The sequence below is a fragment of the Sporanaerobium hydrogeniformans genome (genome assembly GCF_002735925.1).
In the GTDB taxonomy this organism is placed as follows: Bacteria; Bacillota; Clostridia; order Lachnospirales; family Cellulosilyticaceae; genus Sporanaerobium; species Sporanaerobium hydrogeniformans.
Genome location: NZ_PEDL01000019.1, coordinates 1 through 57,671 on the forward strand (window position 1 = coordinate 1; position 57,671 = coordinate 57,671).

General features: G+C 33.7%; 61 protein-coding genes and 1 rRNA gene (1 of these 62 running past the window's edge). 49 read left to right on the plus strand and 13 right to left on the minus strand.

What is annotated here, in order from left to right:
• Positions 1 to 91 (plus strand): 16S ribosomal RNA (locus CS063_RS14035); the annotation flags it as partial.
• A 138-nt stretch (positions 92 to 229) separates the two neighbouring features.
• Here CS063_RS14035 and CS063_RS14040 read toward each other — a convergent pair.
• Positions 230 to 1,045, minus strand: coding sequence for an MBL fold metallo-hydrolase (locus CS063_RS14040; protein ID WP_099450330.1), 816 nt, complete (start codon positions 1,043 to 1,045; stop codon positions 230 to 232).
• A 245-nt stretch (positions 1,046 to 1,290) separates the two neighbouring features.
• Between CS063_RS14040 and CS063_RS14045 the strand changes: the two genes are divergently transcribed.
• The 13 genes from CS063_RS14045 to CS063_RS14105 all read left to right on the plus strand — a co-directional run bounded on the left by CS063_RS14045 (position 1,291) and on the right by CS063_RS14105 (position 15,368).
• Positions 1,291 to 2,610, plus strand: a complete 1,320-nt coding sequence (locus CS063_RS14045; protein WP_099450331.1) for an amidohydrolase — start codon at positions 1,291 to 1,293, stop codon at positions 2,608 to 2,610.
• A 3-nt stretch (positions 2,611 to 2,613) separates the two neighbouring features.
• Positions 2,614 to 3,756 (plus strand): BMP family ABC transporter substrate-binding protein, encoded by a 1,143-nt coding sequence (locus tag CS063_RS14050; protein WP_099450332.1) that lies wholly within the window; start codon positions 2,614 to 2,616, stop codon positions 3,754 to 3,756.
• 177 nt (positions 3,757 to 3,933) lie between these two features.
• Positions 3,934 to 5,487, plus strand: a complete 1,554-nt coding sequence (locus CS063_RS14055; protein ID WP_099450333.1) for an ABC transporter ATP-binding protein — start codon at positions 3,934 to 3,936, stop codon at positions 5,485 to 5,487.
• Positions 5,480 to 6,553, plus strand: a complete 1,074-nt coding sequence (locus CS063_RS14060; RefSeq protein ID WP_099450334.1) for an ABC transporter permease — start codon at positions 5,480 to 5,482, stop codon at positions 6,551 to 6,553. Before CS063_RS14055 ends, CS063_RS14060 begins: the two co-directional genes overlap by 8 nt.
• A gap of 15 nt (positions 6,554 to 6,568) precedes the next feature.
• A complete protein-coding gene (locus tag CS063_RS14065; RefSeq protein WP_099450335.1) occupies positions 6,569 to 7,516 on the plus strand; it encodes an ABC transporter permease in 948 nt (315 codons plus the stop codon).
• Between the two features lie 439 nt (positions 7,517 to 7,955).
• The gene (locus CS063_RS14070; protein ID WP_099450336.1) at positions 7,956 to 8,522 is read left to right on the plus strand and encodes a TetR/AcrR family transcriptional regulator; all 567 of its coding nucleotides are present in this window, start codon (positions 7,956 to 7,958) and stop codon (positions 8,520 to 8,522) included.
• Positions 8,523 to 8,567: 45 nt separating this feature from the next.
• Positions 8,568 to 8,777, plus strand: coding sequence for a hypothetical protein (locus CS063_RS14075; protein ID WP_099450337.1), 210 nt, complete (start codon positions 8,568 to 8,570; stop codon positions 8,775 to 8,777).
• A gap of 132 nt (positions 8,778 to 8,909) precedes the next feature.
• The gene (locus CS063_RS14080) at positions 8,910 to 9,446 is read left to right on the plus strand and encodes a hypothetical protein (RefSeq protein WP_099450338.1); all 537 of its coding nucleotides are present in this window, start codon (positions 8,910 to 8,912) and stop codon (positions 9,444 to 9,446) included.
• A 94-nt stretch (positions 9,447 to 9,540) separates the two neighbouring features.
• Positions 9,541 to 10,128, plus strand: a complete 588-nt coding sequence (locus tag CS063_RS14085; RefSeq protein ID WP_099450339.1) for a DUF2271 domain-containing protein — start codon at positions 9,541 to 9,543, stop codon at positions 10,126 to 10,128.
• A 69-nt stretch (positions 10,129 to 10,197) separates the two neighbouring features.
• A complete protein-coding gene (locus CS063_RS14090) occupies positions 10,198 to 10,857 on the plus strand; it encodes an HAD family hydrolase (RefSeq protein WP_099450340.1) in 660 nt (219 codons plus the stop codon).
• Positions 10,858 to 11,147: 290 nt separating this feature from the next.
• Positions 11,148 to 14,423, plus strand: coding sequence for an Eco57I restriction-modification methylase domain-containing protein (locus CS063_RS14095; protein WP_099450341.1), 3,276 nt, complete (start codon positions 11,148 to 11,150; stop codon positions 14,421 to 14,423).
• A 136-nt stretch (positions 14,424 to 14,559) separates the two neighbouring features.
• Positions 14,560 to 14,994, plus strand: coding sequence for a hypothetical protein (locus CS063_RS14100; RefSeq protein ID WP_099450342.1), 435 nt, complete (start codon positions 14,560 to 14,562; stop codon positions 14,992 to 14,994).
• A gap of 122 nt (positions 14,995 to 15,116) precedes the next feature.
• Positions 15,117 to 15,368, plus strand: a complete 252-nt coding sequence (locus CS063_RS14105; protein WP_099450343.1) for a hypothetical protein — start codon at positions 15,117 to 15,119, stop codon at positions 15,366 to 15,368.
• 6 nt (positions 15,369 to 15,374) lie between these two features.
• Here the strand turns inward: CS063_RS14105 and CS063_RS14110 are convergent, their stop codons facing one another.
• Positions 15,375 to 15,617 (minus strand): helix-turn-helix domain-containing protein, encoded by a 243-nt coding sequence (locus tag CS063_RS14110; RefSeq protein ID WP_099450344.1) that lies wholly within the window; start codon positions 15,615 to 15,617, stop codon positions 15,375 to 15,377.
• Between the two features lie 138 nt (positions 15,618 to 15,755).
• Here CS063_RS14110 and CS063_RS14115 point away from each other — a divergent pair, with 138 nt between their 5' ends.
• The 8 genes from CS063_RS14115 to CS063_RS14145 all read left to right on the plus strand — a co-directional run bounded on the left by CS063_RS14115 (position 15,756) and on the right by CS063_RS14145 (position 19,656).
• On the plus strand, positions 15,756 to 16,541 hold the full coding sequence (locus CS063_RS14115; RefSeq protein ID WP_099450345.1) for a hypothetical protein: 786 nt from the start codon (positions 15,756 to 15,758) through the stop codon (positions 16,539 to 16,541).
• A gap of 42 nt (positions 16,542 to 16,583) precedes the next feature.
• On the plus strand, positions 16,584 to 16,754 hold the full coding sequence (locus CS063_RS17705) for a hypothetical protein (RefSeq protein ID WP_180270806.1): 171 nt from the start codon (positions 16,584 to 16,586) through the stop codon (positions 16,752 to 16,754).
• Positions 16,755 to 16,907: 153 nt separating this feature from the next.
• Positions 16,908 to 17,558 carry a DUF1643 domain-containing protein gene (locus tag CS063_RS14120; protein ID WP_180270807.1) on the plus strand — a complete coding sequence of 217 codons (651 nt, stop codon included), beginning with the start codon at positions 16,908 to 16,910 and terminating at the stop codon, positions 17,556 to 17,558.
• Between the two features lie 31 nt (positions 17,559 to 17,589).
• Entirely contained in the window at positions 17,590 to 18,174 is a 585-nt protein-coding gene (locus CS063_RS14125) for a hypothetical protein (protein WP_099450347.1), read from the plus strand.
• A 14-nt stretch (positions 18,175 to 18,188) separates the two neighbouring features.
• A complete protein-coding gene (locus CS063_RS14130; protein ID WP_099450348.1) occupies positions 18,189 to 18,455 on the plus strand; it encodes a hypothetical protein in 267 nt (88 codons plus the stop codon).
• A 17-nt stretch (positions 18,456 to 18,472) separates the two neighbouring features.
• Positions 18,473 to 18,823, plus strand: a complete 351-nt coding sequence (locus CS063_RS14135; protein ID WP_099450349.1) for a hypothetical protein — start codon at positions 18,473 to 18,475, stop codon at positions 18,821 to 18,823.
• Between the two features lie 64 nt (positions 18,824 to 18,887).
• Positions 18,888 to 19,331 carry a JAB domain-containing protein gene (locus CS063_RS14140; protein ID WP_308415522.1) on the plus strand — a complete coding sequence of 148 codons (444 nt, stop codon included), beginning with the start codon at positions 18,888 to 18,890 and terminating at the stop codon, positions 19,329 to 19,331.
• Between the two features lie 19 nt (positions 19,332 to 19,350).
• The gene (locus CS063_RS14145) at positions 19,351 to 19,656 is read left to right on the plus strand and encodes a DUF960 family protein (RefSeq protein ID WP_099450350.1); all 306 of its coding nucleotides are present in this window, start codon (positions 19,351 to 19,353) and stop codon (positions 19,654 to 19,656) included.
• A 635-nt stretch (positions 19,657 to 20,291) separates the two neighbouring features.
• Here CS063_RS14145 and CS063_RS14150 read toward each other — a convergent pair.
• Positions 20,292 to 20,927, minus strand: coding sequence for a hypothetical protein (locus CS063_RS14150; RefSeq protein WP_099450351.1), 636 nt, complete (start codon positions 20,925 to 20,927; stop codon positions 20,292 to 20,294).
• A gap of 318 nt (positions 20,928 to 21,245) precedes the next feature.
• Here CS063_RS14150 and CS063_RS14155 point away from each other — a divergent pair, with 318 nt between their 5' ends.
• The 13 genes from CS063_RS14155 (at position 21,246) to CS063_RS14210 (ending at position 33,790) form a co-directional block, all read left to right on the plus strand.
• Positions 21,246 to 21,896, plus strand: a complete 651-nt coding sequence (locus tag CS063_RS14155) for a hypothetical protein (protein ID WP_099450352.1) — start codon at positions 21,246 to 21,248, stop codon at positions 21,894 to 21,896.
• Positions 21,897 to 22,042: 146 nt separating this feature from the next.
• A complete protein-coding gene (locus CS063_RS14160; protein WP_099450353.1) occupies positions 22,043 to 23,425 on the plus strand; it encodes a DNA primase family protein in 1,383 nt (460 codons plus the stop codon).
• Between the two features lie 285 nt (positions 23,426 to 23,710).
• Entirely contained in the window at positions 23,711 to 24,187 is a 477-nt protein-coding gene (locus CS063_RS14165) for a hypothetical protein (RefSeq protein ID WP_099450354.1), read from the plus strand.
• A gap of 112 nt (positions 24,188 to 24,299) precedes the next feature.
• Entirely contained in the window at positions 24,300 to 24,650 is a 351-nt protein-coding gene (locus tag CS063_RS14170; protein ID WP_099450355.1) for a hypothetical protein, read from the plus strand.
• Positions 24,651 to 24,752: 102 nt separating this feature from the next.
• A complete protein-coding gene (locus CS063_RS14175; RefSeq protein WP_180270808.1) occupies positions 24,753 to 26,285 on the plus strand; it encodes a recombinase family protein in 1,533 nt (510 codons plus the stop codon).
• A complete protein-coding gene (locus CS063_RS14180) occupies positions 26,266 to 27,906 on the plus strand; it encodes a recombinase family protein (protein WP_099450357.1) in 1,641 nt (546 codons plus the stop codon). The genes CS063_RS14175 and CS063_RS14180 overlap by 20 nt, the downstream gene beginning before the upstream one ends.
• Positions 27,907 to 28,028: 122 nt before the next feature.
• Positions 28,029 to 28,268, plus strand: coding sequence for a hypothetical protein (locus tag CS063_RS14185; RefSeq protein WP_099450358.1), 240 nt, complete (start codon positions 28,029 to 28,031; stop codon positions 28,266 to 28,268).
• 56 nt (positions 28,269 to 28,324) lie between these two features.
• Positions 28,325 to 30,631: a hypothetical protein gene (locus tag CS063_RS14190; RefSeq protein WP_099450359.1), complete on the plus strand. Its 2,307-nt coding sequence runs from the start codon at positions 28,325 to 28,327 to the stop codon at positions 30,629 to 30,631.
• A 360-nt stretch (positions 30,632 to 30,991) separates the two neighbouring features.
• Positions 30,992 to 31,126 carry a hypothetical protein gene (locus CS063_RS17910; RefSeq protein WP_308415523.1) on the plus strand — a complete coding sequence of 45 codons (135 nt, stop codon included), beginning with the start codon at positions 30,992 to 30,994 and terminating at the stop codon, positions 31,124 to 31,126.
• Positions 31,127 to 31,134: 8 nt separating this feature from the next.
• Positions 31,135 to 31,338 carry an Rpn family recombination-promoting nuclease/putative transposase gene (locus CS063_RS14195; protein WP_099450360.1) on the plus strand — a complete coding sequence of 68 codons (204 nt, stop codon included), beginning with the start codon at positions 31,135 to 31,137 and terminating at the stop codon, positions 31,336 to 31,338.
• A 105-nt stretch (positions 31,339 to 31,443) separates the two neighbouring features.
• Entirely contained in the window at positions 31,444 to 31,650 is a 207-nt protein-coding gene (locus tag CS063_RS14200; RefSeq protein WP_099450361.1) for a hypothetical protein, read from the plus strand.
• Between the two features lie 66 nt (positions 31,651 to 31,716).
• The gene (locus CS063_RS14205) at positions 31,717 to 32,496 is read left to right on the plus strand and encodes a MerR family transcriptional regulator (RefSeq protein WP_308415524.1); all 780 of its coding nucleotides are present in this window, start codon (positions 31,717 to 31,719) and stop codon (positions 32,494 to 32,496) included.
• A gap of 94 nt (positions 32,497 to 32,590) precedes the next feature.
• Entirely contained in the window at positions 32,591 to 33,790 is a 1,200-nt protein-coding gene (locus CS063_RS14210) for a M28 family metallopeptidase (RefSeq protein ID WP_099450362.1), read from the plus strand.
• 226 nt (positions 33,791 to 34,016) lie between these two features.
• Here CS063_RS14210 and CS063_RS17915 read toward each other — a convergent pair whose 3' ends face one another.
• From CS063_RS17915 to CS063_RS18165, 3 genes are all read right to left on the minus strand, one after another.
• Positions 34,017 to 34,667: an ATP-binding protein gene (locus tag CS063_RS17915; protein WP_308415525.1), complete on the minus strand. Its 651-nt coding sequence runs from the start codon at positions 34,665 to 34,667 to the stop codon at positions 34,017 to 34,019.
• 216 nt (positions 34,668 to 34,883) lie between these two features.
• The gene (locus tag CS063_RS17920) at positions 34,884 to 35,951 is read right to left on the minus strand and encodes a hypothetical protein (RefSeq protein WP_308415526.1); all 1,068 of its coding nucleotides are present in this window, start codon (positions 35,949 to 35,951) and stop codon (positions 34,884 to 34,886) included.
• A gap of 78 nt (positions 35,952 to 36,029) precedes the next feature.
• Positions 36,030 to 36,329 carry a LytTR family DNA-binding domain-containing protein gene (locus CS063_RS18165; RefSeq protein WP_308415527.1) on the minus strand — a complete coding sequence of 100 codons (300 nt, stop codon included), beginning with the start codon at positions 36,327 to 36,329 and terminating at the stop codon, positions 36,030 to 36,032.
• A 285-nt stretch (positions 36,330 to 36,614) separates the two neighbouring features.
• Between CS063_RS18165 and CS063_RS14225 the strand changes: the two genes are divergently transcribed.
• Positions 36,615 to 36,983: a response regulator gene (locus CS063_RS14225; RefSeq protein WP_099450363.1), complete on the plus strand. Its 369-nt coding sequence runs from the start codon at positions 36,615 to 36,617 to the stop codon at positions 36,981 to 36,983.
• Between the two features lie 288 nt (positions 36,984 to 37,271).
• On the opposite strand, the gene CS063_RS14230 is transcribed toward CS063_RS14225, so the two are convergent.
• Positions 37,272 to 39,269 carry a methyl-accepting chemotaxis protein gene (locus CS063_RS14230; RefSeq protein ID WP_099450364.1) on the minus strand — a complete coding sequence of 666 codons (1,998 nt, stop codon included), beginning with the start codon at positions 39,267 to 39,269 and terminating at the stop codon, positions 37,272 to 37,274.
• A 134-nt stretch (positions 39,270 to 39,403) separates the two neighbouring features.
• On the opposite strand from CS063_RS14230, the gene CS063_RS14235 reads away from it, so the two are divergent.
• Entirely contained in the window at positions 39,404 to 39,553 is a 150-nt protein-coding gene (locus CS063_RS14235; protein ID WP_408640897.1) for an S-layer homology domain-containing protein, read from the plus strand.
• Here the strand turns inward: CS063_RS14235 and CS063_RS14240 are convergent.
• Both CS063_RS14240 and CS063_RS14245 read right to left on the minus strand, forming a co-directional pair.
• Entirely contained in the window at positions 39,534 to 40,772 is a 1,239-nt protein-coding gene (locus tag CS063_RS14240) for a hypothetical protein (protein WP_099450366.1), read from the minus strand. The two genes, CS063_RS14235 and CS063_RS14240, sit on opposite strands and share 20 nt — an antisense overlap.
• Complete coding sequence (locus tag CS063_RS14245) at positions 40,762 to 41,115, minus strand: helix-turn-helix domain-containing protein (RefSeq protein ID WP_099450367.1); 354 nt, start codon at positions 41,113 to 41,115, stop codon at positions 40,762 to 40,764. The genes CS063_RS14240 and CS063_RS14245 overlap by 11 nt, the downstream gene beginning before the upstream one ends.
• Before the next feature lie 251 nt (positions 41,116 to 41,366).
• On the opposite strand from CS063_RS14245, the gene CS063_RS14250 reads away from it, so the two are divergent.
• The 6 genes from CS063_RS14250 to CS063_RS14275 all read left to right on the plus strand — a co-directional run bounded on the left by CS063_RS14250 (position 41,367) and on the right by CS063_RS14275 (position 48,508).
• Positions 41,367 to 43,373 (plus strand): methyl-accepting chemotaxis protein, encoded by a 2,007-nt coding sequence (locus CS063_RS14250; RefSeq protein WP_099450368.1) that lies wholly within the window; start codon positions 41,367 to 41,369, stop codon positions 43,371 to 43,373.
• A gap of 114 nt (positions 43,374 to 43,487) precedes the next feature.
• A complete protein-coding gene (locus tag CS063_RS14255) occupies positions 43,488 to 43,931 on the plus strand; it encodes a MarR family winged helix-turn-helix transcriptional regulator (RefSeq protein ID WP_099450369.1) in 444 nt (147 codons plus the stop codon).
• Positions 43,932 to 43,994: 63 nt separating this feature from the next.
• On the plus strand, positions 43,995 to 44,876 hold the full coding sequence (locus CS063_RS14260) for a pirin family protein (protein WP_099450370.1): 882 nt from the start codon (positions 43,995 to 43,997) through the stop codon (positions 44,874 to 44,876).
• A gap of 37 nt (positions 44,877 to 44,913) precedes the next feature.
• Positions 44,914 to 45,510 (plus strand): FMN-dependent NADH-azoreductase, encoded by a 597-nt coding sequence (locus tag CS063_RS14265; RefSeq protein ID WP_099450371.1) that lies wholly within the window; start codon positions 44,914 to 44,916, stop codon positions 45,508 to 45,510.
• Between the two features lie 88 nt (positions 45,511 to 45,598).
• Entirely contained in the window at positions 45,599 to 46,360 is a 762-nt protein-coding gene (locus CS063_RS14270; RefSeq protein ID WP_099450372.1) for a MerR family transcriptional regulator, read from the plus strand.
• Between the two features lie 69 nt (positions 46,361 to 46,429).
• Positions 46,430 to 48,508: a HelD family protein gene (locus CS063_RS14275; protein ID WP_099450373.1), complete on the plus strand. Its 2,079-nt coding sequence runs from the start codon at positions 46,430 to 46,432 to the stop codon at positions 48,506 to 48,508.
• Positions 48,509 to 48,674: 166 nt separating this feature from the next.
• Here the strand turns inward: CS063_RS14275 and CS063_RS14280 are convergent, their stop codons facing one another.
• From CS063_RS14280 to CS063_RS18235, 4 genes are read right to left on the minus strand one after another with little or no spacing between them, the layout of a single operon-like run.
• Positions 48,675 to 49,238 carry a hypothetical protein gene (locus CS063_RS14280; protein ID WP_099450374.1) on the minus strand — a complete coding sequence of 188 codons (564 nt, stop codon included), beginning with the start codon at positions 49,236 to 49,238 and terminating at the stop codon, positions 48,675 to 48,677.
• Positions 49,238 to 50,143, minus strand: a complete 906-nt coding sequence (locus CS063_RS14285) for a DUF5685 family protein (protein WP_099450375.1) — start codon at positions 50,141 to 50,143, stop codon at positions 49,238 to 49,240. Before CS063_RS14285 ends, CS063_RS14280 begins: the two co-directional genes overlap by 1 nt.
• A gap of 12 nt (positions 50,144 to 50,155) precedes the next feature.
• A complete protein-coding gene (locus CS063_RS14290) occupies positions 50,156 to 50,554 on the minus strand; it encodes a molecular chaperone DnaJ (RefSeq protein WP_099450376.1) in 399 nt (132 codons plus the stop codon).
• Positions 50,524 to 50,784 (minus strand): manganese efflux pump, encoded by a 261-nt coding sequence (locus CS063_RS18235; RefSeq protein ID WP_143452474.1) that lies wholly within the window; start codon positions 50,782 to 50,784, stop codon positions 50,524 to 50,526. The genes CS063_RS14290 and CS063_RS18235 overlap by 31 nt, the downstream gene beginning before the upstream one ends.
• 37 nt (positions 50,785 to 50,821) lie before the next feature.
• Here CS063_RS18235 and CS063_RS14295 point away from each other — a divergent pair, with 37 nt between their 5' ends.
• The 6 genes from CS063_RS14295 to CS063_RS14320 all read left to right on the plus strand — a co-directional run.
• Entirely contained in the window at positions 50,822 to 51,499 is a 678-nt protein-coding gene (locus tag CS063_RS14295; protein WP_099450377.1) for a response regulator transcription factor, read from the plus strand.
• A gap of 18 nt (positions 51,500 to 51,517) precedes the next feature.
• The gene (locus CS063_RS14300) at positions 51,518 to 52,528 is read left to right on the plus strand and encodes a sensor histidine kinase (protein ID WP_099450378.1); all 1,011 of its coding nucleotides are present in this window, start codon (positions 51,518 to 51,520) and stop codon (positions 52,526 to 52,528) included.
• A 267-nt stretch (positions 52,529 to 52,795) separates the two neighbouring features.
• Positions 52,796 to 53,563 carry an ABC transporter ATP-binding protein gene (locus CS063_RS14305; RefSeq protein ID WP_099450384.1) on the plus strand — a complete coding sequence of 256 codons (768 nt, stop codon included), beginning with the start codon at positions 52,796 to 52,798 and terminating at the stop codon, positions 53,561 to 53,563.
• Positions 53,556 to 55,562 (plus strand): FtsX-like permease family protein, encoded by a 2,007-nt coding sequence (locus CS063_RS14310; RefSeq protein ID WP_099450379.1) that lies wholly within the window; start codon positions 53,556 to 53,558, stop codon positions 55,560 to 55,562. The genes CS063_RS14305 and CS063_RS14310 overlap by 8 nt, the downstream gene beginning before the upstream one ends.
• A gap of 244 nt (positions 55,563 to 55,806) precedes the next feature.
• Complete coding sequence (locus CS063_RS14315; protein WP_099450380.1) at positions 55,807 to 57,558, plus strand: ABC transporter ATP-binding protein; 1,752 nt, start codon at positions 55,807 to 55,809, stop codon at positions 57,556 to 57,558.
• Positions 57,542 to 57,671 carry the 5' portion of an ABC transporter ATP-binding protein gene (locus CS063_RS14320; RefSeq protein WP_099450381.1) on the plus strand. Its footprint extends 1,508 nt past the window's final position, so the window shows 130 of its 1,638 coding nt (coding positions 1–130); it begins with the start codon at positions 57,542 to 57,544; its stop codon lies beyond the right edge, outside the window. The genes CS063_RS14315 and CS063_RS14320 overlap by 17 nt, the downstream gene beginning before the upstream one ends.

Here is a 57,671-nt window from a genome sequence, read left to right on the forward strand (position 1 = left end):
AAGGAGGGAGCCGTCTAAGGCAAAACCAATGACTGGGGTGAAGTCGTAACAAGGTAGCCGTATCGGAAGGTGCGGCTGGATCACCTCCTTTCTAAGGAAACAACTGGAATGGTTACTGTTTTGTTTTGAATGTTCATTAGGATAAAAAAGGCTGTGAATGCTTAATCTTCTAGATTAAACATTCACAGCCTTTTTGCGCTGTATAAACAAAGAATAAACAAGGAAGTTATTACCAGATAAGCTCCAAGCCTACACCTACTTCATGAATAGGAAGTTCTTGATGCATAGCAGCTTTAACACTAAAAGAAACACAATGACAAGGATAAAGCTCTTTAATCTGATGTTTTTTAAAGTACTCAATGGTATGGTCTAGTCTAGGAGAGTGTTCAAAAAGATGAAAACCCCCTATAACACCTAAAATGGTATCACATGAATAAACTCTTTTGGCATGTTCAATAATATTACATATGCCACTATGGGAACAACCTGTAATAATATAGAGACCTTTGGGAGTTTGATAAGCTAAAGCAGTATCATCCATTAAATAATCATCCTTTAAAGGTTGGCAATCACATCCACATTTACCGATAGGATCTGTATTCTCAAAGGTATGGACTCTAGGAATTTCTCCTAAATAGGTGAGATGAGGACTGATTTGGACAGGAGTTTTAGAAAGTTGTAAATCTACAAAGCTTTGTAGTTCCTTTTTGCTAACAGGTGACCCAATCTCTAAATCATCTATTTGTTTTGCATGAAAGGTATCTGGATGTGCTAGGATTTTGAGATGCTTCAAATCAAAAGCCCCCGATTCTTTAAGGTAAGCTAGGCCACCTGTATGATCATTATGTCCATGAGAAAGGACAATGGTTGATATTTCCTTTAAGGGTACATTTAATTTCTTTGCATTGTGTATATAGAGACTTGAATAACCTGTATCAAATAGGATTTTAGTATTACCCTCTTCAATATAGTAAGATACCGCTGGTTCTCCATAATAGTATTGATCAATATACGTGTTATTATCAACAAGAACTTTTAGTTTCAAAATGAACCTCCTTAATCATATGGTTTAGCATAGGTAATAGTTTAGAGGATATGAATAAGATTTGCAATAAGAATAAAATTTAAACATAGTTGCAATTAATTGACAAAATTCGACAACCGTGATATATTCTTTACAATCCTAATGTCGAACATACTATTAATAAGTATAAATAATGTTCGGAATAATTTACTTGTATAAAGATTTTAAAAGTAAAAATGAATTGACTTAAATGAAAGGATGACAACATGGAGCCTAAAGTAAAACAAATATTTGATGAAATCATCAAAAAGACCATAGAGCTAGCAGAAGATATTTATAGACATCCTGAATTAGGTTATAAAGAAATTCGGACAGCGGGTAAAGTAAAAGAAATATTAGAGGCAGAAGGTATTGCTTATGAAGACCAGGTAGCATATACAGGGATTTTATCTACACTAGACTCAAAAAAATCAGGACCACATATTGGGCTTATCTGTGAGCTGGATGCTGTACCGACCTTAAACCATCCTTATGCTAATCAAGAGGATTATGCGGCACACACTTGTGGACATTACGCACAAATTGGGGTAATGCTAAGTGTTTTCTTATCTTTGCATAAAGCACATATCCTGGGTGAACTTTGTGGGAAAGTTACTTTAGTAGTTACACCTGCAGAAGAATTTTGTGATTTAGAGTATCGCAGAGGCCTTATTGCAGAAGGTAAAATAAAGCACGTTTCTGGCAAGCAAGAGATGATTGAGCGAGGGGTATTTGATGATATGTCTCTTATTTTATCTTGCCACACAATGGGACTTGATATGAGTGTATATGATGCAGAAATTGGTGCAAGCTTAAATGGCTTTTTATGTAAAAAAGCTATTTTCCACGGCAGAGGGGCACATGCAGGAAGCAATCCAGCTGGTGGTATCAATGCTCTGAATGCAGCTAATTTAGCAATGTCGGGTATTCATTTCCTAAGAGAAACCTTCCGTGAGGAGGATGCTATTCGTGTACACTTTGTAGTGACTGAAGGGGGACAAACCGTTAATACAGTGCCAGAGCGAGTAACAATGGAAATGTATGTACGTGCGAAAACGGTAGAGGCTATTTTAGAAACAGATCAGAAAGTAACAAGAGCACTAAGAGCAGGAGCACTTGCTATTGGTTGTGATTTGGAAATTATAGATACACCAGGTTATTTACCGCTTCACCAAGATGAGAATTTAACAGCGCTTGTTAAAGAACATATCTTAACTTATATAGCACCAGAAAGAATTGCTCAAGGAACGCATGGTTTTGCTTCTGGAGATATGGGAGATTTATCAAGCCTCTACCCAATCGTTGAAATTGGTATAGGTGGTTTTACAGGAACTATGCACGGTTCAGATTTTAAAACAGCTAATTATGAGCAAGCCTACCATGTACCAGCTGCTTATTTTATAGATACCATTGTTGATCTTTTAAGAGACGATGGTAAAAGGGCTTATGAAATAAAAGAAAAGTTTAAACCTATTATGAGTAAAGAAGCCTATTTAGCCATGCTAGATAGATTCAATAAAACAACTATTTATAAAAAAGGAGAATAAAAGATGATAAAGAAATGGGCTAGAGTATTACTTGCATCATTACTGACAGCAGCTTTATTTACAGGATGTTCGGGTACACCAAAGGAAAACAAACCACAAGAAGGCGTACAAGCTGAAGTAGGTACGACAACTGATAAAAAAGTAAAGGTAAGTTTATTAGTAACAGGTTCTTTTGGAGATAAAGCTTTTAACGACTCTGCACAAGCTGGTATGAAACAAGTAGAAGAGCAGCTTGGTGACAAAGTTGAAGTTGAAATGATTGAAATGGGTAATGACAAAACAAAATTTGAAGGATCTTTATTAGACGCTTCTGAATCTGACTCAGACATTATTATTGTAGGAACATGGGATATGAAAGAAATCCTTGAAAAAACAGCGCCTTTATTCCCAGATAAAAAATACATCATCTTTGATACAGATGTAGACTATGCATCAGGAGATTTAAGTAATGTCTACTCTATGAGCTATAAACAAAATGAAGCTGCTTTCCTTGCAGGTGTGCTTGCAGCTAGCGTAACAACTTCTGATATGACTTATGCTAACGAAGAAGCTACAATTGGTTTTGTAGGTGCAAAAGATACAGCAGCCGTTATTAATGACTCAGCAGTTGGATTTATAGAGGGTGCACAATTCATTAATCCTGATATTAAAGTAAATGTTTCTTATGTAGGTTCTTACGTAGACTCAGCTAAAGCAAAAGAGCTTGCATTAACACAATATGCTTCAGGTGCTGACTGTATCTTCGTAGCAGCAGGTCCAGCTTCAGTAGGTGTTATTGAAGCTGCGACAGAAAGTAAAAAATATGTAATCGGGGTAGACTCAGACCAAGCACTTGCCTATGAAGGTAGTGACTCAGCAGAATTTATCATTTCTTCAGCTATTAAAGGTGTAGGAACAACAATCTTCTCATCTATAGAGAGAGATTTAGAAGGTAAGCTTCCATATGGAACTTATGAATTACTTGGTCTTACAGAAAATGCAGTAGGTCTTGCAGACAACAGTATTTATCAAAGCGTTGTGCCAGAAGAGATTCGAAGTGCAGTAGAAACAGCTAAACAAAACTTGCTGAATGGAAAAGTAAGTGTTGATACAGCATACGGTATGGATGAAGCAACATTAAAAGGGATTATCTCTAGTGCCCAATAGACAAAGGGCAGTAAAGGATAAAGAGTTAGTAAAGCATATATCTTAAGATAGAGTAATTACCGAATCAATCTGAAAAGAATAGTGTAAGGTAGCCATCAGATAAAAAATAGGAGGGGGTATTACGGGGAGTTTCGTAATACCCTTTTTTTATAGAAAACATATGGAAAGGAAATCCTTATGAAGCAGAAAATATTAGAGGCCAGAAAGATTACGAAGGTATACCCTGGTGGTGTAGTAGCTAATCATGAGGTTCAGTTAGATATCTATGAAGGAGAAATCCATGCTTTGGTAGGTGAAAATGGAGCGGGTAAATCGACGCTTATGAAAATGCTATTTGGAATGACATCTCCTACTAGTGGAGAAATCTTTATTAGAGATGAGCAAGTGGAATTTACATCTTCTAAAGATGCTATTGCAAAAGGCATAGGAATGGTACACCAACACTTTATGCAAGTGCCTTCTATGACAGTAGCAGAGAACTTAATCTTAGGGGCTGAGCCAACTAAGAAAGGACTAGTAGACCGCAAAGAAGCTGTTAATGTTACCGAAAAATTATCAAAAGCCTATAATTTAAAAGTAGATGCTAAAGCACAAGTAGAAAATATTTCCCTGGCAATGAGACAAAAGCTAGAGATTTTAAAAGCCCTTTATAGAGGTGCCAAAATCCTTATCTTAGATGAGCCTACAGCTGTACTCACACCGCAAGAAACAGAGGAGCTATTCGAGCAGCTTAAACTATTAAGAGAAAAAGGACATACGATTATTTTTATTTCACATAAGCTTAATGAGGTAAAAGCACTTTGCAATCGCATGACTATTTTACGTGATGGAAAAACCATGGGGACTTATGAGATGAGTGATCTAACTGAACAAGAAATCTCAAGACTTATGGTAGGTAGAGATGTTAATTTAAATATGGAAAAGTCAGCGCCTAACTTTGGTAAAACAGTTATTTCTGTAAAGGATTTAGTGTATGTGAATCAATTTGGTAAGCAAAAAGTAGACCATGTTTCTTTCTCTATCCGTGAAGGTCAAATCTTAGGAATAGCCGGGATTGATGGGAATGGTCAATCTGAGTTAGTAGAAGTCATTGTAGGGGCACTCAAGCAATCAGCAGGTGAAATTCGCTTAAAAGGACAAGATATTTCTAAATTACCTATTTTAAAACGTCAAGAAGCAGGGATCTCTCATGTATCAGAAGACAGAATGAAATATGGTAGTGCACCAAAACTTTCTCTCGAAGACAATGCTATTTCAAAAATCTACTATACCAATGAGCTAAAAAGCTATGGTTTACTAAGTAACAAAAAAATAGCTGCTTTTACAGAAAGAATCTTAAAAGACTTCAAGGTAAAATACGACCACAACAAACAATCTATTGGGGAACTCTCAGGTGGTAATATCCAAAAATTGATTGTAGGGCGGGAATATGAATATAACCCAGAGCTTCTTATTATTAATCAACCAACGAGAGGAGTGGACGTAGGAGCTATTGAATTCATTAGAAAGAAAATCCTTGATATGAGGGAGAGAAGAAAAGCGATTTTATTAGTATCAGCAGACCTTTCGGAGATTTTATCTTTAAGTGACAGTATTTTAGTCATGCATGAAGGAAAAATCGTGGGTTATATCGAAGATGCTAAAACAGCAACAGAAAATGAACTAGGGCTCTACATGCTAGGGGTTAAACAAGATTCAAAAGAAAAACTAGGAGGAGCCTACCATGAGTAGAAAAGGATTAAAAAATCATCAAAATAGCTTTGCCTTACTTCGTTTAATGGTAGCCATACTTATTGCAGTAGGCATCACAGTAGCTATTATCTTTAGTATTAGTAAAGAACCTGGCACCGCTATTTATAATTTATTTTTAGGACCATTACAGTCTAAGAGACACTTCTTTAATGTATTAGAAAGTAGTATTCCTTTAATGTTTACTGGACTAGCGCTCAGCATTGTCTTCAAATCAGGAAATTTCTCAATGATTGCAGATGGAGCACTTTATATGGGCGGGGCAGTAGCAGCAGCCATTGCCATTAAAATGAGCCTTCCAGCAGGTATTCACCCAATCGGTATGATTTTAGCAGCAGCAGCAGTAGGTGCTGTGATTGGTAGTATTCCAGCTATTTTAAAGGTAAAATATCATGCCAATGAGCTTGTAACATCACTCATGCTTAATAATGTATTCTTCTTTTCGGGCATTTATATCGTTAATAAATACCTTATTGATAGAAGTGCCGGGACTTTTGCTTCCTTAAAATATGAGCCAACAAGTAGCCTTGGTAATCTAGTAAGTGGGACAAAACTTCACTATGGTTTCTTAATTGCCATTGCAGCAGCCGTTTTACTTTATATTTTAGTATATAAAACAAAATTCGGTTATGAAATTCGTCTTGTGGGAAGTAACCCTGAGTTTGCTAAGCATACAGGGATTAACATTGGAAAAGTCATTATCTTAACCCAAATGTTAGCCGGTGCTATAGCAGGTATAGGCGGCGCAGTAGAACAAGCGGGTATGTATAATCGCTTTAACTGGCAAGACTCACCAAGTTATGCTTGGGATGGGGTTATTATCACTATTTTAGCGGGGAATAATCCAAAGCTTGTACCAATTGCAGCCTTTTTCTTAGGATATATTCGTGTAGGCGCAGACTTAATGTCTAGAAGATCAGATGTACAAAATGAACTTGTCGCTATTGTACAAGCTGTTTTAATCTTATTTATTACTGCAGAACGTTTCCTTGCAGTCCTTAAACAAAGACAAGAATCTAAAAAAGCGTTAAGTAGTTATGGCGAATAGGAGGGAGAATAGACCATGGAATTATTATTAGACATTTTAAATACGTTAACACTTCCTGAATTTTATTTTGCCATGTTCCGTAGTGCCACACCAGTGCTACTCACGACATTAGGAGCCATTATTGCTTCTAGATCTGGTTCAAGTAATATTGCCTTAGAAGGTACCATGCTGATGTCAGCATTTACAGGAGTTGTGGTAAGTGCTTTTACACAAAATGCGTGGATAGGACTTTTAGGGGCCATGCTTGCAGGGTTTTTAATGAGTAATATTTTAGCGTATTTTGCTCTTAAGTTAAAATCCAACATTATTATTTCAGGTATTGCACTCAATACCTTTGCTTTAGGAGGAACTATCTTTTTCCTTTACCTGATTACAGGGGAAAAAGGCGCATCGACTTCTCTTCCTTCTTTAAAATTACCAAGCATTAATATTCCTATTATTAAGGATATCCCAGTTATAGGGCAGATTTTATCAGGTCATCATGTACTCACTTATATAGCACTGATCTTAGTATTTGTGGTATGGGCTATGTTTAAGTATACCAAACTAGGTATGCACATCCGTGCAGTTGGTGAATCACCAGAAGCTATGGAATCTGTAGGGGTTTCTGTTAAAAAGATTAAATATATTGCTTTAAGCTTAAGTGGTATTCTAGCTGGTATGGGTGGCGCTTTCTTATCTATGGGATATGTAGGGTTATTCTCATCAGGTATGACAGCAGGACGTGGTTACATTGCCTTAGCAACACAAGCCATAGCAGCAGGAAATGCCATTGTAGGATTGTTTACTTCGCTCCTTTTTGGATTCTGCGAAAGTCTTTCAAATTACTTGCAAGGGGCATCTATTCCACTTCAATTTGTACAGCTTATGCCATACCTGATGATTACTATTGCTTATACATGGTATTGCAGTCATAAGCACAAACAAAAACTTAAGAAACAAAGATTAATGCAAGGGGAATAGTTATGATTCAGACGAAGTGAGTGCCAAGTATCAAAGAACACCCTATTAAGCGAAACTAAATAACTTATAAAAATAGATAGCCAAAGAAACTCTTTTTAGAGAGATTCTTTGGCTATTTATTTTAGAAATGATAAGACATTTATGAGAACATATATTGTCGTATGAGTAAAGGGAAAGAGGGAGAAATGGTATGTATTATGTTTTCAATGCTTTTTAATATCTTTTGTATAACCTTTTTTCAAAGATACATACCTAATGACTTAATGGGGAAAATACTAGTTTTTGATGTAGCTATAACTACGTGTGCATTTCCATTAGGGCAGGCTGATATTATTTAAAATTTAATTAATTTAGAAAATTATTGACAAGTGAGTGATAGCTAACTAAAATCATAGGTGAGCAATTGCTCACTTAACTTGTGAGAAGGGAAATTTTATCAATGACAACAAAAGAAAAGATATTATTAGAATCTATGAAGCTATTTTCAGTACAAGGGTTTACGGCTGTTTCGGTAAGAACTATAGCAGCAGCAGTAGGTGTAAGAGATAGTGCTTTATATAAACATTTTAAAAGTAAGCAAGAGATTTTGGAGGGGATAGTAGAAGAATCAAAAATACGTTTTCTAAAGAAGTACCAAGAGTTAGAAATAGAAAAGATGAAATTTGATGATGTAGTGGAGACCTGCATGAAGATGTTTACTTTTCAAATGCAAGATGAATGGATTACCATGTTTAGAAGACTTTTAATGATAGAGCAATTTAATAGTCCTCAAATGGCAGCCATTTATAAAGCGTTATTTATAGAAATGCCTATTAATCGTCAAAAAGAAATTTTTCAGTTTTTAATTGAAAAAAAGATGATGAAAGATAAAAATGCAGAAGTAATGGCCATGGAGCTGTATGCACCATTTTTCTTATACCATACAATTGAAGAACCTAAAGAACGAATTAATCCTTTGCTAAAAAAACATGTAGAAAACTTTATGGAGATGTATATGGAGGGATAGAAATGAAAGGATACCCATTAATAACCAAAAACCAAGCTAGAAGGAATGCTAGCTAATACTAGGCTTATTACGGTGGCAGACTTATCAAGTGGGGAAGGTTTAGTAGCAAGAGTTAACATAGGCGATAAGGTAATGGATAGCCTTAGTAAAACTATAGGGAAAAGGCCCCAATTAGAGCCCTATTTTGGAGAAGGAGTAATGATGGGAAGAAAGCCTCAGAAGGTGATGAGATTACCATCACCACTAATTTTATAGGTTATGGAGAAGCCGTTAGTTATCATCAAGAAGCAAGATGCAGAAGGTGTGGTGCATGTACTTACTACTGCAAAGCAGGGAAAAATACAATGGCTTTAGTTGAGGAAATGAAGGGTTAAGGGGGAGGTAATTATGAGGAAAAAATATATAACATGGGGAATTATCTTATTATTTATCATTACATTTTATTGGGTAGAATTTAGTCCTTGGAGTAGTACAGCCTTGCAAAGTTATAATAATGGTTATGGGACTTTTGATATGAAAAGCTATGATGTAAAGAGTGTTTATACAGTTTTAGGCCAGATGGAGCCCAAAGGGTTCATCATTTATAAGAAATATTTCATAGGAGACTTTTTATTTGTTATAGGCTTTGGTGGTGTACAGATTTTGCTGTCTCTATATGCTTATAAATGGACGAGAGCTAAATGGCTACGTATTATTGTTATTGGAGTACCTACCGCTAGAGGACTATTTGATATCATAGAAAATATATTGCTGCTTAGTATATTATTATTATATCCTGTGCAGCATCCCATGGCTGTTACAATAGCAGGAATGGCTACAACTATGAAGCTATGCATGATAGGCATATGGGGAGGATTATTTATACTAGGAATAGTCATAAAGTTAGGCCAGTTTATTATGAGAAAAAGAGTATTGAGGAAATGATAAAGTGGATTTACAAATGATTTATCCTAGTTGTAATTAATAGTATAAATTGAAAATATCAAGCTATCCAGTAAGAACAAGAAAAGGAGAAGGCATGATGAAAAGGAATATTTTAATTGTAGGGGTAATTGGAGCAATAGTATGTAGCCTAATAGGATGTGGTAAGAAAGGCGAGGCAAAGGTGCAACCAGTTGAAGTACAAATGGCTGGGACAGTTGCGATAGGGTTTGATTATACAAAGCGACCAGGATACTCATCTAATCAATATGCCATATGGATAGAAGATGAAGAGGGTAATTTGGTAAAAACAGTTTGTGCAACACAGTTTACGGCGCAAGGTGGGTATGAAAAGAGAGCTGAGTCCATCCCAATTTGGGTAGAAAAATCTAGTATTAGTACATATGATCAAGAGCAAGTGGATGCAATTACAACTGCAACACCGAATACAGGAAAGGTGATGTATTTATGGAATTGCCAAAATGAAAAGGGTGAACAAGTGCCATCAGGAGTATATACATTTTTTGTAGAAGCAACTATTTATGAGAAGAGTCGCGTGCTGTATAGTGGGAAAATAGATATAAGTGGTGGAGCGTGTGAAGTAGAAGCAATACCTGAATTTACGACTAATGAGGCAACAGAGAGTGATCTTGTTGTGGATGTATATGCTAAGTACTTGCCTTGACTAGAACGATTGCATAGATTAGCGACTGTTGTTAAGGTATCAATAATGACAAACTAGAGGGGAAGCAAGATGAATAAACAATATGAAGCAGTTATTTTTGATTTAGATGGTACATTAATTGATTCCATGTGGGTATGGGAAAAGATTGACGAGGGTTTTTTAAGTGAATTAGATCTAGAGGTACCTAAAAATATGGATAAACTATTAGAAGGCAAAAGTTTCACAGAAACAGCCATGTATTTTAAAGAGCGTTTTGAATTAGAAATGAGCGTAGAAGCGATTAAAGAACGTTGGAATGAGATGGCATGGGAATTTTATACACAAAAGGTACCATTAAAAGAAGGCGCTAAAGATTTCTTAGTTTGGCTTAAAAAGAAAAACATTAAGATAGGAATTGCTACGAGCAATAGCATAGAGCTTGTGGAAGCTGTGCTTAAAGCTTTAAATATAAGAGATTACTTTAGTCAAATTCGTACTTCCTGTGAAGTAGGGAGAGGTAAACCTTTCCCAGATATTTATTTAAAAGTAGCAGAGGATTTAAAAGTAGAACCTGATAAGTGCTTAATTTTTGAAGATATCCCAAATGGCCTAAGAGCAGGTAAGGCGGCAGGGATGACAGCTTGGGGGATATTTGATAATCAAACAGAAGAAATGCAAGCGGAAATGAAGGAAATAGCAGATCATTTTGTAATAGATTATTATGAAGTGATAAGAGATTTTGAAGCTTAAAACTAAAAAATATTAATGTTTAAAAGAGGTTCCACTTGTTAAGTAGCAGTCTATGAATTTCTAAAAACTATAGGAATTAAAAGTGATTTAGGATTAATAATAATGAACCATACCATAAATAAGGGCGGTTTTTTGAATAAATAGAGAATAAAAGGTATTTTGTAAAATGGTACAGCATACCTTTTGTTTAGTAATAAGAATTAACAAAATTCAGATTAAATATTGAGGGTTATTAAGAGAAGATAAGACGTGATATACTAGTAAGTAATAAAAAGGAAAGTGGTGAAAAGGTGAAAGATAAAAGTCTTATTTTTAAGGATAGGATATTAGATGAAATCTTGAGGTCAAAAGAATATAAAGATTTATTAAATGAATCTTGTAAAAAGATAGTTGAGGGTTCAAAGAAGGCAGTTAATGAAGCAACTACTGTTAGTTGGTTTGAAATAGAGATTTATGATATTTTAAATGAATCTTTTGGAATTAAGTATAAGCCAGAAAAAGAGGTTCTGGTAGAGACTATTAGACATAAGGCAAAAGGAAGAATAGATAGTAAAATTGGATGTCTTGTGCAAGAATTTAAACATCATAGTAAACTGCAGAATGCAGTTCAAATTGAAAAAGCAATAAAGCAATTATTAGAGTATTTAGAAGGGTTATATAAAAAAGAACAAGTAGATTATCTAGGTGTACTTACGGATGGAGTAAGGATTTTATATATTAGGCTTGAAGATGGAAAAGCAATCATAGAATCTATAAAAGAAATTCAAGAAAGAGATATTGATAGATTAATTAAATCAATACTTAGTCTTAATAAAGTAGCATTGACCCCTAAAAACTTAGTTAAAGATTTTGCTGAGGGTGAAGATTGTTTGGCAAGAGTGCTGAGCAGGGCGTTATTTGAAACTCTAAGCATAAATATTTCAGAAAAGACAAAAGTTTTGTTTGATGAGTGGAAAGAATTATTTAAATTATCTCATAATGATAAATCTAAACAATCAGCCATAAAAGAGCGTAAAGTTTCATTAGAACAAACTATGCAAAGAACTTTTAATACAGTTGACGAAGAATATATGGCTATGTTTTCACTACAAACTGCTTATGCTATTATAATAAAAATTATTGCATTTAAGGTAATAAGTAATATTCATTATCATAATGATATGCTCAAATTTAGTCAATTATCAAGTGTAACTACTGAAGCATTGAAAATAAAAATGCTAGAATTAGAAGACGGAGGAATCTTTAAAGAAGCCGGGTTGTTAAATCTATTAGAAGGGGATTTTTTCTCTTGGTATGTAGATGAAGCACAGTGGAATACAGAAATAGGGACAGTAATAGGCAATATTTTTCAGATATTAAGTAAGTATGAAGAAAAATCACTTTTTAATAGTGGGGAAGAGATACAAGATTTATTTAAGGACTTATATCAGAGTATTATTCCAGACAAGGTACGTCATTGTTTAGGTGAATTTTATACTCCAGCGTGGTTAGCAGATAATGTGGTAGATAATACTTTAAATCGCATTAAAAAACAGAAATGGAGTGGACTAGACCCATGTGCTGGTTCGGGAACATTTGTTACTAGAATGATAGCAAGAATTTGTATGGAACATGCTGATAATGGTGAAGAGGATAAAACTAAAATATTAAATGATATATTAAGTAGGGTTAAAGGAATTGACTTAAATCCATTGGCTGTATTAACTGCTAGGATAAACTATTTTATTAACATTTCACATCTTTTGAAAATAACAGATAAATTTGAGATTCCTATATATTTAGGAGATGCATCATATGTTCCAGAGGATGTGGAGATTAATGGAGTTAGATGCATTAAATATCAGATAAAAACACTTCAGGGAATAATTAATATTAATATGCCATTAAGTGCATTAAAAAATATTCAGCTGTTCTCAGAAGCAATATCGAATATTGAAGTATATATAAAAATGCAAGATAGTTCCTTGATAGCAGAAGAAATATTAAAGCTAATAGATTCACAAGATAAAACTGATGAAATTTTAGAGAATATCGATATATTATCTAAACAATTAGTTGACTTAGAGAATAAACATTGGGATGGAATATGGGCTAGAATTATTAAAAACTATCTTATAACCTCAAGTTTAGATAAATTCGATATAATTGTAGGAAATCCCCCATGGGTAGATTGGAAGAATTTGCCCTCAGAGTATAGAGATAGGATTAAAACTTCAGTATGCATTGATAATAGTTTATTTTCGGGAGCATATAGAACAGGAGGAATTAACCTAAATATATGTGCATTAATCGCTAATGTATGTGTCAATAAGTGGTTAGCTAAGGATGGTGTATTAGGATTTTTGATGCCTAAGTCAATAATTCATCAATCTTCATATGAAGGATTTAGGAATTTCAAACTAAATGATGGAACAAGAGCATATCTTCAGGAGATAGATGATTGGACGAAGGCAGGACATCCGTTTAAACCTGTGACAGAAAAGTTTCTTACTTATATTTATAGTAGAGAGTATGTAGAATATAATGAAGGAATACCTGTAAGAAAATATGAATTAAAACGTGGTAGGAAACTTATTGATGCACATAGAATTCAAAAGTTTAGTGATATAAGAGAATGGTATAATTGTGATATGAGTGTTGCAGGAACTATAAAGGTAGGAACTACTACATTTGGATATGCAGAGAACGAAGAAGAGCTTAGAAAGTTCCAAGCTATTTCAGGGGAAGCAGCTTATGTAGGACGAGAAGGAATAGAATTCTATCCACAAGAATTATTTCTATTAGAGATATTAGATATGCCTGCGACAAGTGAAAAATTAGTAGCAGTAAAGAATTATCAAGGAGATAAATCTAAGCATAAAGTTCCACCATTGACAAGGATGCTAGAAAAGAAATTTATTCATCCATTAGTAAAAGGTAAGGATATACAAAAATTTCATTGGGATGCCTATGAGTATGTAGTTCCATTTCCATATAAAAAGGGAAGTAAAATTCCAATAGCTCAAAAAGAGTTAGTAAAAATTGCCCCGAATCTTCATAAATATATGCTAGCTAATAAAAATATAATTTTGCAACAAACAGATTATAATGAAAAGATAATAAATAATGATGATGCTGAGTTTTATGCTTTAGCCAGAGTTGGAGAATATACTTATGGAGAGTATAGTGTGGGTTATAGAGATAATACAAAATGGCAAGCCAGTGTTATTGAACCAATAGACACTTCTTGGGGGGAAAAAATACTGCCACTATTTCAAAACCATGCTGTTTCTATTACTCAGGATAGCAATGGGAATTTCATCACAAAAGAAGAAGCACATTATATTTGTGCAATATTAAATGCACCAATAGTAAGAACATATATGATGAAATCATCAGATAGTAGGTCATTTAAAATTAGGGTGCCTGTGAAATTAGAGAAATATGATGCTCAAAATTCTGCACATAAAAAGTTGGCAGAACTTTCTATTAATGCACATTTGGCGTATGATAATACTAGTAAAGTTGCAGAGATAGAAGCGCAGATAGATAAAATATATTTAGCGTTATGTGGCTATTTAGAATAAAAGAGGTAGGATATCCTACCTCTTTTATTATTGGGCAATAATAAATTACAAAATGAATAGAACGTATGTTTGGTGCAAATGCTAATATAAAGTGAATTAATAGAGAGCTATATCAAGATGAGGAGATGAAAAGATAATGTTTATAGTAAAGGATTTTAATGATATAGAGTTGATTAAAGATAATAATCAAATCAGGTATCAGTATGTAATAGAATATTTTGGATATATTTACGGGCAATTAGGAGAAGGAATCATAGAAAAAACTAGATTTAGCCTAGATGGCGGATTTGATGGAAATGGTGAAATATATATACTAGAAGATATTAAAGAAGTAAGAAGAATATTGGAAATAGAAGACAGTAGGTTTATAAATAAATTATTATGGTGTTATAAGTTAAGAGATAAAGAAGCGTGGTATAGGGGTCAAGATGTTTGTGAATGCTATGTTATTGGAATGATGAATAAAAAAAATTATAGTAATAATATTATTTTTGATAGAAGTTGGTTAAGTGAAGATGAAAAGATATATTTTGATAAGATTAGTACGTATACTCGATATGTGGAGGTTTGAAAATTTTAGTTATTATCAATATGTAAGGTCAAGTAAAATAAACAAATATTATATTATTGAAGCCTATTAGGATATGGAACCTAATAGGCTAATTTTCTGTCCAAAGGAGGGAAGTAACCAGTGTGATAAGAAATCTAATAAATCAAAGAACAGAAAAAGCACAAGCAGAAATGGAGATGAGAAGCAATGAAATTAAAAACTTGAGAAGAACAAAAAGAAAACTATTCAAGAAAGCCAACACAAAGACAAAAGACATTCTAATGAAGCAAGAAGAGCTAGAGAGCAGAGAAAGAGAAATCATGGCAAGAGCAGTATACATACAAGCAGTTAATGACATATTAGACATAATAAAATGGCTACTTACAAAGGTATGAAATCAATCATTTACCAGTAAGTAGCCATTTTACATCTACCTTGAGAGCTTTTGCAATAATAACAACTTCATAGTCAGGAACTAATCGCTCACCACGTTCAATCTTAGAAATAGCAGTTCTGTCTAAAGTAAGTCCTCTAGTCTGTAATCTAGCAGAGAGGTCTTCTTGAGTGATTTTGTTTTCTTTTCTAAAGGATTTGAGACGTTCACCAATTATATTCTTACTATGAGTGGGAGTGTTTATCTTCATATAATCACCTAAATATACTACATATGAAATTATATTGTGTAGTATTAGCACATTTTTAGTTGATTATATTATGAAAAATAAGTATAATTGTGCTAAAGAAGCACATAATTAAAAAATAAATAAAGGGAGTTGATTATCGTGAGAAATATAATAAAAAAATTAGTAGTAGGGGGCTTGTGTTTAGCATTATCAGTGACAACAGTATTTGCTAGAACTTGCATAGATAAGCAGATTCCAGATTGGGCAGATGGTGGCATAAGAGAGCTAGTAGATGAGAATATAAATGGTGGAACAAGAACTATAACAGATGTTGTTGTAAGAGATGGAGTAGCTTTTGTTAGTGCACAAGAATTGGGGAAAGCTTATGGCTTTGGGGATTATGAACATAAGCAATCTGAGCTTTTAACGAAAATTGGAACGGATTCAATACAATCAGCAGAACACAGGATTGCAAATACTGTATATATTGACAGAGATAAAAATGGAAAAATTAAAGGAACATATACTGTATATACAGGAAGTAAACAACAGTGCATGGGATTAAAACCTAATGAGGTACCAGATTCTTGGCTAACAGATCCATCAGTAGGTGTAAATGAAGAATCAAGAGAAGCCATTCGAAGAAGTAATGAAATATTACTTAATAATCCTGGTTTTGATGGAAAATTTGAAACCAAGGATATGCCGTTTTACAAGAATGATAAGTTGTATGTTCCAGCAAAACTAATGTGTATATTACTGAATAATAATATTAATACCAAAGTAACGTATGATGCTAAAAATAATACAATTACCTTTCAAGATGAAGTGTGTGCACCTATTTATACATGTATAGGGTATTATTTACATGAAAATGGAAAGGTAAAAGAATGGTATTTTGATGGAAGATATGAAGAGGCAGATACGTTTAAATGGAATGAATAACAGATAAAAAGCACTGGTAGTATAGATGGGAGGATAAATTAAATGGGAGTTATAACACTTATTCTAGCAGCAATTGTAGGAATCGTAGTAGAAGTTTTATATCATAAGATATTTAAGGTAACATACTTTAGTGGTGAAGCTATTTTAAAGGAATTATTTGTATGCTTTATGATTGGGTTATTTGTAGTAATGGGGTTAACAGGACAATTGTGATGTAGAGATATAAGACATGGAAGAGCATATAATTAATTCTTGTCAAAGACTCTTTGATTACTTATTTGAGTAAATAAAATGCTAAATATTACATAGACCTGTTGGGTATTGCCTGACAGGTCTTTTAGCGTGCCAAAAGAAGGGATGATTAAAATGATAGAAGAAAATAATACAATGGTCACAAGAGCAGTTTTTTCGGAAGATAAATCACATAGATATCTACTTAGTAAAGAATGGGATGCTAGTCTAGCAAATGCAGTAGTCATCATGCTACAAGCAGGAAAATCTAATGCACTAATTCAAGATGTAACGACCTGTAACATTATCAACTGTGTATCTCAGTTAGATGAAGACTATGGCAGTGTTAATATAGTCAATTTATTTAGTAGGCTAGATTTAGAACTAGATACAGATATAGATATTGATGATTTCACGGATGAAGAAAACGATAGACAAATTAAAGAAGTAGCAGAAGGAGCAGAGCTGATTATACTTGCATATGGAAAGGCTCAAGAGACAAGCCTTTGTGTAAAACAACGTGTAAGAGAAGTTATATCACTATTAGAAAAATACAAGGACAAAATGTATTTGATTGGGGATTCTAAAGGAAGAAAGGGTTTTTCTGCTATGTATCCTAAAGTAAGGAACAAGTGGATCCTATACAAAGCTTATGAAGAAGAACAGAAAAAAGAAAGTGACAAAGTAGCAGAGAATATAGAAACACCACAGACAGAACAACAAACCATAGAAGATCAGAAGAGTAATAATGAGACAAAGACTAAGAAGAATAACAGAAAATCTTAGTCTTATTTAATGTGTGAAAGGAATGAGGAAAATGAGCATAGAGCAACTACCATTAGAAATTAAAAAGTGTTTCTTAAGAGAGCTAGAAAAGCTTGTTAGCAAGTATAGTCCATTTAGTAATTATCCAGATGAAACGATAAAAATTGCTATCAGCATCTCAGATAGAGTAGGCGATTCGGCTATTGATGAACTAGATGTAGATTATCTGCTAGAGATATTAGATAGGTTAAACCAGTATAGTGAGCAGGTGGTAGAATACTTTATTTGGCATAATAAAAATTTAATAGGCACTGTAAGCCTTGAGAAAGCAAAAGAGCAGATAGAGGAAATCAATAGCAATGGATTTACTATGTTAGAGAACTACGTGATTTACACTAATGAAAATAATAGGCAGATGAAACGAGAAATAGCTGAGAGAATGCTGACAGACACCTATCAAATTGACCGACTCTTTGATAAAGATGAGCTAATAGAAATGTGGCTCAATGAGACTTCTCAAGAAGATACAATTAGAGATTTGATGAAGTTAGGATTGGAAGAATTACTAGAACAACCACCAGAAGAAGCCTATGTAAGAAAGGATGGCACAGGTATTTATTATGCCAGTATTGAATAAGAAGAGGTGTGAAGATGGAAAACAAAATTAAAGAAGCTATTCAAGAAATGGATATGATGGACAAGCTAGAAGAGGACATAGCAGTATTCTATAAAGAAACGCTAGAGAAGATTACTAAGCAAGATGTAGAAATTATAGTAGAAGAAATTTCAGATGGTAAATATGGCGTACAGGTTCTATTTGAAGGCAGGATCTTTTGGATGATTTCAAAAGCGTGGGATACAGTAAGAGAAATTACTATAAATATCTTAACTGTTATTAATGAATTGCAACTAATTTAATTGAGGAGAAGAAAAACATGATTAAAATAGGAACAGTTAAAGAAATGGATAAAGTAAAAACATTACCTATAAAGGTAGTAGAAGCAATAAAGGATTCATTAGTGATTTTAGATGAAGCATATGGAGCCAAAAGGAATATAGAAGGGGATTTAGGTGGGTTCGTATTGGTTATTGAAAATGAAAAGGATATTGAAGTAGTAAAGAAAATGAATCTAGATATCTACAAGGATATCCCTGAATATGTGGATAAGATGTTAATAAGCTCAGAGGAAATGTGGGTAAAGGTATTATTTCTATTGAGTAATGATTATGCAGTAGTAATTGTAGGAAAGGAAAGCATAATACAAATGAATAAATTAAATTTCTAAAAGGTCAATCTCTAATTGGGGGATTGACCTTTAATTATATTTAAAAAAGAAGGAAGGAAAAACAGTGCAGGCAAAAAGAGTAGATATAGTACAAGTCAAAATGGTAAAGGAAGGTAGCGTGCTTTATTCCGCTAGAAGAATACAATCCACTTCTGATGCAGATGAATTGGTTAGGCAATTTTTAGATGAGCTAGATAGAGAAGCAATGATAGTTGTAGCTCTTAATACAAAATCAGAACCTACTTGTTTACAGGTTATTTCAATAGGAAGTCTTAGTGCATCTATTGTTCATCCAAGAGAAGTATTTAAAGTGGCTATATTGAGCAATGCTTATAGCATTCTGCTTGCTCATAACCACCCATCAGGGGATACAACACCCTCACAGGAGGATATAAAACTCACTAAGAGAATAAAGAATGCATCTGACATTATGGGTATTTCACTATTAGATCACTTAATCATTGGAAGTGATGGCTATTATTCGTTCAAGGAAAATGGAGAACTATAAGAAAAGGAGACAGGATAATATGAAAAAAATAGAAAGATACATGACTAGAGGAATTCAAGCTGATGTGCCAATGGAAATACAGTTATTTCTATGGGAGCTTCAAACGGGAATCAGAAAAAGTAATAAGGAAATAGATTATCTACAAGTATATGACTTAATTATAGAAGAAGGACAACAAAAAATAAGACATACATCAGAAGAGCCAGAATATGAGAAAGAATATGTTATACAAGTAGAAGAACCAATGACTGCCAAGATATACATTATTGAAGATGATTACGGAGATAAGCTAGTTGAGACCATGCTTTTAGCAGAAGAGTATTGATTCGAGGGAATAAAAAGAACAACAAGAAGGCATATGGGACTATCTATGTTGTTCTTTTTTTGTCTAGGAAGCATATAGAAAGAATTATTACCATTTGATAATAGCTGAGATTAGTTAAAGGTATGATTAGTTTTATCTAAAAAATGAGCTATATATTATATTAATGGAAGGTAAGAGCGTAAGAAGAGCCTTCTTAAAGCATCCGGCACATAGAAAGTAAAATTTGTCTAAGAAGATAGCATGAATTCGGCTCTTTCGGGACTTTCGGCATTGGAAAAGTTCTTTGGGGTGCTCAATATGGTTCTAATTTTCCTTGAAAAGGAAAAAATGCCGAAAGTAGCAAAAGTCGTGAAAGTAATTTACTTGTTATGTCTAAGATGTAACTATATGTTACTGTTGTTCTACTTTGTGAAGTGTCCTTTGAACCTAATGTAACTCTAAAAAGTAGCGGTCAATATTTTGCATGGGTTGTTAGAATAAGCCCTGCATTTCAGTTCACTATACCAAAAGTGACGCATGCCTTCGCTAGTGGCTACGCATGCTCAAGCACTTTTGGACAGCTCACTTCCATGTCATAGCCTATCGGCTATGCCTCAACCTGGTTCAGGTTGAGCTTGGTTATTTGAAGATTAATATTAACTAATCAGCTCAGGAGTGTTTTGAGAAAGAAATTTAATTCGTTGAAGTATTTCTTTAGAATAATTGTTTTCGCAAGCATAAATTCTTAGGATTCCTTTGCCCTCAGTAATTCCACGTATCTTGTTAATATAAAGCTCATATAAAAGTTCACTTATAGCAGAGATATAAGAATTATTGGTGAATTCTATAACAATACAACGTTCTAAAAAAGGGTTGCTTTCGAGTTTGGATTTTTTTTGTATAGCGGGAAGACGGAATATACTATGATAGGGATTTAATTGTAATAGATAGTGTAAAGCCATTTCTTTATGGTATGTATCAAAATTGGTCTCAAAATTAAGAACACCTGTTTTATTATTCCAAGTATATCCTGCACTTTGCATATAATAACGAAAATTGGGAAAAGTTAATTTTTCTTTAAAAAGACCTTCCGAGGTACTGCATGTAATTTGATATAATTCCTTGATGGTTACATAATCTTCTTTATCCTTTATATATTCTAGGTTGGTGAGTTTAAGCATTTCATCATATGTTGATGATGTCTTATAAGAAGTCAAGAATTCTCTTAATTTATTATTTCTGTTAATTAGAGTTGCGTTGGTTGCTCTAGTTCTTTTTTGTACATTCTGCATAAAAATAGTTCCTCCATGCTTAAAATTTTTTTACAACAGTTTTAAGTAGTGGTTAAGTATAAGCTATATTTATATTTAATGACTTCGGTAAAATATACTCCTTTTTGCATTAAAAGTCAAATTATAAAGTAAAAAATAAGTAAAATAAGTAAAAGTATAAAACTTGAGGATGTAGAAATGAGGTAAAAAGCCTTTTAAATCAAATATAAATTAGATATTATATAAATCACAAAAGACTAATTATAAAATAAAAAATAGTAGAAATAAGTAAAGTTGTTCTACTTGGTCTGATGAAAAATATATAAGGAGTGATTATTTATGAAGAATGTAAAAGATGCAATGAAAGAAATAAACTTATTCAGAAATGAGGTGAATCAATTAAATTCATTATCATTACAGCATCCAGTTGAGGATGCAACTGATGAGATAACAATTGTTCTAAATGAAAATGAAAATCTAGATACATACATTAGACAGTATCACGAGTTTATGGGTGAGAATGAACTTAGTTATTTCAGTGACGTTAGAATATATGAATCAGATGAGATAGAAGACGTACTGGAAAAGATATTAGAAGATATAATAACTGGTCGCATACTAGGTGGAGTTTTGATGACGAGTTATAAAGATATAAAGCATACAGAAGTTACAGGTAGATGCTTTAAAGCATTAATTGAACAAATTAGACTAGAACATGTATGTTATCCTCTTGACTTTTATATAAAAAATGAAGATACAAATAAAGAGTTAGATGAATTAATTAAAACTACTTTACAATTACTGGACAAGAGAGAGATAACAGAAAGAATACAATTTAAGAATGCCATCATAAATGAGATTATTGAATACTATTATATATTTCATGATGTATGGGAAGATTTGAATGCTAAATGGGATGAACGGCTAGAAAAAATGAAACTTGAAAAAGAACAGCAAGATAGGATAGATGAGTTTTACTTAGAAGAGTAATTACATAGCAGTGATAGGCAGTGGCGTCTCAGGGTCAACAAAACTGCCGCAAGCCTTGAAAACTCAACAAAGGGTCAAAGTGGCGTACCAACTGCTTTGCTCTTTGTTGTGGCAAGAGGCTACAACGTCAAAAAAGGAGCGAATAAATGAAGACCAAGAACTTACAAGAACAACTTGAAGAAAAGTTAGAAGATATAGTGCCCATTTCAGATGATGAACTACCAGAAAAAGGAATAATCCTTAATGATGATAAAAACGCTATAAAATACATAAACTGGAACATATTTATTGCTTATTTTCTAACTATTTACACTATCATTTATACAGACTCAAATGTACTATATGTCTATTCTGATAATGTCTACTGGGAACTATCAGAAAATACATGTTTAAGACTAGTGAGAAATTTATTGCACTTATCAATCCCTAATTCTTGGAAAACTGGTTATGAAAAAGTAGTTCTATCTATAATTAAATTGGAAGTCCGTAAGATTTCTAATTTTAATCAAGATATGAAAAGGTTGAATCTGTTAAATGGTATATGGAACATGGAAAAACAAAAATTAAGCAAACATACGCCTAAGTTATACACTTCTAATCAAATTCCAATAACATATCAGCAGGATGCAAAGTGTCCTAAATTTAGAAGATTTTTAAAGGACATTTTTGAGGGAGATAAACAGAGAATCAAACTTGTTCAAGAGATTATGGGATATTCCTTAACTAATCTATCAAAGGCACAAAAAGCATTTATATTTCTAGGAACAGGAGCGAATGGAAAAAGTGTTCTGATGGATATAATGATAAAGCTTGTAGGTATAGACAATGTATCAACATTACCTTTGAGCGATTTTGAAAGTTCATTTAGGAGATGTATGCTAATGGACAAAAAGTTAAATGTTGTAACAGAGGCTGAGTTTAAAACAAATGCTTTTTCGACTAATCAATTTAAAGCTATTGTATCAGGTGATGTAACAACAGGAGAAATAAAAGGTGGGAAGCTCTTTAACTTTAGAGCATACTGTAAGATTGTAATTGCAATGAATGCATTACCTAAAGTTAAAGATAAATCTTATGGTTTTAAAAGAAGAATATGTGTAGTTGTTTTTGATAAAACCATAAAAAAGGAAGAGCAAAATAAGAATTTATTACTAGAACTAAGTAGTGAATTAGATGGGATATTTAATTTTGCATTAAAAGGGTTAAAGCGGTTAGAAGAAAATGACTTCAATTTTACACACTCAGAGAGATGTGAAGAATACATGAACGAATATTTTAAAGAAAATAATCTACTTGAAAGCTTTGTAGATGAGAAGCTGGAGCAAGGCAATAAGAATGAAAGAATAAAGAATCCAGATTTGTATGATGGTTATATAAAGTGGTGCAAAAATAAGAAGATTAATGGTAAGAATTATGCAAAAAAACAATTTACTATGGATTTGAAAAGTGTTCTTAATGATAAAGATATTAATTTTGTAGCAGATAAAAAGAATGGTATAAGAGGTCTACAAGGAATCCGGTGGAAGTAAAAATAAGAACAGCTAAGCTCATTCATCTTGATGAATGAGTCACAGTCGGTGCAGACTGTGACAGGAAGCGAAATACTAAAAAAAGTGCTTGAGCGAGCAAGCCTAAAGCGGCGTCGAGCGTCACTTTTTTGAGTAATGAGCTGGATGCAGGTGTTCAAAAAGAAAAAAGCAAATTCAAAAATAATGCCTCTCATGCCACTGATTTGGAGATAGTCTAGGTTCAAAAGGTGGTTTCGGCAGTGGCGTAGTGGTGGCAGATAGTGTCTATGCAAAGGAGAAAACAATATGTCAAAGAAAAAGATAAAGAAGTTAGAAGAAATAATTGATATAGAAGAATTGAGCGAAGTTGAAGAAGTAAAAGGTAGTGTTCGTAAAAAGAGTAAAGGTGGATTTGGGGTAATAAATACTCCAACAGGAAAAAGAGTTACACTAACTAAAAAAATCTATGGCAAATTGAAAGAACCAGAAGCAGTACAGGTAGCACTCTTAGATGAAGAAGTGTTAATAGGTGAAGTAATTCCAAATTGCAAAGAATCGCACCTAGTTAGACAAACGTCAAATGGTGGAGGGGTATGTATATATTGTGCAGGACTAGTTAAAGCAATTACAGAAAAGTACCAGTTAGATTTTAGTGATTGTTCTTCTATGACGTTTTCCGATATTGAGTACTGCCGACAAGATGGAAAAAGGATAGCAGTAGTACATATGGTTAAAGAAGATGAAGAAGACATGTATGAAGGAGGGGAAGAAGACTATGAATAAAGAGTATGAATGTTTTTTGGGAATGCTTGCAGAGCTTGTGATTCAATATTATACAAAACAAAAGCAAAATGATGCTGCTTAGTGAGTATTATACAAGAAGGAGGATCTGTAAATGGAGAAAGAATTAGAGCAAGAAATATTAGAATTATGGAGCAGAAGGAGTAAGAGTATAAGGCAGAAGCAAGAAGGATTGAGCGAAAAAGTACCACGAGCAAAATTTATGGTGCTACCTAATATAAGTGATGGGAAAGGAAACACATATATAAGTATTTTGGTAGAAGGTATTGTTTTGGAATCTGTGATTGATTATAGACCAGAGCAATTCCAAATAAGCGGAATTATTAAAAGATGGCGAAACAGAGATATGCCGATGGTTATTAAAGAATGTTATTTGAATCGAAGTGTACATAAAAAATATAATGAAAGGGGAATATTGGTTAAAGAAATAATAACGTATGATTAGCAGTAGATATAAAGAAATATTGAAATTCACCTTTGAGGGATATAACTTCATCTACAGACCTATATTATTTTAATGATAATAATAGGAAAGGAGACACTTAATATGCTGAGAAAAGTAGTAGGCTACATACGAGTTAGTACACAAATGCAAGTAGAAGAAGGTTTCAGCATAGAAGGACAGAAACAACAAATACTTGAATATGCTAAAAAACACAATATGGAAGTTGTTGGTTTCTATGTAGATGAAGGTATCTCGGGAAAAAGTATTGAAGGAAGACATGCACTTAAAAAACTATTAGATGATACCAAGAAGGGTTGCTTTCAAGAGGTCATTACATGGAAAGTCAGTAGAGTAGCAAGAGATGTAAATGACCTCTTATATTTTATTAAAGAACTTAATAATGAAGATATAGTATTAAGAAGTATCAGCGAAAACATCTCTACAGAATCTGTCAATAGTACCTTTTTAGTTCAAATGATGGGTGCTGTTGCAGAACTTGAAAGAAAGGTGATTACAGAGAATGTTAAACTAGGGATTAACCAGAAGCTAAGGGAAGGTTGGTACAAGGGAGCACCTGTTCTAGGGTATGATATTGTTCCAAAGAAATTATGTAAAGAAAATCATATTGAAACAAACTTGCAAGTAAATAAAGAAGAAGCAGAAGTGGTCAAATTAATCTTTAATCTATATGAACAAGGAAAAGGCTATAAGGCTATTGTTAATGTACTTAATACAAACAACATAAAAACTAAAACAGGTAAAAATTTTAGTATTGGCAGCATCAATAAGATTTTAAATAGGAGACTTTACACAGGAGAAATAGAGCACAAAATCAATGGAAAGATAGAAATTGTCCAAGGAAAACATGAACCTATCATCACCATGGAACAGTGGCAGGAAACTAGAAAAGATACTTTAAGGGAACACAAAAAAAGAGAAAGTAGGATTTTTACATTATCAAAACTATTAAAATGTCCTCAATGCAAAAGTACAATGGTGGGTGGATCGTCAGTAGGAAGAAGAGGAAAGAAATATTACTATTACCTTTGTGAAGATCACTTGAATAAAGGTAAGGCAGTATGTAAAGCAAATTCGGTTCCGGCAGATAGAATAGAAGAGGAAGTATATAGGGAATTAGGCAGGCTTATTAACCAACCTCAAATAGTAGAAGAAGTGTATAGAAAAATTAATACCTATAATGCTGATTATAGACAGAAGATGAAAATGCTTAATGAATTTGCAAGTAAAAAAGAAGTATTAGAAAAAAGAAAACGGTTATTAATGAAGCAATTTGAATTAGATAAGCTTTCAAAAGAAACCTTTATAGTAAGTATTAATGAAATTAAAGAGCAACTTGTAACAATGGAACAGACAGAGAAGGAGCTACAGCAATACTTAAGCGATAACGCAAAAGCAATAATACCGTTAGAAGATATTAAAGAGGTCTTTCAAAATTTGATAGAGTTATTAAAGAAGCAGGAACCAAAGCAAATAAAACAATTATTAGTATATATTATTAATGAAATTGTAGTAGATGAAAAGAAATACTTAAAGCACATTGAATTTAAAATAAAAGGTCAAAAATTCTATCTAGATGCTAAGGAGGAGATGGAAGATGTCAGACAAGCTAGATAAGCCACAAGAAGTCAGAGTAGCTCTCTATGCCAGAGTATCAACAGAAGAACAAGCATTACATGGTTTTTCAATAGAGGCACAGCTTAATGTATTAAGAAATTACTGTAAGCTTTATAATAAGAAGATCGTCAAAGAGTATGTTGATAGAGGTATTTCGGGAAAATCTATAGCAGGCAGGTATGAACTACAACAGTTGTTAAAAGATGCAGAGTCAGGCGAATTTGATGAAGTATTGGTATGGAAGATTTCAAGATTGGCTAGGAAAGTTATAGACTTACTACAGATGGTAGAAATATTTGAAAAGAATGATGTAGTATTTCGTTCATTCTCAGAGAACTTTGAAACAGAAACACCTATGGGAAAGTTTGCACTTCAAATGATGGGTGCAGTTGGTGAGCTTGAAAGAAATACTATTGTTGATAATGTAAAGTTAGGTATGGCACAAAGAAGTAGACAAGGCAGATGGAATGGTGGTATCTGCTTGGGTTATAAGAGTGAAGCAGTAGACTCTAGTAATAAAAAAGATACTAGATTAGTGATTGTACCAGAAGAAGCTACTATTATAAAGAAGATATTCAATATGTATGCTAGTGGCAAAGGACTAAGAGCTATTGCTAATAGTTTAAATAAAGAAGGTTACAAAACCAAAAGAGGTAATACTTTTGATACAGCATCTATAAAGGAAATTATATTGAATCCATTATATGTAGGAAAGATAAGATTTAATAGATATGAAAATTGGAGCGAACGAAAGAGAAAAGGTAAGAGTGAGAATGTCATTTTGGCAGATGGTGTTCATGAACCTATTATCACACAGGAACTATGGGATAGAGTACAAGCTATTCAAAAGTCAAAAGCAGACAAGCCAATGAAGAACTATGAGGGTAATTACATATTAACTGGACTTATGAAATGTCCATTCTGTGGTGCAACTATGGTTGGAACAAGAACAAATAACAAATTGAAAGATGGCACTAAGAAAGTCATTAGATACTATTCATGTGGAGCAGCTAGAAGTAAGGGAGCATCAGTATGTGGTTTCCATAGTATTCGAGCAGACTATGCGGAGCAATATGTGTTAGATAGAATTAATGTAGCAGTAACACACCCTGAACTACTAAAGAAGTTAGTTGATAAAGTAAATGCTCATAAGAAAGAGATGGTCAAACCATTGCAAGAAGAACTTCAAGCTAACAAGCAAGCTATAGAAAAGGTGAAGGCTAGTCGTGACAAATACCTGAACCTATTTGATGAAAAGCTCATTGACCAAGAGCTGTTGACAGAGAGGCTTCAAGAGCTGAATCAAGAGTTTGAGAGGCTAGTCAAACGTCAAAACGAATTAGAAGTAAGTCTCAATGGGTGTGACTTAGAGGAGCTGACCTATGAGTATGTGCAAGAGGTCATGAGCCACTTGAACGAAATCTTGCAGGATATGCCTAATGATGAAAGAAAAGCATTTTACCATATGATTATAGAAGAAATAGTAGTAAGTCAGGAGAAGCAAATAGAAGTGATAAAATTGAAAATAGATGAAGAGGTTCAAAAAGAATTTATAAAGCAATCCCCATCCGAGACACAATCGGATGGGGATATTTTTATACAGATAGATATTGTAATATGATTGGAACAAAAGAAGGAACAAAAATATTGACAAAAATCTGAAAAAGGTATAAATTGTATTTAGACAACAAAGTGGAACAAAAGATGGAATAAGGTTTGTTAATGTGAGAAAGGGGGGGGAATATGAAGGATAAACTTTTGGGAATTGGAATAGTAGTAGTACTTATGCTTGTTTTATGCAATTTGCCAGAAATTATAGTTTTCATTTATCCAAACAATATCTTGAGGGTATTTACTTATGGGATATTAGGTGGATTATATGATCTTGGGGTAGTAATTGTATCCATTTACATAGGTTTTGGAATAATAGGAATTGCAATTTCAGAATTAATAGAACGTATTAAAGACATTTTTGGAAAATAATAAATGTGGGAGGTTATAATCTCCCACATATACTTAAATTAGGCGGAGGAAATAGAATGAATACAGCAAGTATAAGAGAATGTAAAGGGACGGATTATTTATCAGTAATATATAGACATCCTGTAAAAAAGGATGCAAAAGGGAATGCAGGGTTAAGAGTAAGGAGAAGCCTTGGAACAAAAGATAGTGATATAGCAAATGAATTAGTGGAAGAGATGAATGTAATATTAGGTGATAAGTATTGGTGGGATGTGCAGAAACGAGTTGAGGCATCTAAAAGATTTTCATCCGTTATAGTTAGTGCTTTTTATGATTTTTTTGATGATGAAGAGATGAATTATGAAGAAGTAATAGAAGAGAGCATACCTGCTAAAAGGTGTACCAAAGTATTATTAATGGGAAGTACGGGAGCAGGAAAGACTAGTTTATTAAGGCAATTAATTGGAACACAGAAAGATAACTTTCCATCCACGTCAAGTGTAAGAACAACTACAAGTGAGATGGAGATAGTGTGTGTAGAAAGTAATGAATATATAATCTTGGTTAAGTTTATGAGTAGAGAACAGGTCGCGCTCTATGTAGAAGAGTGTATACAACAAGGAGTTAAAGAATATTTGATTCAAACTAAAAATGCTACATGTAGTAATATAGTAGTGAATAAAGTAGAAGAAGCATTTCTAAATCATAAAGATTTAACAGTAAGACTTGCATATATATTAGGGAAAAAATATATTGATGAAGAAATTGATGAAGATGAAGAGATAGTTGATGATGAGGCGGAGGAAAATGATAAAGAGGAGGAAATATTAAATGATAATTCTATTAAGAATAGGATAGAGTATTTTATAGAGGAGATAATAAAAATTGGAGAAAAAGTAAGAGAAACTATTAAGGATATAGTAGATAATGAAATTGAGGCAGATAGTATAGAGAATAGAATAAGTGAAATGCAAGAATACATAGATTTAGTTGAAGAGATTGTAGAAGATATTATGGTACGCTTTAAACAAATAGTATCTATTAAGGGTGGAACAATTATTGACCAAAAAAGAGAATGGATTAGATTATGGAGATATTCAACACAATCTAAAGCAGAATTTATTAAAGTATGTAAGTTGTTTACAAGTAATAATCGGTTTTATTGGGGGAAATTACTTACTCCAATAGTAGAGAAGATAAGAATAGGAGGAGCATTTAAACCTATAAGTCAGAATGAAGTTAAAGACATTATGTTTATTGATAGTGTAGGATTAGGACATGCTATTAATACGAATTCTATACCGACTGTTCCCACAGTACTAACATCAAAGTTTAAAGAATGTGAGAAAATATTGTTAGTTGATAATGCAAAGCAAGCATTATTGGCAAGTTGCCAAAAAGCAATAGAAACTATAATTTCAAGTGGAAATATAAAGAAGTTGATAATCTGTAATACACATATGGACCAAGTTAAGGGACAAAATATGAGGAGTAAAAATGAAAAAATAGCATATATAAATAGTGCATTAAAAGTATATTTAAATAAACTAAAAGAAAGTAGCAATGTCCTTAGTGATGAAGAAATAGGTGAATTAGTAGATAGAACCATTTATATTTGGGGACTGAATAAGAAAAATATAGGTGAATATAGTAATGAGCAGATTCAAAATTTACTAGGAGGACTTGTAAGTGCAACAATAAAGGAACAGGAGCAATATGATATAAAGGAAACATCATCCAATACAAAGGAAATACAATATGATGCAGGAGAAATTGTTAATAGTATTACAAAGGCAGTCAAAGAATTTAGAGACAAATGGGATTTGATTTTAGGGATACCTTATAAAACATATAGAGCAGAACATTGGACTAGAATAAAGGCTTTAAGTAGGAGATTAGCATATTGGGGAATGGATAATTATAATAATGAATTAGCTCCTATAGCTGATATACTGTATGAGTTATCAGTAGAACTGAGTAAATGTTTTTCTACACCATATAATATAAGTCAGTTTGGTGATGAGACAAAAGATATAACGGAACGAATTAACATAATAAAACAAAATGTATTTGCAGATTTACACATGACTATGAGCCAGAGAATTTGGGATAGGGATTATTCTTGGAGTGGAGAATATCAAGGTGAACTCAAACAAAAAAAGAGATGGCAAATTGCATGTGATTACTGGGGAGAAGGTTCTTCATATCGTAGAAAAGATATGATAGAAAATGTGTTGGCTATTGGAGTACCAAGATTAGGAAATCTGCATGAGATAACAGAAGATCTTAGAGAAAAAGAGTTAGTAGTTGATATACTAGCTATTATTAAGAGAAATTTAGCAGATAATAATGCTAAGATAGGAAGATATAAACCATATGTATAGAAGGGGGAAAACGCTTATCAAGTAAATAATACAATAGATAAAAACCGCCAGTTATTTAGGTGAGGAGAACCTTACCATAAATAAATAAGATTTTTTTTAGAAGTATTGAGAATACTGGATTTTAGATTTGTTAATAGGGGATAAAGATATAAAAAATAAATACTTTAAGTAATTGATAGAGAGCCATATGCTCTCTATTTTTATGATAGAAAATGAAAGTTATGATATAATCGAGTTAGAAATAACGATACTTTGACTAGAATGAACGGCATAAGAGAAACTATAAATTAATGAAAAAAGATATGAATAATATGCACGATAAAAATTATAAAAACCCTATTCTCTAACAAGGATATTTTCTTGAATCTTATCAGTGATTTTACTGAAGAACAGTGGAAGAAAGAGCTTACATCAGATAATTTAACTTTAGTGAACAAATCCTTCATATTGGCTGATTATGAAGAAGTAGAAGCAGATATTGTGTACCAAGCATAGACTATAGTATGCCTATTAGACCTTTGATGTATATGATTGAGATTTGGCGAGAAGTACTAAAAGGAATAAGCAAAGAAAAAATCAAGAAAAAATACTTTAAACTGCCAGCTATTGTGCCGATAGTAACATATAATGGGAAGGATAAATGGAATGACCACTTACTTTTAAAGAGAAGATTAGAAAACATGAACTGTTCGGAGATAAACTATTAGATTTTGAGTATGTACTGCTAGAGGTAAATAGATATGAGAAAGAAGTTTTTTTACAAAAAGAGAGTATTTCATCAGAAATTTTCTTACTAGATCAGAAGGTTGAGTATGAATAGGTTAGCTACTATTGTAAAAGCGTTTAATAAATTAACATCTGAAGAAAAATTACAGCTTAAGAACTGGTTAGCCCATATCTTAAGTGAAGAGATAAAAGACGAAGTTATCACTGAAAAAAATAAGAGATTTTTTAAAAGAGACTTTTGGCATAGATTAATTTCTCTATATTATAATAATATACCTAAAATGCAGAGCTAGAGCAAAATAATAATGTTTTAGCTCTATATTTTTTTGACTTTAATCAAAACAGAAAGGAAAAAAGAAATGAGAAAATCAATACAAACATATAAGCCAAAAGAACTTGCCAATATGTTTCTATTACATACTAATACGATTAGATTTTATGAAAGGATAGGCTTTATTTCAAAAGCTAAACGAGGCCCCAATGGCTATCGTCAATATACCGAAAAACATGTTTTACAGATGAGGCTAGTCAGATACATATTTGCATATCCATTTACAAACCATCAAATCCGAGACAGAGGAGGTAAGTTGATTAAGAAGATTGCAGAGGGGGACTTAATAGCAGGAAGGCAGGAAACTCAGGCTTATATAGCTTGTATTAATAAGGAGATTGATAAGGCAGAAAACACAATACATATTTTACAGGAGTGGGCAAATGATAAGGGAGCAAGAGTAAAAAAAGAAAAAGCAAAGAAAGAGGTTCAAAGCTATACACGAAAAGAGATGGCAAATTTATTAGGAACGACTGTGGAGGCGGTGCGTAATTGGGAGCGCAATATGCTTATAAAAACAGAGCTACGAGGCAAAAACAATGAAGTATTATTTCAAGATACAGATTTAAATAGGATGAAGATCATTTATATGCTACGCCAAACCGGATACAGCATATCTGCAATCCACCGGTGTCTAGCAATGTATGATAAAGGACAGGATAAAAACTTAGTAGGAGTACTTAATACATTAGAACAAGAAGGGCTATTATCAGCAGGTGATGCATGGAATGAGCAGTTGAAAAAAGTAAAACAAGATGCAGAGAAAATCCCTTTATTAATTGAAGAGATGGGTCAGTTAGTAAATTAACTTTACAGTAGTACACCACCCCTGCTTTTAGATATAGACTACTATTAAAGCATGCTTCAATAGTAGTTAGAATAAATAAGATAGAGGTGGTAGGATGAAAATAGAGGACTTATTAATAGAAATCGTAAAAGAGCGACCAGTAGGCACAGAGAATAATGAAAAGATAATAGCTTTGCTAAAAGAAGAATTCTTAGCATTAGGGTGTAGTGTGACAGCATTACCATTTAAATGTTTGGTTTGGAAAAAAGGAAGTTCTACGTTTAAAATAGGTGATATAGAATTAAAGATTGAGGCAAGTCCATATTCAGCTGCGTTTGATGGTACAGGAGAGGGTATTGTTATAGATGAACTAGCAGCATTACAAACAACACCTTTAAGAGACAAAATTATTATTTTACGTGGAGAAGCCACGCAAAAGGCTATGCAGCCTAAAGATTATCCATTTTACTATCCTGATGAAGATAGAAATGTGATTTTAAGATTAGAAAATGAGCGACCTAAAGCAATATTAGCTCTGACAGGTCAGTCACAACTTAGCGGGATGAATCCTTTTCCCATGTTTACAGATGGGAATTTTTCTATTCCTTCTGGATACATGAGTGAGAGTAAATGGGAGCAAATTAGACAGCTATGGCCAGCAGATAACAAATTATCAATAAGAATAGTTTCTGAAAACATACAGGTACAAAGTAGTCAACTGATTGCACACAAAGAGGGAGTAAACTCTAAAGAAACGATAGTAGTATGTGCACATATGGATACACAATATGAGACTATGGGAGCACTTGATAATGCTACAGGTATTGCTATTCTAATAGCACTTATGCAAAAATTAAAAAGAATAGAGTGTGCATTTGATATAGAGTTCGTACCCTTTAATACGGAAGAATATTTTGGTGCAAATGGCGAAGTCAGTTATCTTAAGTATCTAGATAACGAGCAAAAGAGAATTTCATTAGTTATTAATATTGATTCACCATGTCACATTGGTTCAAATAGTGCGATATCTTACTATAATATTCATGAAAATCAGAAGTATATTATTGATCAAACAATAACATTACATGAATGTATTGAAAAGGGAGAATCTTGGTATGCAGGAGATCACTGTGCCTTTGCATTTAGAGGGATATCTTGTCTAGCTGTTTCTTCTTCAGATTTATTTGAGGGTGCATTAGCACATATACATACACCTAAAGATACCATTAAGGATGTTGACAGAGAGTTAATTGGAGGGACTGTTGACTTTTTAGTTGAGTTAGTTAAAAACTGGAGCAAGATATTGGACAAATAAGAATTAAATAAAAACATCCTCTTAGCGAGGTGCGAAGAACCATACCATAAATAAGTGAAGTTTTTTGAATAAGGTATTATTCTTTAGTAAAAAGATATAAAAATTTAAAAATATTTATTATAATTCTAAATTAAAAAGGGAGCTGGGTTTATTCTATTCGCAATAGTGGTTTACCTTATACAATCTAACGGTTTATAAAAGTGAAAAAGTAAGTAATAAAATGTGGTTATACCGGCAAAGGCATTCGTTGCTCTATTCCAAGCGGCAAGGACACCTCTGCATGGAAGCCTTTTTCATCGGCATATAGATTGATTACGCCGTCATACCGTTCGACGGTTTCTAGGATGGAGGAAATGCCAAGACCGAAGCCGTTTCTCTTAGAGGATATGTAGTTTCCTTCTCTAGTTTTCAGTTCGCCGTCAAAGCTGTTGTCTACAACAAATTCAAGTTGACCGTCCTGCACCCGTCCGGCGATAAAAATGGTCTTATCCCCGATTTGCTGGCGCTGGCAGGCTTCCACTGCATTTTCCATTAGATTTCCAAGAAGACCGCACAGATCCACAATGGGAAAATTCAGCACTGTAGGAAGCAAAAGTCTTGCGCGGAACTGGATGCCAGCAGACTGTGCAAGATTACTATAATACTGCACGAGCGCGTCGAGTTCAATGTTTTCTGTTAGGCGGCCAAGCCTATTGCCTTCGTTGATTTCCGTAATACCCCGGATATAGTTCTCCAATTCCTCACAGCGTCCTTCTCCAGCAAGTGTCATAAGGGTACGTAAGTGATGTCTAAAATCATGACGTAGCTTGGCACTCTCCTCCACCTTCTGGTTCATCTGTCGCAGATGTTCCACCTGCATGGTCAGCTGACGTTTCATCTGCCGCTGTTCCTCCGCATAGATAAGGCTGTGCCGATAGCCCATGGTAATATCATACCCTAGCACCACGCCGGTTGCGATGACAAGACTTAAACTGCCCCATTCCTGAAACCAACCGCTAAAGATTGGCTCGTAGTTCGGCAGGAGGCGATCCCAGATAAAGGCGCAAGCATAGACAATATCCGCATAGAGCAGTAGGGTCGCCTTTGGGGTATTTTAGTATACCGCCATAGCAACAGTAAACAAAAGATAAACGGCGGTAAGTAGCTTGAAGCCGAAAACCAAATTGGAAAAGGCAAGCATCAACGGCAGTGTAAGCTGTGAGGCAAACAATCCGTAAACAAACGCTATTACACAAACCAATCCTGCAAAAGTGCCACTGATTATCTGCAGGACTCTTTTGGTGTCGCAAATACGATTGTGAAGAATCATCACAAATAGCGTTACCAGATACCCACTGACCAGTTCTACTGTGTACCATGGCTGAATCGGCAGCGGCAGAATACTATGCACCACACAGTAGGAAGTAAACACTGCGGTTGAAAGGCACAAAAGGAAAAAGAGCCAGATATTATTCCCTCTACTAGTACGAATGGCAAGATAAAAGCTAAAAATAGCAAGCATGAGTGTCATCGTAACCAAAATCAGGCAAATACCAAATCTTAATCCCCGGATTGTGTAAACATTCAGAGGTTCACCAAAGGCAGGCGGATAAATAAGGCCACTGTATATAAAGGAGTGGTTGCTGACCGCCAGCAGAAGTGTTACCTTGCCGGAGGCTTCAAAGGTGATAATACGGCATTGGGTTTGATCCTGATAATCGTTTGCGTCTGGTTCGCCCATTTGTAGCTTCAGTTTATCATCAATGTAAAATGGGTAGGCAGAATAGATTTCTGGCAGCTCAAGCGCATAGGTATGCTCCTCCTCTGGCAGATACAGTGTTAAGGCGTAGCTGGCATTTCCATGAGGGGAGCGGCGGGAATTGCCCATGGAAAAATTAGACGTTTCTCCGATGGACAGGTACTGATAATCATCCCCTTGTTGCTTTAAGGTTTCCGGTGTCAGCAGACGATCCACATAAAAACGCCAGCCGTCTCGCAGATAGCGGATGGGTGTGTCCGCCCAGTCTGCTTCTGAAACATACAGCGCACCATTAATGGCCTGAGGATCGGCTTTTGTGTACTTGTTATCAAAATGGTATAAGGCGAGGAACAGTGTAGAGGAAAGAGAAACCATTAGAAGCAGTGCCAAAGACTGTTGTAAGACAAGAGTTTTTTTATCCATGGCATTTCCTCCTAAAAAATGTAATCTTTTCAGAAGTTAAAAGCAAGCCTCTGATAAGGGAAATCTGAAATATCTGCTTCATATTCCCTCCCCCCGCAGCGAACCGGCGGAGAGGCTCAGACGTTGCTGCTGTACCTGCCGTTGTAGGCGCCTGCTAACCGGAAGTTGCTCACCATTTTTCAAGATGAGATAATCGCTACCAAGCTCCCGCACTTCCTTTAGATTGATCACAATGCCCTTAAAGCAGGACATAAATTGCGGAAAAGTGCTTAGTTGGTCGGAAAGCTCTGAGAAGCTGCCGGATACCGGAACAAGGCAGTCCTTTAAATGAATGCAGGCACAGCGATTCTGATAATCAGCATAGAGAATCCTGTCCAACTTGATTTTTAGCGGCTGATTCCTTGTAGTAACCGAGATGGTAGGGACGTTCTGCGACTCTGCAATTTTGCAATAGTGTAGTGCCCTTGATAGCTTTTCTAGAGTGGCTGGCTTTAGGATGTAGTCCGCTACCCGGACATCGTAGCTTTTTACACCAAATTCCGAACTGGTGGTAAGGAAAATAAGATTGAGGTTCTCATCAAGCTACCGAATTTCTTTGAAAGAGGATTGGTAGTTGTTTTTTATTTTTATAAGGAAATTTTTATAAGAAAAGGAGGAGGTCGCGTGAATGTCGCATTGTGTGCAGTGTTCTTAGAAGAGGACATCTGGGAAAACTGTGTGGTGATGGCAGCTCTCTCACAAAGGATTGAAATTACGGAGTGTAATAGCGTTAAATCACTGCTAAAGATATTGGAATTACTGCTCATTGTCGTATTAAACGGTGTAGCGGGACTGGAAGCAGTACGTCGTATCAGGGAAAAAGCACCAGACATTCCTCTTCTATGGATTTCCGACGAGGATTATAGCCTGTTCGGCTATCAGTACCGTGTGACCTATTTTCTGCGCCGACCGGTATCCGATGTCCAGTTGCGGGAAGCAGTGGCAGGCTGTCTGAAGCTTTCGGAAAAAGGAGAAGAAGAAACTGAAAAATGACAAAAAACATTGTGCTGTGTGGAATAGAGGGAGAACTTATCAGTACACTGGAACGCTACGGCAATATCGTGTTCTCTGCTTTTTTGACGAACCAGAATGGCGCAGTAATGTAAAGCTGGTCTTTTTTAAAAGGGTATCATTAATTTATACTTTTTACACTACGTCCTGTTTTGGGGCGCTTACATAAGGTCATGTAAAAAGTAGATTCTTATAAGGCATTATGTTCGAGATTAATAAAAAATAGCTTTTACAACTTACGCATACGCGAAGCTGTAAAAGCTATTTTAGTTAGAGTGTAAAACTGTTGATTTTTTCTTGTAGCTGTTCTGATAAACGGTATAAATCAACTGCGTGTTGTGTGATTTCATCCATAGTAGCTGAGATTTGTTCTGAAGAAGCAGTTACCTCTTCGGTTGCGGAAGCGGATTCCTCGGATACAGCGGATATGTTTTCAATTTGCTCTACTACATTATCTTTGTTTGCAGTGATTTCATCGGTAGTATGCTTAATCTTAGTAACCTTTTCAGATAATACCCGAATTGCTTCCATGATTTCATCAAATAAACTTTGGGTTTGATTTACAAGTTGAACCTGATCTTTTACGTTCTGGTTAGTAATCCCCATGGCTTCTACGGAAAGTGCAGTTTTCTGATTGATGTCTTGGATGATATTTTTGATTTTAACGGTGGATTCTTTGGATTGTTCTGCCAAAGCTCTAATTTCGTTGGCAACGACAGCAAAGCCTTTGCCACTTTCACCGGCTCTCGCAGCCTCAATAGATGCATTTAATGACAGTAAATTCGTTTGTGCTGTGATAGTGTCAATGGTATTGGAGATGGCATCAATTTGCTTCATACTTTCGCTAGTTTCTGTGACCAACACAGATACATTTGTTGTGGATTTCATGGTGCTGTCCGAATTTTGCATTAACGTTTGTACATGATTGAGGCCTTGAAGCGTTAGTTTTTTTGCGTTGTTTGATAACTCATCTATGATGTCAGTAGATTTGTCGATGAGGTTTAGTTTATCTGCAAGGTCAGAGATATTGGATGCACTTGTCATAGCATATTGTGCTTGCTCCGTTGCGCCCTTTGCCACTTCATCAATTGCACGTGTAACCTCATTAATAGAGGAATTCGTTTCTTCAGCCATACTTGAGAGGGTTACGGAAGAATCAAGAACGGATGTGGATACTTCGCTGACATTTTGAATGAGTCCTGAGATGTTTATCGCCATATCATTAAAATGGCTACCTAGTAGCTGAAACTCATCCTTGGAACGTATCATGACCCTAGTTGTTAAATCTCCATGGGATAAACGGTCAAACGAGGTTAATAACAACTTAATATTCTTAGCGATTGGAGTACTAAATAGAATAGCTACAAGGATAGCTATTATTAGTGTGATGAAGGATACCAGCATTAAGGTGTTGCGAATTGGATTCGTATCCCTAGTGAGTTCAGAGTGATTTAGTCCTGCAATCACTTTCCAACCAGTGACTTCGCTTGTATCATAGATTGCATATTTATCTTTACCTTCATATGTATAGGTAGAAAATCCACTGGAATTATCTTTGATTTCTTTCCAATAAGGATAGGTCGTAATGATGTCAGAATTAATAAGCGTAGTATCAGGATGGGAAATCACCCGTCCATTCTGATCTGTAATATAGATGTAACCATTATCGCCGATTGTAATATCTGAGAGGGAAGTTGAAAATTCGCTAAGATCAACATCCATACCCACTACTCCCACAACTTTTCCTGCTATTTGGGTTGCACAAGAAAGTGAAATAACAAGATCTCCAGATCCTGTATCAGTATAGGGATCTGAGATAATAATGGTACCAGGGGTTTGTACAGCTTGTTGATACCAGTCTCTCGTTTTGTGATTGAAGTCACTTGGAATATCAACATAAGGGTCGGTATAAAACAAACCTTGTTCAGTTCCAACATAAACATTTAAGATATTAGAATCAGTGGACTTAATATTTGCGATTAAGCCCTTTCCAAAGCTTAGATTTTGGTTGTTATCCGCTTCGATTAAGTTGGTATCGTTAGCTAGAACTTTAAGTAGATTAGTCATGCCTGTAAAATAGTTGTTGATGCCTCGTGTGATTTCTTTCGTGGTTTGGGTACTAGTAGTTTCTAGCTTCTTTGTTAAAACATTAAAAGAAATAAAGTAAGAGCTAATTCCGGTTATTAACACTGGAATTAAGCTGATTGCGAGTAGCATTGTAAGTAGCTTGTATTTCATCGTAAGTAGCTTGTTCATGATTTTTTTCATATTGTAACCACCTCCATATATAATTCTTTCTTTTTACTCAAACTTATTAAGATTAACATAGAATGATAGATAAGTCAATCGGAATCGGCAGTGCTTACAAAGACGCTGTGAAAGCCATGCAGCAGGCTGGAATTATGATGGGCGGCAGTGACAATAAGTTCAATCCAAAGGGGAATGCCACCCGTGCAGAGGTTTCCTCTATGCTAGGGGTTATATCAAGCTCCCCATCAGCCCTGCGACAGCTCAACTTCTTTATTGTTGGGATTAATCATTATTTAATTTAGCTTTTAGAGAATCTATTTGGCGTAATAGCCATGAGATAACTTGTTTTTTATCTTTAGTAATGGGCGGAATCTTATCCCAAATATCCTTGAGGTACTCTTCAAAGGCCCTAACAACTGTGGGTTCTTCTATGCGTAGTCGCATTCTTGGTATGATTTTAGAAAACTCAAAGGTTTCGATTAATACAGAATGCCCTTCTTTAACTAAACAAAATAAATCATGGTTCTTGATTAGATTTTCTGCATCAGGAGGTATAAAAGCGATATTAAAATTTTTAAAGGTTCGTAAAAGATAGATGATATTCTCTAGGAAATCTATAAGTTCTTGAACTTCTAAATGTATTTTCTCTAGTCCCATATAGTCGTATAAATAAAACTCTTGGTGTCTAATTAAATCGTGAATAGAGGGAACTAAATAAATATCATTATATTCATAAATAGTTACATTGGCTTTAAAGATATCTAAACGCTGGTGATAAAAGCTTAAAATATCTTGTATAATATTAGGTGAAAGCCCCTTTTTTTGTAATAATTTTGTGTATAAATCAATAGGGAGCATTAATACGCTAAAACTATATTTATAGAGAAAACGATTACCCAAGTTTTTTTCTGTTTCTACTAAATAATAGCCGTAGTTAATGTTCTTTTGATTTGAATAGTAATTTAAAAGAGGTTTGGAATGAAGAGAAATAAATTCTTTAAAATGCTTTTGTAAGATATTTATAGCAACTGGATTTTGTATATAAAAGGCATAACTATTTTTTAAACTCACATTCATAGATATAAAAGATAAAGCTCCTAGGTTGGGAACTATAATATTTTCATCGAAGAGTGTAGTATTTTCATATTTGTAGGTGTAATGTATAGTAAACTTTCCGGTCACGATAAGTGGAAGGATAAAGTGTATAAATTTTATCATCTTACCTACGTTTTTATTTAAATTAATTAAAAGAAGTATATGCCATCCGTTAGCTATAACCTTAAATAAAATATCTCTATAAAGACCAAGGTTTTTATAATGATGGTCGGAGATATTCAAATCATTGTTATAGGTAATATAAATTGTTTCATTATTTTTGCTTTTTTGTTTTGAAGCGACCTCTAGTAGAGTGATAGCTCTAGAAAAAGTACTCTCAAAACCTAAAATTAATTTATCTTCACTAGAAAAATCCACAGAAGGAATAAGCGTATTATCTATAGCTTTTGAGATGTCATGAACCATAATAGGTTCTTTTTTTTTTGTTTTTAATAGAATAACCTTGAGCTTCCAATAATATAATTTCAATTTTTTTCTCTAAACTATAGCCAATATCTTCGGGTTTATCCATAGTAAAAAATAGTTCATCAATCTGCTTTTCTTGAAATGAGTTTTTAATATGTTTACAGATGTATTCACTTATTTGTTCTATATACAACGTATTATAAGGAGGTATTCTTTTGCCATTAACCCAACGGTTAACAAGAGAGTTATCTATAGTGATAGCTCTAGATAGGCGATTAATACTAATCCCTGAAATAGATAGTAATGTGCGTAGACAATCAGAAAACAGCATGTGTTTAATCATGTTGTCGGTTCTCCCTTAGTAGTAAAATCTAAAAATATCCTAACAATACTATAAAACATATTGTGCCATAAATAAATATAAATTTACATAACTCTGTCACAACGCTGTCCTAACTCTGTCCATGACAAAGAACTCTATGATACCCCACTATTTACTGGAATAGTATATTATAGAGTTGCAATGTGACAGAATAGAATACAATCTAGCAGCATACAACAAAAAACAATATTTAAATGGGTGGAGGGAGATAGATGTTAAGTTTAAAAAGTATTAAAACAAAGTTAGTCCTATCTTTTGGGATTTTACTGGTATGGATTTGTATAGGACTCAGCATTATAGCCTATAGGGTTTCGGCTAATGCCATAACTACCAATATTGATGTATCATTGAGTGAAATTGCTACAAGAGACGCTAACGTGGTTAAAATGGGAATAGAATTACAACTCAATACTTTAGAGGCTTTGGCTGAAAGTCATTGGATGAAAGATAGTACGCTGACAGTAGATGAAAGATTAGATTTATTGAAGGATGAAGTGAGTAGAAGTAACCATATAAGTATGTTCATTGCAGATAAACAAGGGAATACGAAAGATACGAAAGGGCAAATGGGAAATGTATCTGATAAAGCGTTTTTCCAAAGAGCATTAGCAGGAGAGAGGAACGTTTCAGACCCTAGTATAAGTAATATAGATGGTAGTTTAACCCTATATTATGCAGTACCTATTAGGGAGGGTAAAACAGTAAAGGAAGTATTGGTGATTGCTAGAGATGGTAATGTGCTGAGCGATTTTATCAATAGTATGGCCTATGGAGAAAAAGGTGAAACCTTCATGCTTAATAAAGAAGGAACCCTAGTAGCACATAAAGATAAGTCTATGGTCAGAGACATGTATAATGTTAATGAAGCTTTAGAAAAAGATCCAAGTTTAAAAGGATTAGTAGAATTACATGAACTTATGACTAAAGGAGAAACAGGTGCAAGAGAGTATACTTTTAAAGGGGAAGAGAGGTATGCAGGATATGCTCAGGTTCAAGGAACTAACTGGTTTCTTGCCACTGTTGCACCAAAAGATGAAGTGATGCACAAAGTTTCTGAGCTTAGCCTAGCAATGTTCGGTATTTCAATTCTTTTTTTAGTAATCAGCATTATACTTACATTATTAATTGCAAATAATATTGCTAATCCGATAAAGGTAGTCTCCAGTTTCTTGGAAAAAGTAGCAACTGGAGATTTTAGAGGAAGTATATCTGAAAAGGATCTTAATCGAAAAGATGAGGTAGGAGTTCTTTTTCATTCTGTTAAGAGTATGCAACAATCTATAAAGGATACGATATATGAAGTTATGCGTGAATCAACTAACATAAGTCAGGGGCTTATTGCGATTAATAAAGAGATGGGAGAGCTGAATATAAGTATAGAAGAGATTTCAGGGACTACAGAAGAACTCTCTACAGCAACAGAAGAAACAGCTGCATCTAGTGAAGAAATGAGTGCTACATCATCAGAAATAGGAAAAGCAGTTGAATCGATTGCAACCAAAGCTCAAGCGGGTGCAATAACGGTGAATAATATTAATAACACAAGTAAAAATATGAAGAGTAATGCTGTGGCTTCAAAGGAAGATGCTATTAGCATATATACAAAAACAAAGGAGAATTTACAAACAGCCATTGAGAAATCAAAAGCTGTCAATCAAATTGATGAACTCTCTGGCTGCATCCTTGAGATTACGGCACAAACTAACTTGGTAGCATTAAATGCAGCCATTGAGGCAGCAAGAGCAGGTGAAGCTGGAAAAGGTTTTGCAGTTGTTGCAGAGGAAATTAAAAAATTATCAGAGAGCTCTAAACAGTCTGCTATAAGTATACAAGATGTCACGAAGATCATTTTGGAAGCAGTAAATAACCTTTCTGTTAGTTCAGCAGAAATCATGAAATTTATTGATCAAAAGGTTTTAAAAGATTATGATACATTAGTTAGTACAAGTGAGAATTATAGTAAAGATGCGTGGGTTATTAATGATATGGTAACAGATTTTAGTGCTACCTCAGAAGAGCTTTTAGCTTCTATACATAACATGGAAAGAGCCATAGAGGAAATAGCAAGTGCAGCAGGTGAACAATCGCAAGGTGCGACCAACATAGCCGAGGAGGTTAGTGGCATAACTATTAAGTCAGACAATGTTGTACGCCTAACGGAGACAGCTAGGTCTAAATCAGAACGATTAGTACAGGTTGTTTCGAAGTTCAAAATATAAGTTCTTCTTCTGTTAAATACTGTAGGATGCTATTTAGTAAGCATTCTACAGTACTTTTAATAAGTAGGTAATAAGTATATTGACGATATCACTAATTAGTGATATATTTAATCTATGGAAAATGTTAAAAAATTAATCAGTGAAAATCAATTAGCACTATCCACTTTAGTTGTCTTTACCAGAGCGGAGCGTGTCATTCATAAGAAGGAATTTGAAACAATTAAAAAGAGCGGATTAACACCAGCTCAATTTGGAGTTTTAGAAGCACTGTATAATAAAGGAGATTTACGAATCTATGAGTTAATAGAAAAAATATTAACCACATCTGGCAATATAACTGTAGTCATAAAAAACTTAGAAAAGGATGGTTTAGTAAAGAGAAATCTAGACACTAACGATAAAAGGTCTTGTATCATATCCTTAACAGAAAAAGGAAAGAAGGTTATAGAAAATATTTTACCAGGGCATATTGAAAATATAAGACATATTTTTGATACCTTAACAGATGAAGAGAAAATAACTTTAAAGACGATTCTTAAAAAGTTTAAAAACATATAACCCTATTTTTTTAAGCAACTATCACTAGTTAGTGATAGTTAACGAGTGAAAGGAGGGAAAACAATGAAAAATTTTAGAACCATAGAGAAGGTATTTAGAGGGCCGGAAGTACATATGGTTGGAGATGGTTTTAGAGTCTCTCAGTATTTACCGGCTGGAACCAACGGTATGAAGCGATTATCTCCATTTATATTACTAGATTATCATCCCCCTTATTATTATGAGCCATCATTAACTAATCGTGGTGTTGGGGCTCATCCACATCGAGGATTTGAAACGGTAACCATTGCTTATGAAGGCAAAATTGAGCATCATGACAACAAAGGAAATCATGGTATCATAGGACCTGGAGATGTGCAATGGATGAGTGCTGCATCAGGCATTATGCATAAGGAATATCATGAAACTCAGTTTAGTAAGCAAGGTGGCATTTTGCATATGATTCAGCTTTGGGTGAATCTACCTAAAGCTAAAAAAAGAACAGAGCCTAAATATCAAGCTTTATTAAAAGAGAACATGGGAAAAGTGGAGCTTGAAAACAATCAAGGTGAGATTAGTATTATTGCTGGTGAGTATAACAGTGTTAAAGGACCAGCAAGTACTTTTACCAAAATCAATTTATATAATGTTAATCTAAGAAATAATGGAAAAGTCTTGTTAAATGAATCAAGTACTTTTAATACAGGAATACTTATTTTAAAAGGTAAGATTAAACTTAATGAAGATAAGATATATGAGGAAGGCGATTTTATTGTATTTAACAATATAGAGGGTAGTATTTTAGCCGAAGCTATAAGTGAAGAAGCACTATTTATCGTTCTTAGCGGAGAGCCAATAGATGAACCAGTTGTATCGTATGGTCCATTTGTAATGAATACAAGGGAAGAGATCTACGAGGCCTATGAAGACTTAGAAAACAATAGATTTGGGACAGACATATTTTAACCCAAAACCATATTACAAAAAAGAGGAGCAAGAAATTATGAATAAAGTATTGTACATCAAAGCAAACATTAAAAATGAAGGACAATCAAGAACTTTTAAAGTATCTGATCGTTTTATAGAAGAATACAAGAAAAATAACCCACAAGATGAAGTCTTTGAACTGGATTTATATAAAGAGAATATAGATTTCTTAAGACCAGATGATTTAGGAAAAATTTTTGGACCTAAAGATGAGGCAAGTAAAGAGAGTCCACTATTAAAGTATGCTTATCAATTTGCAGAGGCAGATAAATATGTATTTGCAGCACCTATGTGGAATTTAAGCTTCCCAGCTATTTTAAAAGCTTATATAGACTATATCAGTGTGGTAGGAATCACATTTAAGTATACTGCAGAAGGTCCAGTAGGACTTCTTCAAGGCAAAAAAGCAGTCCACATTGTATCTAGAGGTGGGGAATATGGTAATGCACCATATGAAATGGGTGACCGTTACCTTAGAACGATTTTAGGTTTCTTTGGGATAGCAGACATAGAGACTATAGCCATTGAAAACGTAGACGTAGTCGGCGTTAATGTAGATGAAAAGATTGAAGAAGGCATTAGCAAGGCAAGTTTACTTGCAAAAGAATTTTAAGTATAATCATAAAAGATAAAATGAAAAGGGGTACTATAAAACGAGTAAAGGTTTTATAGTACCTTTTGTAGTTAAAGGAGCATAGCTTATGTCTAAGTATTATCAAACGTCACAAGTCGCCAAATTAGTAGGGGTTCATCCTAATACAGTAAGGCTTTATGAAGAGTGGCAACTTATTACTAAACCAAGTAGAAAAGCTAATGGTTATCGCATTTATACGGATGAGCATATCAGTCAGATTTGCTTACTAAAGGTAGCTTTAAGAGGAGAAGTTCTACAGAATGGTTTAAGAAAGCGTGCTATTGAAATTGTAAAAGCAGCAGCAAAACAAGACTATGAGAAAGCCCTTCAGCTTAATGACTGTTATTTAAACGAAATAGCTTTAGAAAAGGGAAAAGCAAAAGAAGCTATTCGGGTGGCAGAGTTGATGATTAGAAATGTTGGTCTAGAACAAAGACTTTCTTTAACAAGAAAAGAGGCAGCCGATTATCTAGAAATAAGTATAGATACCCTTAGAAATTGGGAATTAAACGGATTATTAACTGTTAAACGTAGTGCAAATGGCTACCGTATTTATGATGAAAAGGATATTCAAAGATTAAAGCTTATTCGTACTTTAAGATGTGCTAATTATTCTCTCATGTCTATTTTACGTATGCTAGAGGCATTAGAGAAAAATAATCAAATTGACATCAAAAAAGTCATAGATACACCAGGGCCCACAGAAGAAATTATTTCTGTATGTGATCATTTACTATCATCTCTTGATGAATTAGAACAAGATGTTTTGCAAATGAAGCAGCAACTATTGATAATGAGACAACAATTTAATGATAAAATTTTTCCATAAACCCTCCATTATAACACCAGACTTATTTTGTGTTTTAAAATAAAGGACTACGAGGTAAGGAGGGACAAAATGGATATTAATTTATGCAGAGATGAAAAGGAATATTTACAACTTGTTCAAGATGAAATTAATAGTACGGTAGAGCAACTAGATGAATTAGCCAAGACTAAACAAAAAGAGATTTTTGAAGCGCATAAATATGTGGTTCAAAATCATACAGACATGGATGCCATGGAAATCTTCTCAAATAATAAAATAATTGCTAACGACATTGATAATTTAGAGAAGCGTACGGCAATCAAAAGTAGGTTAGAGCGTATGAGAGATAATACTTACTTTGGAAGAATAGATTTTTTATTTGAAGGTGACGCTAGCGAGGATGTAGAGGCCTATTATATTGGTCTAGGAGATTTTACTTCTGACAAGTTTAGGGAAACCTTGGTTTATGATTGGCGTGCCCCTATTAGTAGCATGTACTATGATTATGAAATAGGACCTGCGAGTTATCAGGCACCTATAGGAGACATGTGCGGAGAGATTACAAAGAAAAAACAGTATAAAGTAAAAAATGGGCAACTCGTGTACGTATTAGATAACGAGATCAGAATAGCCGATGAAATTTTACAAAAAGAGCTCAGTCATAATGCCGATAACCGAATGAAAAATATTGTGGCGACTATTCAAAAGGAGCAAAATGCTATTGTGCGTAATGACAAAGCACGTATTATGATTGTTCAAGGAATCGCAGGTTCCGGAAAAACCTCTATTGCGCTCCATCGCATTGCTTATTTAATTTATCAGAGTCGTCATGAACTTAATTCAAATAACATTTTAATCATTTCACCTAACCCTATCTTCTCAGACTATATTTCAAACGTCTTGCCAGAATTAGGGGAAGAAAACATCAGACAGTATAGCATACAAGAGCTTATAGCAGATGAATTAAAAGAGATTGTAAAGGTAGAATCTAAATTTGAACAAATAGAATTTTTATTAAGCAGAGAAATGGAAGGCTCTAATCGTAAGAGAAATATAGATTATAAACAGAGTGAAGAATTTTTCGGGCTATTACAACATTTTGTTGAAGAATTCCCGGAGCAACTCATGGCTTTTAAAGATATTTCTTTAGAGGAGATTTGTTTTAGCAAGGAAGAAATCAAACATCACTTTTGTAATAGATTCACCGGACGACCTCTTTTAAGTAGAGCAGAAGATATTGCTAACTATTTAGCAGAAAGTAAAGAAGGCTATCAAGGGTTAAAAATAACAAAGCTTATGAGGAAGCAAATAAAAGTTAAGCTTATGGGGATGTTTAAAGAAACAGAACTAGTAAGCATTTATGAGCGCTTTATAGGCTGGTGTAATGAGGTAAGGAATCTACCCTTTATTTTAGAAATGAATAAGGAATGTCTAGCATATGAGGATGTCTTTCCTATGATTTATCTTAAATATGCCTTAAGTGGGTATACAGGAGATCATAAGATTAAACATTTAGTTATTGATGAAATGCAGGATTATACAAGAGTTGAGTTTGAAATATTAAAGAGATTGTTTAATTGTAAGATGACTATTTTAGGAGATATTTATCAAGTATTAGAACCAAAGGAAACCAATGTATTAGATACATTAAAAGAGGTATTTGAGGAAGCAGAGCTGATTAGAATGAACCGAACTTATCGTTCTACTTTTGAAATTGCCACCTTTGGTAAAAAGATTATTAATCAAACAGAGATGATTCCTTTTGAGAGACATGGAGAAGCACCACAATTAAAGGGGAGTACCTTTTATAGCAAGATGCTAGAAGAGATGTTAGTAGATTTAAAGGAGCTAGACTTAAATCAATATACAACGGTTGCTATTATATGCAAGACCTTATCAGAAGCAAAAAAGGTTTATAATGACTTAAGTCCTTATATAGAAGTTACTTTATTAACTACTAGTAGTACTGTTTTCACTTCAGGAATTATTATTACTACCTCTTATTTAGCAAAAGGGTTAGAGTTTGATGTGGTTTTCATTCCAAGTGTGAATGAAAAAAATTACTATACACCAGTTGATAAGCAAGTACTTTACGTATCTTGTACAAGGGCATTGCATTTACTTCATATTTATTATGATCACATACTATCACCTATCTTAGAAAGCTGAAATAGATAAATTAAGTAAATAATAGAAAACACCTAGAACATAAAAGATTAAAAACTGCTATGTTCTAGGTGTTTTTATGAAATTTACAAGAATAGTTCTAGATACTGCCTAGTGACCATTTCACTAAGGTTTATTCTATTAGCCTGGAAAAATTACTCATACACTTTTATTTAATTAAACCTCGCTTAATATATTTTTTAATATAATCATCATAGTATCCCACTAAAAGCGTTAATGCATAATCAAAAATCAAGAAAGCAGGTTGTAAGAGCAAATAGATGAATACAAAACTAGAAGTTGAATGAAGCCCTAAAGAAGCTAAACGTGATAAAAGTGTAGCAAAAATAGTTTCTAAATCGATACCTAGTATTCCTTGGGCTAAAAAGAAAGTTATTAAAAAAGTCATATTAAAAACGACTAGCTTAAGTACAATTTCCACAAAAGATTTATTTATGCGTTCAATGAAGCCTTTTATAATGCCATACATTCCAAAGAAAAGAATATACAGCAAACTAATATGAGGAGATGCAAAAAGTAAGCTTCCCATACTAGAACAAATATACACCAGTATGGCAGTTTTAAGCCCTTTTTCCATGAGTGCAATAGGAGGAATAAAGGAAAGAAGAGCTAAAAGTGTTAAGGTATTAGTAGGTAGCAATCGTGTGAGATAGAGTAAGATAAGGCTTACAGCTGTTAAAATACCCCCAAAGGCAATAGAACTTGCTTTCATTAATCCTTCCTCCTTTGTTTTTTGTTTTTGCAGTTACAGTAATGCGTCACCTTAGTATACTGCTCCATCATACCAAGAGAAATAATGTTATAAAGAATGGCTTCATTCCTTTGAAGAGGGAGGCCTTTGAGATGTTCTTTTACTGAATAACCACAATTAAGTAAAGTAAAGCTAACACGTTCTTTAATTTTAGGGAAAAAATCCTCAAAGCTTAGATGCTCCTTATTATAGAGAAAATCTAAAGGATTAAATTTATTTTTCTCCATATCTTTTTTTAGATCATCGAGTGCATCAATAATATAAATCCACTTCCCTAAGCAGTATCCAAACTGAAAGAGATGCTCACGTGTATGAGGAAAATCCTCTACAATTTCAAAAGGATAATCTTTAAAAATATGAGCAACTATTAAGCTAAAAGGCTCTGCAATCTCATCTATAGAGGAGAAGTTTTTACTTTCTTCTAACTTATTAAGGGTATTTAGGTTTTCTTCAATGAGAGTATAAATCTCATTCATAGACGCCGGAAATTTATTTTTATAAGGTTTTAAGAAAGTAGCCAGCGTCTTACTCTTTAAACTGTGATCATCAAGTTCATCATCTAAAAGTTTAAAATAAACGAGTGCAACATTCATAGCTGCTGCATAGAAAAGAGCCTGATTATCAAGTAAAACAGGCTTCTTTTTAATGGGATTAGTCATACAAACCTTAGAAGTAGGAAGGGTTTCTAGAGGATTTAAGCTATCTAAAAGTAAGGCTAAAAAGGTCATATCATAATTTAAAATCATTCGAGGAAGATTCCCAAAGTGTTTTTTGATATGAAAACATAAACCGCAATAGTAGCTTTTAAATTCTTTGTATTCTCTTATTTTAAGTTCATCTTTTAATGGAGTGACATAACCAAACATAGTAAGCTCCTTTTAAATACAGCTGATTAAGTCACCGCCCATACATTCACAGCAGGTGTCTAGGCAAATCAGATCACAACAGTTAAATTCACAGCAACAGTCATCACAACAACAGCAACAATCACAGCTACTGCGTCTACGTCTTGGTCTGTGATAATAATCATCACTATAGCCATGGTAACGACTCATCAGAGCAGTTTTTGTTTCTATATAAAATGTTTCACTTGGAGCAAGGCTAATAGCTGTTTCTAAATGAGAAAGAGCAGAGTCAAACCAAGATTTTTTTAACGCAATAAGACTGTATAAATAATGCCAGTGGGCAGACTTCTCATGAAGTGTATTTAAAGTTGTTTCAGCAGTTACTAAGTCGTTATTTGAAATCAGTATTTGAATTTCTTCAAAGGTATGCAATGCGAATCACTCCTTATAATCAAGTATATATTATTAGTATAACAAAAGTAAGGAAAAATGATAGACTTTGTTTGTATGAAAAAACAGGATAAATAGTATGTAAAAGTCATACCTACTGCTAGGGCATCAATACTTGTGACAATAGCTAATACTGATATGGTTTTAAATGCTGGTAAAAATAACTCATAATATGTATATAAATAGGCAAGAGTGGAAAGTAAGTATATAATATAAAAATAAACAAAGGCTTAGTAGTGAGGTGAAGGCATGTATAAGATACTAATTGTTGAAGATGATAGAGTGATTGGTGAAGAAGTCACAAAACATTTGATGAAATGGGGATATGAGGTTCATCAAGTAAAAGATTTTACTCAAGTAACGGAAGAATTTTTGGTTATAGGGCCACATCTTGTACTTATGGATATTGGCTTACCTTTTTTTAATGGGTACTATTGGTGTACGGAAATAAGAAAAAAATCTAAAGTACCTATTATCTTTTTATCATCAGCAAGTGATAGTATGAATATTGTTATGGCGATGAATATGGGGGCAGATGATTTTATCACGAAACCTTTTGAGTTAGAAGTCCTTGCAGCTAAAGTACAAGCCATGCTTAGGAGAACCTATGACTTTATAGAAGAATGTACAGAACTAGAGCATAGAGGTGTGATTTTAAATTTAGCTGATGCAACACTTGTTTTAGGAAATGATAAAATAAAACTGACAAAAAATGAGTTTTTAATGCTTCAAATCTTATTTGAACATAAGGGAAAGGTTGTAGCTAGAGAGGAAATCATGAAGAAGCTCTGGGACACAGATTATTTTATCGATGATAATACTTTGACTGTTAATATGGGAAGAGTTCGTAAAAAATTAGAAGAGATGGGCTTAAGAGATTTTATTACAACTAAAAAAGGTTTGGGATATATTTTAGAGAATGAATAATGAAGAAGGAGTACTTAGATGAAGAAAAAGAGTTTAGGGGACTTAGCTATTTTATGGTTAAAGGATCATATAAAGAGTATAGTGCTTTATTTAGTATTAATGTTTCTTTATTGTATGGTGGCAGCATTATCTAGGATCCCTATGGAGCCTATTTTATATAGTACGTATGTCTTTAGTTTTGTAGGCATTATGGTTTGTTTATGGGATTATCAAAAATATATTAAGAAATACTATGCCTTATTAAACGTCTATGAAAATAGGACGATTTCATTAGAACAGCTTCCTTTACCCCAAAGCTTTATTGAAGGAACTTATCAAGAAATTTTAAAAGCACTTTATGCCAATCAACAAACAGCAAAAATGCAACTAGGTGAACAAAAAACAGAAATGACGAATTATTACACCTTGTGGGCACACCAAATTAAAACACCTATTGCAGCGATGAAGCTTTTACTAGAGCACAAGGAAGAACAAAATGGCTATATGCTAGAAACAGAACTTTTTAAAATAGAACAGTATGTAGAAATGGTACTTCAGTATTTAAGATTAGAAAGTATTTCTGCAGATTTAGTTTTAAAACCTTACGCACTTCAAGATATTGTAAGACAAGCTGTGAAGAAATATGCCATCAGTTTTATTGGAAAGAAGCTTACACTTCATTTACAACCTTTTGAGGCAATAGTACTAACAGATGAAAAGTGGATTAGCTTTGTAATCGAACAAATTTTATCAAATAGCTTAAAATATACACAGACAGGAAGTATTACTATTTCAATAGAAGAAACGGATAAAGAAATAAAATTGATGATTAAAGATACAGGGATTGGGATAAGTCCAGAAGATTTACCTAGAATTGGAGAAAGAGGGTTTACAGGCTATAATGGCAGAATGGATAAGAAATCTACAGGGATAGGCTTATACCTTTGCAAACAGGTCACCACTAGACTTTCGCATAGTTTAGAAGTAACTTCAACCGTTGGACAGGGGACAATAGTGACGTTAGGATTCCTTAAAAACAAAAAACTATAAAACTTACAAAAATGTCATGTTTGAAAAAGAAATGTAAGCCAAAGAAATGGCAAGGCATTTCTTTTTTTTCTATACTAAAAGAGAAATGAGCCTCATGTTTATCAACATACATGAGAATAGGGTTTTGATTTAAACAGTTTTTACTAAAAGAGTTTTATGGCAATAGGTAATAGGTGGGTAAAGGCTATAGTAGTAAAAATAATGAAATGAGAACTTAGGCAGTAGAACTAAAAAGATAATAAGTGTAGATAAGAGGGAGAGAAAATGATGGCGCTATTAGAGGTTAAAAATTTAAACAAAATATATACCACTAGGTTTGGAGGTACACAAGTTCAGGCTTTAGATAACATTAGTTTTTCAGTAGAAAAGGGAGAATATGTGGCCATTATGGGTGAGTCAGGTTCAGGAAAAACAACCTTGCTCAATCTCTTAGCGTCTTTAGATGTAGCTACTAAAGGTGAGATTTTATTAGAAGGAAAATCTTTTGCCACTATTAAGCCTAGTGCAAGGTGTGCTTTTCGTAGGGATCATTTAGGTTTTGTTTTTCAAGACTTTAATTTATTAGATACTTTTTCAATTAAAGATAATATTATATTGCCGCTGGTTTTACAGGGAGAAAAGTATGAAGTAATGCAAAAAAGATTAGAAATATTGGCTAGGCAGTTAAATATTGAAGAGATTTTACCTAAATTTCCTTACGAAGTTTCTGGTGGACAAAAACAAAGAGCAGCTGTAGCTAGGGCACTTATTACACAGCCTAAAATTGTTTTAGCAGATGAACCTACAGGGGCACTAGACTCTAAGGCTTCTAATCAGCTTCTAGAACTGTTTAATGAGATTAACAAAGAGGGACAAACGATTGTTATGGTAACTCATAGTACAAGAGCTGCAAGTCATGCTAGTCGTGTGCTTTTTATTAAAGATGGCAATTTATTTAATCAGATTTATAGAGGAGAAATGAACGATAAGGAAATGTATCGTCATATTGCAAATACCTTAACAGTTTTACAAGCAGGAGGCGGTGACAATGAATAAAGCAGTTCTTTTACCCAAGCTAAGCATTAACGGTATTAAACAAAATAGTACAGTTTATGTACCCTATATGCTGATTACTTCCTTTTCAGTTTTTGTTTTCTTTATCTTTAGTGCTATTTGTGATAATGAAATACTTTATGATTTACCTTATGCTGGGTATGTAATAATTCTTATGGAAGTTGGACGAGTGCTTCTGGGAATTATTTTAGCACCTATTCTTTTTTCTACCCATGAATTTCTAGTGAAACAAAGAAAGAATGAATTGGGGCTTTATAATGTATTAGGTTTAGATCAAAAATACATTAGTATGATTATGTGCTTAGAAAGCATATTCATTTATATAGCAACAACAGCTTTTGGCGTTTTGGTAGCGACTATTTTTTCTAAACTCATTTATTTGCTACTTTTAAATATCTCAGGGCTTCCAGTAGATACGGAGTTTGTAGGGAGCCTTAGAAGCTATGAGGCTACCATTATTTATTTTGGTGTGATTAGTCTAGTAAACCTAGGTGTAAGCTTATGGCAAATCTTTATTAGTAAACCCATTGAACTTCTTAAGAGTAGTAAGAAAGGAGAAAGAGAAGTAAAATTTCTGGGGTTTAAAGCAATTATAGGTTTCCTTATTTTGGCCTTAGGATATTATATAGCTCTTATTACAGAATTAGATAGTATGATATTTATTCACTTTTTCCTGGCAGTAATGTTAGTCATATGGGGAACACGATCTATTTTTAAGACAGGTACGATTGCTATTTTAAGATGGATGAAAAGTAGGCCTAGTATTTACTATAAAAAGAAGAATTTTGTTACTATATCAGGGATGCTTTATCGCATGAAAAGAAACGCACAGGGGCTAGCTAATATTTGTATTTTTAGCACCATGATTATTATTACTTTAATTTGCACCTTGACGGTATTAACAGGAGAAGACGGGGCGGTGCGCTTTAATTATCCTATGGACGCTGAGTACCGCTTTTCGGTCTCTGATTTTAATACACGAGAAAAACAAGAAAGCTTCAAGGGAAAAGTTGAAGAAATAGCTAAGTTAAAAGCTGTAAAGGTAACAGACTATAAAGAGTTTACGTTTCAAAAGATAAAAGCTTATAAAAAAGATAATGCGTTTCTTAATGTAGCGTCATATGAGGAAAATAGAGAAGATGTTTTTGATATCCGTTTTATGTCCTTAGCAGATTATAATCGCATAGAACATGAACAACAGACATTAGAAAAGAATGAGGTTCTCATTTTTAGTAAAGGTAAAGACTTTGTTCATGATGAAGTGATTTTAGAGGGTAAGAGTTTTAAAGTAAAGAAAGAGCTTAAAGTATTTACCATTGAAGCTAAAGAAGAAAGAAACATGGTAGATGAGACTTACTATATTATTTTAAAGGAACAGGAGACAATCGATGCTTTAGCTGCCAAGTTCAGTACATCATCTAGTACATTATCTCAAAAAGATGAATTATATAATATTCATTTTAATATAGAAGGAACGAAGGAAAATAAAGATTTACTCATTCAAGATATTAATACTTATATAGACACAACTTATGGTCATCGTTCTTCAGGTTATATAGAGCAGTGGAGACAAGAAACTAGGTCTATGAATGGTGGATTTATATTCTTAGGTATTTTCTTTGGTATTGTTTTTAGTGTGTGCCTTGTTCAAATGATGTATTATAAGCAAATTACAGAAGGCTTTGAGGATAAGAAAAGCTTTGAAATCTTACAGCAAGTGGGAATGAGTGATGAAGAAGTAAAAGCTACTATCAAAAGACAGATTTTGATTGTATTTTTCCTTCCTCTTATCTTTGCTATTATTCATATTATTTTTGGATTACAAGTAGTCAAAAACTTATTAGGTGTATTAAATTTATATAATGATATATTAATCTATACTTGTAGTGGTGTAGTAATCATTGTATTTACCATGCTTTATATTAGTAGTTATTTGTTTACAGCAAAGGCTTATTATAAGATTGTAAAGCGCATGAATTAAGTGTAGACATAATTTTTCAATGTTCGTAGTAGTAGAAAAGATAAATAAAGAGTAAGATGCGTCTACAATTCTAAGGAATTGATAGATGCATCTTTTTTGTTTTAATTGATAAGCCAGAAAAGAAGTTATCTCAATAGTATTTAAAAGGAGATTATAATTGTGTTTAAGATTAAAATAGGTGTTCAAACAGAAAATTATATTATAAAATAAATATAAAAAATATTTAGATGATAAGGAAAGAATAATGAATCTGTTGAGAATATGGAAACTAGCAGAACATAAGACTTTATTTGTGTTTCAAGTTTTGATGAATATAGGTCTAGCCTTTATAACGATTGCAGTAAGTGATTTTACAAGAAAAGCTGTAGACCAAGGGATAGGAGGAGGACAGATAAGTACTACTATTCTAAAATTCGTTTTACTGACATTAATAGGAACTGTCTTAAGCTATGGAAGTGTTATATGTCAGGGACGATTTTCTGTTTTATTAATAGAGCGCCTAAGAAATATGACAACGGCTAAGCTAGTTAATGCAGAATATGGATTTTATGAAAAGGAGACAACGGGGAGTATAAGTAATAGAATGCTTCGTGATATGACTTGTGTAGCAGATTATATGTCTGGAGGAATGCCAGAGTTTTTAACTAATATAATTATATTTGCTTGTTGCTTCATGTATTTATTAAAGGTTAATTTAGCTATGACCTTGGTAAGTGCTATTTGTATTCCTATGGCAGTTATACTTGCGAAGAAGGTTGCATCGCCCACTTATGATACCATAGAAAAATTTGAGACTAAGATAGATGAGGTAATTGAGATTGCTCAGGATACTATTCATAATGTAAGGGTTGAAAAGGTTTATGGTTTGCAGGACTTAAGAAAAGATTATTTTGATAAGAATATAGATGAAGCTACTGCTTATTATGTTAAATATGAAAAGCTTGTGGCTAAGGCAGGAGGGTACAAATATATTATTAAGGCCATGCCTATGCTTATTTGCATATTTATTGGTTTTTATAATAGCTATAGAGGAAATATTACAAGTGGGGAGCTTATTGCCTTCGTGCTTCTCTTACAAAATGTATCTAAACCATTATCTGAGCTTACTAGGTATGTGACAGAGTTTAAAGAGGCAATGGTTTCAGTGGATCGTATGATGCAAATTGTTGATGTTAAGGAAGAAGCCTTCGGTGAAGAAGAAGAAAAAGAAAAATCTTTAGTTTTTGAGCTAAAAGATATTTCATTTAGCTATGATGTAGCGGATGAGCAAGGAAACAAGGAAATTTTATCTCATATTAATATGCAAATCTCTCAGGGAAAGGCTATCGCCTTAGTAGGAGCAAGTGGTAGTGGGAAAAGTACTTTGTTTAAATTACTCATGGGATTTCATAAGCCAACAAAGGGGGAGGTTTGTTTGTATGGAAGATCGTTAAATGATTGGGATATAGAGAAAGCTAGACGCCAGATGGCATATGTTGCGCAAGATACCTATTTGTTTGAAGGGACGGTTGCTGAGAATATAGGTTATGGTAAAGAAGGAGCTACTTTAGAAGAAATTATTGAAGCAGCCAAGAAAGCATATGCCAATGAGTTTATTATGGCAATGCCACAAGGCTATCAAACAGTCATATCAGAGAGAGGAAGCAACTTGTCTGGGGGGCAAAGACAGAGGTTAGGAATAGCAAGAGCTTTATTAAAGGATGCTCCTATCTTTCTATTAGATGAAATGACATCTGCGCTAGATGTAGAATCAGAAAAATTAATTCAGAAGGCTATAGAGGAATATAGCAAGAGTAAAACAGTGATTTTAATTGCGCATCGCTTATCAACAATTAGACAAGCTGATGAGATATATGTTCTTGATCAGGGACAGGTTATTGAAAAAGGAAGTCATGAAGATCTTATAGCAAAGAGCGGTATGTACAGTAAACTCTATAGTAATCAACAAAATCAAATAAGCTATAAGGAGATGGCTACGAGTGAAGACACTTTATAAGGATTTTAAAAATACATTCGTCTTTTTGAAGGGACATTATCTTATTTACTTTAGTGGCATTATAGGTATGACACTTTTGCATGCAAGTAGTGCCTTGGTAGAATCGTACTTAT

What these genes read in the sequence shown, in the direction of transcription:
- CS063_RS14180 (WP_099450357.1), top strand. Translation starts at nt 26,266, where the DNA reads ATGTCAGACAAGCTAGATAAGCCACAAGAAGTCAGAGTAGCTCTCTAT.
- CS063_RS14255 (WP_099450369.1), top strand. Translation starts at nt 43,488, where the DNA reads ATGGAAAATGTTAAAAAATTAATCAGTGAAAATCAATTAGCACTATCC.
- CS063_RS14060 (WP_099450334.1), top strand. Translation starts at nt 5,480, where the DNA reads ATGAGTAGAAAAGGATTAAAAAATCATCAAAATAGCTTTGCCTTACTT.
- CS063_RS14275 (WP_099450373.1), top strand. Translation starts at nt 46,430, where the DNA reads ATGGATATTAATTTATGCAGAGATGAAAAGGAATATTTACAACTTGTT.
- CS063_RS14055 (WP_099450333.1), top strand. Translation starts at nt 3,934, where the DNA reads ATGAAGCAGAAAATATTAGAGGCCAGAAAGATTACGAAGGTATACCCT.
- CS063_RS14085 (WP_099450339.1), top strand. Translation starts at nt 9,541, where the DNA reads ATGATGAAAAGGAATATTTTAATTGTAGGGGTAATTGGAGCAATAGTA.
- CS063_RS14240 (WP_099450366.1), bottom strand. Translation starts at nt 40,772, where the DNA reads ATGGTTCATGACATCTCAAAAGCTATAGATAATACGCTTATTCCTTCT.
- CS063_RS14200 (WP_099450361.1), top strand. Translation starts at nt 31,444, where the DNA reads ATGAATAGGTTAGCTACTATTGTAAAAGCGTTTAATAAATTAACATCT.
- CS063_RS14075 (WP_099450337.1), top strand. Translation starts at nt 8,568, where the DNA reads ATGCTAGCTAATACTAGGCTTATTACGGTGGCAGACTTATCAAGTGGG.
- CS063_RS14065 (WP_099450335.1), top strand. Translation starts at nt 6,569, where the DNA reads ATGGAATTATTATTAGACATTTTAAATACGTTAACACTTCCTGAATTT.
- CS063_RS14230 (WP_099450364.1), bottom strand. Translation starts at nt 39,269, where the DNA reads ATGAAAAAAATCATGAACAAGCTACTTACGATGAAATACAAGCTACTT.
- CS063_RS14135 (WP_099450349.1), top strand. Translation starts at nt 18,473, where the DNA reads ATGATTAAAATAGGAACAGTTAAAGAAATGGATAAAGTAAAAACATTA.
- CS063_RS14205 (WP_308415524.1), top strand. Translation starts at nt 31,717, where the DNA reads ATGAGAAAATCAATACAAACATATAAGCCAAAAGAACTTGCCAATATG.
- CS063_RS14170 (WP_099450355.1), top strand. Translation starts at nt 24,300, where the DNA reads ATGGAGAAAGAATTAGAGCAAGAAATATTAGAATTATGGAGCAGAAGG.
- CS063_RS14245 (WP_099450367.1), bottom strand. Translation starts at nt 41,115, where the DNA reads ATGATTAAACACATGCTGTTTTCTGATTGTCTACGCACATTACTATCT.
- CS063_RS14160 (WP_099450353.1), top strand. Translation starts at nt 22,043, where the DNA reads ATGAAGACCAAGAACTTACAAGAACAACTTGAAGAAAAGTTAGAAGAT.
- CS063_RS14235 (WP_408640897.1), top strand. Translation starts at nt 39,404, where the DNA reads ATGATGGGCGGCAGTGACAATAAGTTCAATCCAAAGGGGAATGCCACC.
- CS063_RS17915 (WP_308415525.1), bottom strand. Translation starts at nt 34,667, where the DNA reads ATGAAACGTCAGCTGACCATGCAGGTGGAACATCTGCGACAGATGAAC.
- CS063_RS14175 (WP_180270808.1), top strand. Translation starts at nt 24,753, where the DNA reads ATGCTGAGAAAAGTAGTAGGCTACATACGAGTTAGTACACAAATGCAA.
- CS063_RS14130 (WP_099450348.1), top strand. Translation starts at nt 18,189, where the DNA reads ATGGAAAACAAAATTAAAGAAGCTATTCAAGAAATGGATATGATGGAC.
- CS063_RS14265 (WP_099450371.1), top strand. Translation starts at nt 44,914, where the DNA reads ATGAATAAAGTATTGTACATCAAAGCAAACATTAAAAATGAAGGACAA.
- CS063_RS14155 (WP_099450352.1), top strand. Translation starts at nt 21,246, where the DNA reads ATGAAGAATGTAAAAGATGCAATGAAAGAAATAAACTTATTCAGAAAT.
- CS063_RS14250 (WP_099450368.1), top strand. Translation starts at nt 41,367, where the DNA reads ATGTTAAGTTTAAAAAGTATTAAAACAAAGTTAGTCCTATCTTTTGGG.
- CS063_RS14210 (WP_099450362.1), top strand. Translation starts at nt 32,591, where the DNA reads ATGAAAATAGAGGACTTATTAATAGAAATCGTAAAAGAGCGACCAGTA.
- CS063_RS14270 (WP_099450372.1), top strand. Translation starts at nt 45,599, where the DNA reads ATGTCTAAGTATTATCAAACGTCACAAGTCGCCAAATTAGTAGGGGTT.
- CS063_RS14080 (WP_099450338.1), top strand. Translation starts at nt 8,910, where the DNA reads ATGAGGAAAAAATATATAACATGGGGAATTATCTTATTATTTATCATT.
- CS063_RS14050 (WP_099450332.1), top strand. Translation starts at nt 2,614, where the DNA reads ATGATAAAGAAATGGGCTAGAGTATTACTTGCATCATTACTGACAGCA.
- CS063_RS14260 (WP_099450370.1), top strand. Translation starts at nt 43,995, where the DNA reads ATGAAAAATTTTAGAACCATAGAGAAGGTATTTAGAGGGCCGGAAGTA.
- CS063_RS14165 (WP_099450354.1), top strand. Translation starts at nt 23,711, where the DNA reads ATGTCAAAGAAAAAGATAAAGAAGTTAGAAGAAATAATTGATATAGAA.
- CS063_RS14110 (WP_099450344.1), bottom strand. Translation starts at nt 15,617, where the DNA reads ATGAAGATAAACACTCCCACTCATAGTAAGAATATAATTGGTGAACGT.
- CS063_RS14045 (WP_099450331.1), top strand. Translation starts at nt 1,291, where the DNA reads ATGGAGCCTAAAGTAAAACAAATATTTGATGAAATCATCAAAAAGACC.
- CS063_RS14150 (WP_099450351.1), bottom strand. Translation starts at nt 20,927, where the DNA reads ATGCAGAATGTACAAAAAAGAACTAGAGCAACCAACGCAACTCTAATT.
- CS063_RS14300 (WP_099450378.1), top strand. Translation starts at nt 51,518, where the DNA reads ATGAAGAAAAAGAGTTTAGGGGACTTAGCTATTTTATGGTTAAAGGAT.
- CS063_RS14090 (WP_099450340.1), top strand. Translation starts at nt 10,198, where the DNA reads ATGAATAAACAATATGAAGCAGTTATTTTTGATTTAGATGGTACATTA.
- CS063_RS14100 (WP_099450342.1), top strand. Translation starts at nt 14,560, where the DNA reads ATGTTTATAGTAAAGGATTTTAATGATATAGAGTTGATTAAAGATAAT.
- CS063_RS14185 (WP_099450358.1), top strand. Translation starts at nt 28,029, where the DNA reads ATGAAGGATAAACTTTTGGGAATTGGAATAGTAGTAGTACTTATGCTT.
- CS063_RS14310 (WP_099450379.1), top strand. Translation starts at nt 53,556, where the DNA reads ATGAATAAAGCAGTTCTTTTACCCAAGCTAAGCATTAACGGTATTAAA.
- CS063_RS14280 (WP_099450374.1), bottom strand. Translation starts at nt 49,238, where the DNA reads ATGAAAGCAAGTTCTATTGCCTTTGGGGGTATTTTAACAGCTGTAAGC.
- CS063_RS14195 (WP_099450360.1), top strand. Translation starts at nt 31,135, where the DNA reads ATGCCTATTAGACCTTTGATGTATATGATTGAGATTTGGCGAGAAGTA.
- CS063_RS14190 (WP_099450359.1), top strand. Translation starts at nt 28,325, where the DNA reads ATGAATACAGCAAGTATAAGAGAATGTAAAGGGACGGATTATTTATCA.
- CS063_RS14125 (WP_099450347.1), top strand. Translation starts at nt 17,590, where the DNA reads ATGAGCATAGAGCAACTACCATTAGAAATTAAAAAGTGTTTCTTAAGA.
- CS063_RS17920 (WP_308415526.1), bottom strand. Translation starts at nt 35,951, where the DNA reads ATGGATAAAAAAACTCTTGTCTTACAACAGTCTTTGGCACTGCTTCTA.
- CS063_RS14145 (WP_099450350.1), top strand. Translation starts at nt 19,351, where the DNA reads ATGAAAAAAATAGAAAGATACATGACTAGAGGAATTCAAGCTGATGTG.
- CS063_RS14285 (WP_099450375.1), bottom strand. Translation starts at nt 50,143, where the DNA reads ATGTTTGGTTATGTCACTCCATTAAAAGATGAACTTAAAATAAGAGAA.
- CS063_RS14120 (WP_180270807.1), top strand. Translation starts at nt 16,908, where the DNA reads ATGATAGAAGAAAATAATACAATGGTCACAAGAGCAGTTTTTTCGGAA.
- CS063_RS14315 (WP_099450380.1), top strand. Translation starts at nt 55,807, where the DNA reads ATGAATCTGTTGAGAATATGGAAACTAGCAGAACATAAGACTTTATTT.
- CS063_RS14305 (WP_099450384.1), top strand. Translation starts at nt 52,796, where the DNA reads ATGGCGCTATTAGAGGTTAAAAATTTAAACAAAATATATACCACTAGG.
- CS063_RS14295 (WP_099450377.1), top strand. Translation starts at nt 50,822, where the DNA reads ATGTATAAGATACTAATTGTTGAAGATGATAGAGTGATTGGTGAAGAA.
- CS063_RS14070 (WP_099450336.1), top strand. Translation starts at nt 7,956, where the DNA reads ATGACAACAAAAGAAAAGATATTATTAGAATCTATGAAGCTATTTTCA.
- CS063_RS17705 (WP_180270806.1), top strand. Translation starts at nt 16,584, where the DNA reads ATGGGAGTTATAACACTTATTCTAGCAGCAATTGTAGGAATCGTAGTA.